Here is a 45709-nt window from a genome sequence, read left to right as displayed (position 1 = left end):
AGCAGGGGCAGCGGGTCGGAGGAGGTGACCAGCTCGCGCAGCGGATGGCGGGCCAGCACCGCGTCCACCTCCGGCGTCAACGCCGCCGCCAGCCGCGCGGCGGCCGGCCGGGTCTCGTCCCGCAGTGCCTCGACGGCGGCCAGCAGCACCCGCCGGTCCTCGGTCCGGGGCACGTCGGCGGCGGCGCGCTCGTACAGCCGGACGCCCTCGTCGAGGACCAGGGAGGTGTCCATCCCGGCCGGGATCTTGATGCGCGCGTGGTGCCGCCAGGTGGAGATGGGGTCGCCCCACGCCTCCACGGTGTACGACCACGTGCCGGGCTCACCCGCGGTGACGGTCGCCCCCCAGCGGTCGGTGCCGGGTGCCAGCTCCCGCATCGGTGTCCAGGGCCCCGGCCGGCCCCGCGGGTCTCTGAGGACGACGTTGGCGGCGACCGCGTCGTGGCCCTCGCGGAACACGGTGGCGGAGACCTCGAAGGACTCGCCGGTGACGGCCTTGGCGGGCCGGCGTCCCTGCCGGACGACCGGGCGGACGTCCAGGACGGGGATGCGTCCGACGGAGGTGGTCCGGTCCGCGCCGGTGCTGTCCGGCTCGGTCGGTGACGAGTGGTGCGTGGCGGGCATGACCGCTCCTGTCCGCGTCAACATGGGTGGGCGGATGACTCTGGGGAGGTGGGTCCTGCGGATGCGTGCGGGGCGTACCGCAGGAGCCTTCCCACACTCTTCTGGTGGGCAATCCGGCACTTTGTTAACTACTCGCGCGTATGTCGACATACATGACGCGCCGACACGCACGACGGGCCTGTCCCCACGCCTTCCCGGATGTCGTTGCCGCAATCAGCGCCTTCGCGACATGTGCAGCCTTTCGCGCCGGGGCGAAGTGCCACAAGAAGGCCGACAGGAGGAGATCCGGCCATATCGGCGGGCCGGTCCGCATTAGCCCGTCCGGCGTTTCCCGGCGCGGCCGTTCAGGCCGAATCGGAGGCCGGCGGGCGAAGCCCCCGCCGACGGACACATCGCCCCGGTAACGTCGTGGGGGTGAAGGCGATCCGTCGACTGACCGTCCGTCCCGTTCTCCCCGACCCCCTCCGGCCGCTCAGTGACCTGGCCCGCAATCTGCGCTGGTCCTGGCACCCGGAGACCCGTGACCTCTTCCAGTCCGTCGACCCCGCGTGCTGGGCCTCGTCCGGCCGCGACCCGGTGAGACTGCTCGGCACCGTGCCGCCCGCGCGCCTCGCGGAGCTGGCCGAGGACCGGCGCTTCCTGCGCCGGCTGACCTCGGTGGCCGACGACCTCGACCACTACATGACCGGCGACCGCTGGTACCAGGCCCAGTCCGGCCGACTGCCCGCCGCCGTCGCCTACTTCTCGCCCGAGTTCGGCATCACCGCCGCCCTGCCCCAGTACTCCGGGGGGCTCGGCATCCTGGCCGGCGACCACCTCAAGGCGGCCAGCGACCTGGGCGTGCCGCTCATCGGCGTCGGCCTGCTCTACCGGCACGGCTATTTCCGGCAGTCCCTCTCCCGGGACGGCTGGCAGCAGGAGCACTACCCCGTCCTCGACCCCCACGAGCTGCCCCTGGCCCTCCTCAAGGAGCCCGACGGCACCCCCGCCCACGTCGCCCTCGCCCTGCCCGGCGGCCGGGAGCTGCGGGCGCGCGTCTGGCTGGCCCAGGTCGGCCGGGTGCCCCTGCTGCTCCTCGACTCGGACGTCGAGGAGAACGACCTCGGCGAACGGGGCGTCACCGACCGGCTCTACGGCGGCGGCAGCGAGCACCGGCTCCTCCAGGAGATGCTGCTCGGCATAGGAGGTGTCCGGGCGGTGCGCACGTACTGCCGGCTCACCGGCCACGCCGGTCCCGAGGTGTTCCACACCAACGAGGGCCACGCCGGCTTCCTTGGTCTTGAACGCATCGCCGAACTCTGCGACGAAGGGCTTGAGTTCGGCTCGGCGCTGGAGGCGGTGCGGGCCGGGACCGTGTTCACCACCCACACCCCCGTGCCGGCCGGCATCGACCGCTTCGACCGCGAGCTGGTCGCCCGCCACTTCGGCCCCGACTCGGAACTGCCGCGCATCGACGTCGAGCGCATCCTGCGACTCGGCATGGAGACCTACCCCGGCGGCGAACCCAACCTGTTCAACATGGCCGTGATGGGCCTCAGGCTGGCCCAGCGGGCCAACGGCGTCTCCCTGCTGCACGGCGGGGTCAGCCGCTCCATGTTCGCCGGGCTCTGGCCCGGCTTCGACGCCGACGAGGTGCCGATCACCTCCGTGACCAACGGCGTGCACGCCCCGACCTGGGTGGCGCCCGAGGTGTTCCGGCTCGGCGCCCGGCAGATCGGCGCGCAGCGGGCCGAGGACGCGATGGCCGTCGGCGGCTCGGACCGCTGGGACTCGGTCGCCGACATCCCCGACCAGGACATCTGGGAGCTGCGCCGCACCCTGCGCGAGCAGCTGGTCGAGGAGGTGCGGGAGCGGCTGCGCGCCTCCTGGCGGCAGCGCGGCGCCGGGACCGCAGAGCTGGGCTGGATCGACGACGTCCTCGACCCGGACGTGCTCACCATCGGCTTCGCGCGGCGCGTGCCGTCGTACAAGCGGCTGACGCTGATGCTGCGCGACCGCGACCGGCTGATGGACCTGCTGCTCCACCCCGAGCGGCCGATCCAGATCGTCGTCGCAGGCAAGGCGCACCCGGCCGACGACGGCGGCAAGCGGCTGGTCCAGGAGCTGGTGCGGTTCGCGGACGACCCGCGGGTGCGGCACCGCATCGTGTTCCTGCCCGACTACGGCATGGCGATGGCGCAGAAGCTCTACCCGGGCTGCGACATCTGGCTGAACAACCCTCTGCGGCCCCTGGAGGCGTGCGGCACCTCCGGCATGAAGGCGGCGCTCAACGGCTGCCTCAACCTGTCGGTCCTCGACGGCTGGTGGGACGAGTGGTTCCAGCCCGACTTCGGCTGGGCGATCCCCACCGCCGACGGCGCGGGTACCGACCCGGACCGGCGCGACGCCATAGAGGCCGCCGCCCTCTACGACCTGCTAGAGCAGCGGGTGACCCCCCGCTTCTACGAGCGGGCCGCGAGCGGGCTGCCGGACCGGTGGATCGAGATGGTCCGCAAGACCCTCAGCCTGCTCGGGCCGAAGGTGCTGGCCGGCCGCATGGTCCGCGAGTACGTCGAGCGGCTCTACGCCCCGGCCGCCGAGGCCCACCGCGCGATGGACCCGGACTCCGCCCGCGGCCTCGCCGAGTGGAAGACCCGGGTACGGGCCGCCTGGCCCGGCGTGAGCGTCGACCACGTGGAGACGGGCTCCGCCACCGCGCTGGCGGAGCTGGGCTCGACGCTCGGGCTGCGGGTGCGGGTGAAGCTGGGCGATCTCGCGCCGGAGGACGTCGAGGTGCAGGCGGTCTCCGGGCGGGTGGACTCCGAGGACCGGATCACCGACGCGTCGAAGGTGCCGCTGAAGCCGGTCGGCGGGCCCGACCTGGAGGGCCGCTGGGTGTACGAGGGCCCGCTGGCCCTGGACCGCACGGGCCCGTTCGGCTACACGGTCCGCGTGCTGCCCGCGCACCGCCTGCTGGCGTCCGGCGCGGAGACGGGACTCGTGGCGGTGCCCTCCGACGACCTGGCCCAGGCGGCGGGGCTGCTGATGAGGTGAGCCCCTACGGCCCGATGGCCGGGTGGCGGCGGCCGGGGCAGGGCGTTCAGTCCTCCTCGTCGCCGCCGCTCAGCCGTCGCAGCACGGTGCCGCACCGGCGGGCGTAGGCGTGCTGGAAGGCCCGGGCGGCCGGACCGCCGGCCTTGGCGTACCACTTGGCGGGCCGGCTGAAGGCGTTCACGGTCAGCCACACCGTGCCGTCACCCGTGCGGTCCACCACGAAGGCCTCCTCGCCGGACTCCGGGTGACCGGGCAGGGTGCCGTAGGCCCAGCCGGCCCGGCGGGGTTCGTCCAGCGTCCACACCACCCGGCAGGGCGCCTTGATCATCCCGGCGAGGGTGACGGTGACGTCGACGCCCGGCGCGGCCCGCTCCGCGCTCGCGTCGATGCCGACGCCCATCTCCCGGTGCATCTCCCAGGTGAGGACGGCCTCCACGGCCCGCTGGAACACCGGTTCGCCCTCACCGAGGCGGGTGCGTACGTGCATATGGCGGAAGCCGGGCGGGCAGTGGCCCTGCTCGCGGGTGGCGCCGACGTCGTCGTACGTGAAGGACATGGGCACCAAGACTAGGACGGCACCCGGGAACCGCTGGTCCCGGGTGCCGTCCGCCGCGTGTTGGGACGGGGTCAGCTCACGTTGATCGCGGTCCAGGCCGCGCCCACCGTCTCGTACTCGGTGCTGTCGGCGCCGTACAGGTCGGAGGCCGCGCTCAGGGTCGCCGTACGCGCCGCCTTGTAGTTCGTCGTCGACGTCATGTACGTGGTCAGCGCCTTGTACCAGATCTGCAGCGCCTTCTCGCGGCCGATGCCGGTGACGGTGGAGCCGTCGGAGGTCGGGGAGTCGTACTGCACCCCGTCGACCGTCCGCGCCCCGCTGCCCTCGGCCAGCAGGAAGAAGAAGTGGTTGGCCGGGCCCGAGGAGTAGTGCACGTCGACGCCGCCGAGGCCGGAGGACCAGTAGTCCTTGGACGCGCCGTCCTTGCTGGGCTTGTCCATGTAGCGCAGCGGGGTGCCGTCGCCGTTGATGTCGATCTTCTCGCCGATGAGGTAGTCGCCCTTGTCGGCGGAGTTCTTCGCGAAGTACTCCACCCCGGTGCCGAAGATGTCGCTGGTCGCCTCGTTGAGGCCGCCGGACTCGCCGCTGTAGTTGAGGCCCGCGGTGTTGGAGGTGACACCGTGGCTCATCTCGTGTCCGGCGACGTCCAGCGAGGTGAGCGGGTTGGTGTTGCCCGTGCCGTCGCCGTAGGTCATGCAGAAGCAGGCGTCGGACCAGAAGGCGTTGACGTAGTTGTTGCCGTAGTGGACGCGGGAGTAGGCCGCCTTGCCGTCGTTCTTGATGCCGCTGCGGCCGAAGGTGTCCTTGTAGAAGTCCCACGTGGTCTGCGCGCCGTAGGCGGCGTCGACGGCGGCGGTCTGGTCCTTGGCGTCGGCGGAGGCGGTGCCGGTGCCCCACGCGTCGTCCGCGTCGGTGAACAGGGTGCCGGTGCCGGAGGTGGAGCGGGCCAGGTTGTACGTCTTGTGGCCGCCGCGTCCGGTGTCGTACAGCTGGTACGACGAGCCCGACTTGGTGGTGCCGAGCGTCACCTCGCCCGAGTACAGGCTCTTGCCGGAGCCGGTCTCGATGCCCTGGTACTCGTACAGCTTCGCGCCGGTGGCGGCGTCGGTGATCACGTGCAGCTCGTTCGGGGTGCCGTCGTCCTGGAGGCCGCCGACCACGGTCTCGTAGGCGAGCACGGGCTTGCCGGTGGCCGCCCAGATCACCTTGCGGGGCGCGGAGTCGGCCGCCGTCTTCGACGAACCGGCGTCCTCGGCGGCGGACAGCGCCTGTCGCTCGGCCTTGGCCGCGTCGACCTTCGGCGTCACGGTGGCGACCTCGACGGCGGCCTTCGTCGCTCTGGTCACGCCCTCGGCCGCGCCGGACTCCGAGCGGTGCACCACGAGGTCGCCGCCGAGGACGGGCAGGCCGTCGTAGGTGCGCTCGTAGCGGGTGTGCACGGTGCCGTCGCGGTCCTTGACCACGTCCTTGACGACCAGCTTCTCCTTGGCGCCGAGGCCTATCTCGCGCGCGGTGCCGGCCGCGCCGGCCTGCTGCTCCTGGATGAGCGCGGTGCGGGCGGTGTCCGACAGCAGGAGGGGGGCGCCCGGGAGGGCCGGGCTCGCGGTGGCGCTGCCCGTGCCCAGGGCGGTGCTGAGCAGTGCGCCGGCGGCGACCGCGGTGGCGAGGGAGAGGGCGGTGCGCTTGTGGCGCGCGAAGTGGGGGGACACACAGACTCCTTCGGTGGGGGGTCCGGTCGGCGTGGGGTGTCCGGCCGGAGTTGACTGCGAAGTTGTGCGGTGGATCACCGAAGACTGACACCCGGGGCGCGTACATGTCAGGAGGGTCGAATGATGTTGGCCGAAAGTTGACGTCCGGGTGAATGTTGCGGGTGTGTGAACCCGCGTGACCTCGGCAAAGCGGCAACCCTCGGTGCGTATGGCCTTGGCAAAAAGGAGGGGGACGCGGGAGGGCGCCGCCCCGGGGATTCGAACCACCGGGACGGCGCCCTGACCGTGGGGCCCCGCGTGCGGGCCTACGGGAAGGTGAGCTTGAAGGAGTCGATGTACCCGGTGTCCCGGGCCGCCACGTCCTGGACGCGCAGCTTCCAGGTGCCGTTGGCGGTCTCCGAGGAGGCGTTCACCGTGTACGTCTGGTTCACGTTGTCCGCCGAGTCCGAGGAACTGGAGTTCTTCAGGCGGTACGCGGTCCCGTCCGGGGCCAGCAGGTCGATCACCAGGTCACCCCGCCAGGTGTGCACGATGTCCACCCCAGCCTGGAGGTTGGCCGGCGCGTTGCCCGCCCGGCCCGTCACGGCGACCGACGAGGTGACGGCCGCGCCGTTGTCCGGGATCGCCACGTCGGCGGCGTTCTCGAAGGAGGTGCCGCCACCGCCGCCGCCGGAGCGGGAACCGACGTTGATGCCCGCCCACGCGTCCTGCACCCGCTTGTACTCGGTGCTGTCGGTGCCGTACAGCTCACCGGTGGCCGCGAGGGTGCCGGTGCGCGCCGCCGCGTAGTTGGTGGTCGAGGTGAACTTCGTGGTCAGCGCACGGAACCAGATCTTCGCCGCCTTGTCGCGGCCGATGCCGGTGACCGGGAGGCCGTCCGAGGTGGGCGAGTCGTAGGTGACACCGTTGATGGTCTTGGTGCCGCTGCCCTCGCTCAGCAGGTAGAAGAAGTGGTTGGCCGGGCCCGAGGAGTAGTGGACGTCGATGTTGCCGATGCCCGAGTACCAGGAGTCCTTGGACGCGCCGTCCTTGCTCGGCTTGTCCATGTAGCGCAGCGGCGTGCCGTCGCCGTTGATGTCGATCTCCTCGCCGATGAGGTAGTCACCGACGTCGCTGGAGTTGTTCGCGTGGAACTCGACGGCCGCGCCGAAGATGTCGGAGGTGGCCTCGTTGAGCCCGCCGGACTCGCCGCTGTAGATCAGGCCCGCGGTGTTGGAGGTGACGCCGTGCGTCATCTCGTGCGCGGCCACGTCGATCGACGTCAGCGGGTTGGCGTTGCCCGAACCGTCGCCGTACGTCATGCAGAAGCAGCTGTCCGACCAGAAGGCGTTGACGTAGTTGTTGCCGTAGTGGACGCGCGAGTAGGCGGCCACCCCGTCGCCGCGGATGCCGGACCGGCCGTGGACGTTCTTGTAGTAGTCCCAGGTCAGCGCGGCCCCGTAGTGGGCGTCGGCGCCGGCGGTCTCGGCGTTCGAGGGCTGGCCGTTGCCCCAGACGTCGTCGGGGCCGGAGAAGAGCGTGCCCGTGCCGGACGTGCCTCGGTTGAGGTTGTACGTCTTGTGGTTGCCGCGCGTGGTGTCGGTCAGCGTGTACGACGACCCGGACTGCGCGGTGCCCAGCGTCACCGTGCCGCTGTACATGGTGTTGCCGGTGCCGTTGTGGATCGCCTGGTACTCGAAGAGCTTGGCGCCGGTGGCGGCGTCGGTGATCACGTGCAGCTCGTTCGGGGTGCCGTCCTCCTGGAGGCCGCCCACGACCGTCTCGTACGCCAGCACCGGGGTGCCCTGCGCCGCCCAGACCACCTTGCGCGGGGCCCGGTCGGCCTGTGCGCCCTCGGCTCCGGCGGCCTTCGCGACGGACACGGCCTGCTGCTCAGCCTTGCCGGCGGATATCCTCGGCGTCACCGTGGCCGGCCTGATCGCCTTCGACGTGGCCTTCACCACCCGCTCGGTCTGCCCGGCGTCGCTGGTGACGACCAGGTCGCCGCCGAGGACGGGCAGCCCGTCGTAGGTCCGCTCGTAGCGGGTGTGCAGCGTGCCGTCGCGGTCCTTGACCACGTCGCGGACGACCAGCTTCTCCTTGGCGCCCAGCCCCAGGTCGCCGGCGGTCTCGGCCTTGGTGGCGTTGGCGTCGCGGATCAGCTCGGCGCGCTGGGCCGGGGTCAGCGTGACCGACTCGGCACCCGGTGCGGGGGCCTGGGCGGGCGCGGCGGTGGCGGCGCCGGACTGCACCGCGGTGGCGATCAGCGCGGCGACACCGGCCAGCGCGACCGCCGCGGCACGCCGGTGGGCGACGCGGCGGGAGGGGGTGTGGGACGTGGTGTGGGAGGTGCGTCTGTGGGGAGAACTGCTGCTCAACACCGACTCCTTCTGCGTGGCCGCGGGGTGCGCGGCCAGGGGAGACCGGTCGGCGGGTGGCCGGCCGGGCGGAACTGTGCGATACGCAGAGATCACGTGCGGGAGCTGGTCGCCGCACAACGCTCGTGAGGAAGCTGTGGGGGCGCTGTGAAGGGACCGACGGAAGAGTGGCAGGAGTACGCCCTCTTTGTCAGGGGCGCGTCAGTAAGTTGGCTGGAAATGGTTCGTTGACCGGGAGTTCACGTTCGATAAACGGAACCGTCTCCCGGGAGCCGCTACTGACTGCCCGCTCAGTCAGTAGCCACCCGCTCGGACGGCTCTCCGTGCCAGGAACCCCACAGCGCCGCATAGGCCCCGCCTGCCGTCACCAGTTCGTCGTGCGTGCCCAGTTCCGTCAGCAGGCCGCCCTCCATCACGGCCACCCGGTCCGCGTCGTGCGCGGTGTGCAGCCGGTGCGCGATGGCGATGACCGTACGGCCCGCGAGCACCGCGGCGAGCGCCCGCTCGGTGTGCCGGGCCGTCGTCGGGTCGAGCAGGGCGGTGGCCTCGTCCAGGATCAGCGTGTGCGGGTCGGCCAGCACCACCCGGGCCAGGGCGAGCTGCTGGGCCTGCGAGCCGTCCGTCCGGTGCCCCTTCGCGCCCAGCTCGGTGTCCAGGCCCCCGGGCAGCTCCCGCACCCAGGACTCGGCGCCCACCGCGGTGAGCGCCGCCCACAACTCACCGTCCCCGGCGTCCGGTTCGGCGATCAGGAGATTGTCCCGGACCGTGCCCAGGAACACGTGGTGCTCCTGGGTGACCAGCACGACCTGGCGGCGCAGCCGCTCGGGACCGAGGGCGACCACGGGCACCCCGCCCACCGTCACCGAGCCGGCGGTCGGCGCGTCGACGCCTGCGAGGAGCCGGCTCAGCGTGGTCTTGCCGGCGCCCGACGGGCCGACGACCGCCAGCCGCTCGCCCGGCCGCACGGTCAGGTCCACGCCGCGCAGCACCTCGCCGCCCCGCTCGTAGGCGTACCGCGCCCCCCGGACGTCGATGCGGTCGTCCGCCGGGACCGCCGACTCGTCCGCCTCCGCCCGCGGGGCCCGGGCCAGCCCCTCCACCCGGGCGAAGGAGGCGGCGCCGGCCTGGAGCTGCTCGGTCCGCATCAGCACCTCGTCGAGCGGCCCGGCCAGCTGCTGGAGGTACACGGCGCACGCCACCACCGCCCCGAGGCTCACCGACCCGCGCGCGTGCAGGAACCCGCCGCACAGCAGGACGCCCGCCACCGGCAGGACGTAGGAGACGTCCACCGCCGGGAAGAACACGCTGCGCAGGAACAGCGTCCGCATCCGGGTGCGGCGCGAGACCTCCAGCGCCTCCCGGTTGGCCGACACGCGCCGGGCGGCCAGGTGGAACGCCTCGACCGTGCGGGCCCCCGCCACCGTGGCGGACAGGCTCTCCGCGACCTCCGAAGTCGCCGCGCCCTCGGCGAGGTAGGCGGCCCGCGCCCGGCGCAGGTACCAGCGCAGCGCGACCCAGGCCGGCGTCAGCCCCAGCACCCCGACCACGCCGAGCAGCGGGTCCAGCACGAACACCGCGGCCATGAGGAACAGCGCCTGCACCGAGTTGACCAGCAGCTCGGGTCCCGCGTCGCGCAGCGTCGTGCCGACGGTGGTCACGTCGGCGGTGCCGCGGGTCGTCAGGTCACCGGTGCCGGCCCGCTCCACCACTGACGCGGGCAGGGCGAGCGCCCGGTCCACGTACCGCTCCCGCACCCGGGCGAGTGTCCGCTCCCCGAAGCGGTGGCCCACGTAGCGGGCCCAGCGGGCCAGCAGCAGCTGCGCCAGCGAGCAGACCAGAATGGCGAGCGCCATCCGGTCCACGGCGCCGACCCCGCCGCCGGCGCGCACCTCGTCGACGATCCGGCCCAGCAGCCACGGGCCGGCCAGTCCGGCCGCGGCGGCCAGTGCGTTGAGGCCGAGGACGGTGGCGAGGGCGCGGCGGTCCTCGCCGAGCAGCCGGGCCGCGGCGCGCCGGACGTCGGCGCGGTCGGCGACGGGGAGTTGTCCCGCGGGCGTCATCGGACCGCCTCCTCGTCCCGAGCGACCAGCGCGCGGTATCCCGGTTCCGTGGTGAGGAGTTCGCGGTGGGTGCCGGTGGCGGCCACCTTGCCGTCGACCAGGTACACCACCGTGTCGGCGCGGTCCAGCACGAGGGGGGAGGTGGACGCCACCACGGTCGTGCGGCCCTCGCGGGCGTCTCGGAGGCGGGTCGCGACGAGAGCCTCGGTGTGGGCGTCCAGGGCGGAGGTCGGTTCCACGGCGAGGAGCACCTCCGGTGCGGTGAGGAGGGCGCGGGTCAGGCGGATGCGTTGTCTCTGGCCGCCGGAGAGGGTGTTGCCCTGGGCGGCGACGGGGGTGTCTAGTCCGTCGGGGAGGGACTGGAGTATGTCGTCGGCGGCGGCTGCGTGGAGGGCCTTGAGGTGCGCCGTATCGTCTGCGTGGTTCTGTTGTCGGGCGGGTGCGGGTGCGTCGTGGCTTGTCGCGCAGTTCCCCGCGCCCCTGGGGGCGTTGTCCGTATCGCCGATCATCGAGCGCAAGACGCCCGCGAACAGGTCCGCCTCCGCTTCGGCGACCAGGATGCGGGAGCGGATCCGGGGGAGGGGGATGTCGGACAGCGGGACGTCGCCCCAGGTCGCGTCGGACGGGGTGTAGCGGCCCAGGCGGTCGATGACCTCGGCGGCGTCGGTGGGGTGGGAGCCGGCCAGCGCGGTCAGCCGGCCGGGGAGGACGCGTACGCCGGAGGCCGGGTCGTACAGCGCCGAGGGCTCGGCGGGGGCGTCCCGGGTGCCGGTGTCCGGCTCGGGTTCCAGGCGCAGGAAGGCGACCACCCGGCGGGCGGCCACCACACCCCGGCTGAGCTGGTGGCCCATCTCGATGAGGAACGACACCGGCCAGCCCAGCGCGACCACATAGCCGTACACCGACACCAGTTCGCCGACGCTGATGTGCCCCTGCACTGCCTGCCGGGCGCCCAGCCAGGTGACCAGCGCCAGGAACAGCACCGGCAGCCCCACCCCGAGGGCCTGGATCCAGCTGGTCACCGCCCCGACCCGGTAGCCGCGCTCGCGCAGCCGCCCCGAGTCCCGGCGGAACGCGTCCGCGACCAGGCCCTTGCCGCCCAGCCCGTTCAGCACCCGCAGCCCGCCCGCGAGGTCGCCGATCCGCGCGGTCAGCACCGCCTGCCCTTCCCGGTAGTCGGTCTCCCGGCCCTGGAGGCGCCCCATGAGCGGGCCCAGCAGCACCCCGAGCACCGGCACCCCGATCAGCACCACCAGGGCGAGCCGCGTCGACACCGACAGCATCAGTCCGCCGACCGCCGCGTACGCGACGACCGCCCCGATGCCCGGCCCCACGGCCGTCAGCGAGGTGCTGATGGTCTGCACGTCGCCCACCCCGATGGTGACGACCTCGCCGGTCCCCACCTGTCCGCGCAGCGCGGCGCCCAGCCGCGTGGCGTGTCCCACGACCACCTTGACCGTGCGGAAGTTGGCGTCCAGCCGCACCAGCGTCATCGTGCGGTGCCGCAGCATGCCCAGCCAGGCGTTGACCACGCCGACCCCGACCAGCGCTCCCGTCCAGCCCGCCAGCGCGCCCAGGTCACCCGGCTGCAGGCCGTGGTCGACGGCCCGCGCCATCAGGTACGGCGTCGCCGCCAGCAGCACCATCCAGGTACTGGCGAGCACCGCACCCGCCAGACAGCGCCGCCACTGCCGCACGACCAGCCAGGCCAGGTACCGCCAGCCTCCCCGGTGGTCCGGCGTGCCGGGATCCTCGTACGCGTCGATCACCGATGAACTCCCCCCTCAGGCCCGAGGCCCGCCCGTGCTCACGCGAGGCTGTCCCGCCATGCCCGGTGCAGATCCGCGAACCGGCCCGTGCCGGCGATCAGTTCGTCCGGGGAGCCGTCCTCCACGATCCGGCCGTGCTCCATGACCAGCACCCGGTCCGCGATCGCCACGGTCGACAGCCGGTGCGCGATCACCACCGCCGTACGGCCCTTCAGCACCGTCGTCATCGCCCGCTGCACCGCGCGCTCGCCGGGCACGTCCAGCGAGCTGGTCGCCTCGTCCAGGATCAGCACCGCGGGATCCGCGAGCAACGCCCGCGCGAACGCCACCAGTTGCCGCTGGCCGGCGGAGATGCGGCCACCGCGCTTGCGGACGTCGGTGTCGTAGCCGTCCGGCAGCGCGGCGATGAAGTCGTGGGCGCCGATCGCCTTCGCGGCCCGCTCGATCTCCTCCCGCGTCGCCTCCGGCCGGCCGATCGCGATGTTGTCGGCGACCGTGCCGGAGAACAGGAACGCCTCCTGCGTCACCATCACCACCCCGCGCCGCAGCTCGGGCACCGCCAGGTCGCGCAGGTCGACGCCGTCGAGCAGGACCCGCCCGTCGGAGGGGTCGTAGAACCGGGCGAGCAGCTTGGCCAGCGTCGACTTGCCCGCGCCGGTCGACCCCACGACGGCGACCGTCTGCCCGGCCGGGAGCGTCAGGGCGAAACGGGGCAGCACCTCGCCGCCGGTGCGGTACCCGAAGCTCACCGCGTCGAAGACCACCTCGCGGCCGGGGTGCCCGGAGACCGCCGGCGGCAGCTCCTTCGGTGCGGCCGGCTCGGGCACCGAGGGCGTCTGCGCCAGCAGCCCGGCGATCTTCTCCAGGGAGGCGGCCGCCGACTGGTACGAGTTCAGGAACATGCCGAGCCGGTCGATCGGGTCGTACAGCCGCCGCAGGTACAGCACCGACGCCGCCAGCACACCGAGCGCCAGCGTGCCGCCCGCGACCCGGTAGGCGCCCCACAGCACCATGCCCGCGACGGCCGTGTTGGCGACCAGCCGGGACCCGACGACGTAGCGGGCCATCTCCAGGAGGGCGTCGCCGTTGGTCCGCTCGTGGCGCCGGTTCAAGGCCGCGAAGTCGGCGTCGTTGGCGGCCTCCCGGCGGAAGGCGCGCACCGGGCGGATGCCGTTCATCGTCTCCACGAACTTCACGATCACCGCCGCGATCGCCGTGGACCGGTGCCGGTACACCCGCGCGGCGCGCCGCCGGTACAGCCGCACCAGCGCGTACAGCGGCACGAACGAGGCCACCGCGACCGCGCCCAGACCGAGGTCCAGCCAGAGCAGCAGGGCAGCGATGTAGACGAAGGAGAGGATGACCGTCACCAGCTCCTGGAGTCCCTCGTCGAGCAGTTCGCGCAGGGACTCCACGTCCGTGGTGGAGCGGGAGATGAGCCGGCCCGAGGTGTAGCGCTCGTGGAAGTCGACGCTCAGCGCCTGCGCGTGCCGGAAGATCCGCCCGCGCAGGTCGAGGAGGACGTCCTGGCTGACCCGGGCGGCCGCCGCGATGAACGCGTACTGGAGGCCGCCCGCCGCCAGCGAGCACAGCAGGAAGCCGGCGCCCACCGCGACCAGCGGTCCGTGGTCGTCGTCCCGCAGCGCCGGCACCGCGTGGTCGATGGCGTACGCCACCAGCAGCGGGCCCGCCTGCACCGCCGCCTGCTGGAGCAGCAGGAGAACGGTGGTCAGGGCGACGCGGGCCTTCAGGGGCGCCAGCAGGGAGCGCAGCAGGCTGCCGGTCGCGCCGGGCGGGCTGGGCAGGACGTCCTGGTCGAACAGGTCCCCGTCCGCGCGTGCCCCGCCCCCGGCCGGGTCCGCGCCGTCCGGCTGCTCCCGGTCCGGCGCGGAGGCCGTGGGCGCGGTCATCGGGCGTCCTCCTTCTGGAGTCCCCCGGGCGCGTCGGGCACCTCGTGCCCGTCGAGCCCGGACATCAGGTGGGCGTACTCGGCGTTGCCGCGCAGCAGTTCGTGATGGGTGCCGACGGCCGCGATGCGGCCCCCGGAGAGCAGGGCGACACGGTCGGCGAGCATGACGGTGGAGGGGCGGTGGGCCACGATCAGGGCGGTGGTGTCCGCGAGGACGTCGCGCAGGGCGGCCTCCACGGCGGCCTCGGTGTGCACGTCGAGGGCGGACAGCGGGTCGTCCAGGACGAGGAACCTCGGTCTGCCGACCACGGCCCGGGCGAGCGCGAGGCGCTGGCGCTGGCCGCCGGAGAGGCTGAGGCCCTGCTCGCCGACCTGGGTGCCGGTGCCCTGGGGGAGCGCGTGCGCGAAGTCGGCCTGCGCGACCGACAGCGCCCGGCCCAGCTCCTCGTCCCCGGCGCCGTCGCCCGCGCCCATCAGCACGTTCTCGCCGACGGTGGCCGAGAAGAGGGTGGGTTCCTCGAAGGCCACGGCGACCATCGAGCGCAGCTCCTCGCGGGACAGCGCGGTGATGTCCTCGCCGTCCAGCGTGATCCGTCCGGAGGTCACCTCGTGCAGGCGCGGGACGAGCGCGGTCAGGGTCGTCTTGCCGCTGCCGGTGGCGCCGACCAGGGCCATGGACTCACCCGGCCGGATGTGCAGGTCGACGTCGGTCAACAGGGGCGGGGAGTCGGGGGCCGCGTCGGGGTACCGGAACCGGACGTTCTCGAACCGCAGGCCGTCGGCCCGCTCGGTCGCGGGCAGTCGCGCGGCCGCGGGGGCAGCGGCGCCCTGCGTCTCGACATCGGCGTCCATCACCTCGAAGTACCGGTCCGTGGCCGTCGCCGCCTCCTGGCTCATCGCAAGCAGGAAGCCGATGGACTCCACCGGCCACCGCAGGGCCAGCGCGGTGGACAGGAACGCCACCAGCGTCCCCGCCGACAGCGACCCGTCCGCCACCTGCACCGACCCGACCACCAGCGCCGCCCCGATCGCGACCTCCGGCAGGACGACGATGACGGCCCAGATGGACGCCAGCAGCCGCGCCTTGCGCAGTTCCGTCCCGCGCAGCCTGTGGGACAGCTGGTGGAAGGCCCGCGCCTGACTGCGGTGCCGGCCGAACCCCTTGATGATCCGGATGCCGAGGACGCTCTCCTCGACCACGGTCGTCAGATCCCCGACCTGGTCCTGCGCCTTCCGCGCCACGTCGGAGTACTTCTTCTCGAAGATCACGCAGGTGACGATCACGGGGATGGCGGGCCCGAGGACGACCAGGCCGAGCGTCCAGTCCTGGACCAGCATGATGCCCACGCCGACCAGGATCGTCACCCCGTTGACCAGCAGGAACGTCAACGGGAAGGCGAGGAACATGCGCAGCAGCATCAGGTCGGTCGTCCCGCGCGACAGCAACTGCCCCGACGCCCACCGGTCGTGGAAGGCCACCGGCAGCCGTTGCAGACGCCCGTACAGGTCCGCGCGCATCGCCGCCTCCACGCCGGCCAGCGGACGGGCCACCATCCACCGCCGCAACCCGAACAGCAGCGCCTCCGCCAGCCCGAGCAGCAGCAGGTACAGCGCCCCGAGCCACACGCCGGCCGGATCGCGGTCGGCGACCGGCCCGTCCACCATCCACTTCAGGACGAGGGGGATCACCAGCCCCACGCAGGAGGCGAGGATCGCTATCACCGCGGCCGTCCCCAACCGCGCGCGCACCGGCCGCACATAGGGCCACAGCCGCAGCAGGGCACGTACGGTGGAACGCTTCCCGGCAATGTCCGGGGCGAGATCCGTGGCGGGGGCAGGTTTCGTGGGCATCAGCAGCGAGCCTACGGTTCACCACTGACACTGCCCACCGAGTTTTCGAGCCCGCCCGGGGTCGTACGGAAGCCTCGCCGGGGTCGTACCGGCGCATCAACCGATCGGCTGATGCGCCTTCGAGCGCGTCGGCCGATGTGCCGGACCCCTGCCCGCCGGGACGCTAATGCCATGCCCGTCATCGAAGTCACCGACCTGCGCAAGTCCTACGGCGGCCGTCCCGTCGTCGACGGTGTGTCCTTCGCCGTCGAGGCAGGCGAGATCTTCGGCGTCCTCGGCCCCAACGGCGCCGGCAAGACCACCACCGTCGAGTGCGTCGAGGGACTGCGCGTCCCCGACGGCGGCCGGGTCCGGGTCGCCGGGCTCGACCCCGTCGCCGACCACCGGCGGGTCGCCGAGATCCTCGGCGCCCAGCTCCAGCAGAGCGAGCTCCAGCCCAAACTCACCGTCCGCGAGGCCCTGGAGCTGTACGCCGCCTTCTACCCGAAGCCCGCCGAGTGGCGCCCGCTCGCCGAGCGCCTCGACCTCGTCCCGATGCTGGACACCCGGTTCGCCAAGCTCTCCGGCGGCCAGAAGCAGCGCCTGTTCATCGCGCTGGCCCTGGTCGGCAACCCGCGCGTCGTCGTCCTGGACGAGCTGACCACCGGTCTCGACCCGCGCGCCCGCCGGGAGACCTGGCAGCTCATCGAGGACATCCGCGCGGGCGGGGTCACCGTCCTGCTGGTCACCCATTTCATGGAGGAGGCCCAGCGGCTGTGCGACCGGATCGCGGTGATCGACCGGGGCCGTATCGCCGCGCTGGACACCCCGGCCGGGCTGATCCGGCGCTCGACCGGCTCGACCGTCATCAGCTTCACCCCGTCCACGCCGCTGGACGAGGCGGACCTGCGCGCGCTGCCGGAGCTCGCCTCCGCCGAGTTCAAGGACGGCCGCGTCACCCTGTCCGGCACGGACGAGACGGTGAACGCCGTCATCACCCTGCTCGCCCGCACCCGCGTCACCGCGCACCAGCTCCGCGTCACCGACACCACGCTGGACGACGCCTTCCTGGACCTCACGGAGGCCACCGCATGACCACCGACGTCTTCGACACCGCCGTACTGAGGACCGAGCTGCGTCTGTTCCGCCGCGAACCCGGTGCCCTGTTCTGGATGCTCGTGTTCCCGACCCTGCTGTTGGTGATCCTCGGTTCCATCCCGTCCTTCCGCGAGGCCGACCCCTCCTTCGATGGTCTGCGCCCGGTCGACGCCTACGTGCCGGTGGCCGTGCTGCTCGGGCTGACCGTCGGCGGCCTCCAAGGCATGCCGCAGGTCCTCACCGGCTACCGGGAGCGGGGCATCCTGCGCCGGATGTCCGCCACGCCGGTGCGCCCGGCGGCGCTGCTGTCCGCCCAGATGGTGGTGTGCGGCGGGGCCGCCCTCGTTTCGGCGTTGCTCGCGCTCGCGGTCGGGCGGATCGCCTTCGACGTGGGCCTGCCCGAGCAGCCCCTCGGCTACCTCCTGGCACTGCTCCTTGCCGCGCTCGCCGCGCTCTCCCTGGGCGCCGTGCTCTCGGCGCTGTCCCGCACCACGAAGATCGCCGGTGCGATCGGGTCGGCCGCGTTGTTCCCGGCGATGTTCTGCGCGGGCGTGTGGCTGCCGGTGCAGGCCATGCCGGACCTGCTGGGCCGGATCGTGGGCTGGACCCCCTTCGGCGCCGCCGCGCAGGCCCTCAACGAGGCCGCGGCCGGCGACTGGCCGGGATGGTCCCACCTGGCGGTGCTGGTGGGCTGGACGGCGCTGCTCACCGCGGCGGCCTCGCGATGGTTCCGCTGGGAATGAACGGGCCGATGGCCGACACTGGCCCGATGACCGACGCGGGCACCGTCGAACGCCAGTGGACGGCGTTCCACCAGTGGGGGCCGTACGGCCTGCTCGCCGTCGGCACCGCCGTCGCCGTGGCCGCCTCCGACCTGGTCGGCATGACCGCGCCCGAGTGGTACCTCGCGGCCGCCCTGATCGCGGTCGCGGTCGGCATGCAGCTGTGGTGGACGAGAACGGCCCGCACCCGCCCCGGCCCGAACCCGGTGAGCGTGTGCCTCTACTTCGTGCGCTGCACCGTCGCCTTCGTCCTGGTGTGGCTCAACCCGCTCTTCGGCTTCTACGCCTACGCCGGGTACTTCGGGGTGGACCGGCTGCTGCCGCCCCGGCTGCGGAAGCCGGGACTGTTCCTGACGGCGGTCACGATCGCGGGCGCGCAGTCGGGCGGGATGCCGCCGGTCGAGGCGACGGGATGGATGCTCTTCGGCGCGATACTCGCGGTCAACGTCGTACTCCTCGTGGTGTTCGCCCGCCTCGCCGAGACGGAGGAGGCCCGCAGCCGAGTTCGCGTCGAGACCATCACCGAACTGGAGCGCACCAACACCGCCCTGCAGCAGGCGCTCGACGAGAACGCCGCCCTCCACGCCCAGCTCCTCGTCCAGGCCCGGGAGGCCGGGGTCGCCGACGAGCGCAGGCGGCTGGCCGCCGAGATCCACGACACCCTCGCCCAAGGCCTGACCGGCATCATCGCCCAACTCCAGGTCGTGGCGGCCACCCCGGACCCGGCACTGGGCCGGGAGCACCTGGACCGAGCTCTCGCCCTGGCCCGGCACGGCCTCGGCGAGGCCCGCCGCTCCGTGCACAACCTGTCGCCGGTCGCGCTGGCCGACGACGGACTGCCGGACGCGCTGAAGAAGACGGTCGCCGAGTGGGGCGGACGCACCGGCGTCCAGGCCCGGTTCACCGTCACCGGCACCGCCGAGCACCTCCACGACGAGGTGGCCGCCACGTTGCTGCGCATCGCCCAGGAGGCCTTGTCCAACACGGCCCGGCACGCGGCCGCCGACCGGGTGGGCGTCACCCTCTCCTACATGGGCGACGAGATCACCCTCGACATCCGCGACGACGGCCGGGGCTTCGACCCGCTGACCGCGCGGGAGCGCACCCCCGGCGGCGGCTTCGGTCTCGACGGCATGCGGGCCCGCGCCGAGCGCATCGCCGGTTCGCTCACCGTCGAGGCGGAACCGGGGTACGGCACGGCCGTCTCGGCTCGCGTACCGTTGGTCCGCCATGACCGATGACGAAGTGTCCGCCGCCGCGATGGCCGATGACGCCGTGATCTCCCTGCTCATCGTCGACGACCACCCCGTGGTCCGCGACGGCCTGCGCGGCATGTTCGAGTCCGCGCCCGGCTTCCGCGTCCTCGGTGAGGCGGCGGGCGGCTCCGAGGCGCTGGAACGGGCCGCCGCGCTCGACCCCGACGTGATCCTCATGGACCTGCGGATGCCGGGCGGTTCGGGCGTGGACGCCATCCGCGAGCTGGCCCGGCGCGGCGCCCGCGCGAGGGTGCTCGTGCTCACCACGTACGACACCGACTCCGACACCCTGCCCGCGATCGAGGCCGGCGCGACCGGCTACCTCCTCAAGGACGCACCCCGCGACGACCTGTTCACCGCGGTCCGCGCAGCGGCCCAGGGGCGCACGGTCCTCTCCCCGGCGGTCGCCTCCCGCCTGGTCTCCGCCGTCCGCGCCCCGAAGTCCCCCGGCGCCGAGCCCCTCTCCGCCCGCGAGCGCGAGGTGCTCGCCCTGGTGGCGCGCGGCACCTCCAACAAGGAGATCGCCCGGGAGCTGTTCATCAGCGAGGCAACCGTGAAGACCCACCTCACCCACCTCTACGCCAAGCTGGGTGTCAACGACCGGGCGGCGGCCGTCGCGACGGCGTACGACCGGGGCATCCTCGGCTGAACCGCCTCACCCCGTCCTCAGCAGCAGCACCGTCCGCGCCGGGACCGTGATCTCCGCTCCCGCGGGGTGTGCGGTGCCCGGTGCCTCGCCCTGCTCCTCCTGCCCGGTATCGACGACCACCTCGTACCGCTCCGCCCACGGCGGCCCCGGCAGGACGAAGTCGGCCGGCGTCTCACCCGCGTGGAGCACGGCCAGGAAGGTGTCGTCGGAGATCGCCTCGCCCCGTTCGTCGCGGCCCGGGATGTCCCGCCCGGACAGGTACATGCCGAGCGTGGCGGCCGGGGCGTACCAGTCCCGTTCCGTCATCTCCGTGCCCCGGGCCGTGAACCAGGCCAGGTCGCGCAGGCCGTCCGCGGAGTGCGCGCGGCCGGAGAAGAAGGCCCGGCGGCGCAGCACGGGGTGCCGGTGGCGCAGGGCGATCAGGCGGGAGGCCAGCTCGAACAGGGGGCGCCACTCCGGGTCCTCCAGCAGGCTCCAGTCCACCCAGCTGGTCTCGTTGTCCTGGCAGTAGGCGTTGTTGCTCCCGCGCTGGGTGCGGCCCATCTCGTCGCCCGCGACCAGCATCGGCACCCCGGTCGACAGCAGCAGCGTGGTCAGCAGGTTGCGCAGCTGGCGCCGCCGCAGCGCCCGTACGTCCGTGTCCTCGGTCTCTCCCTCCGTACCGCAGTTCCAGGACCGGTTGTCGTCCGTGCCGTCCCGGTTGCCCTCGCCGTTCGCCTCGTTGTGCTTGCGCTCGTAGCTCACCAGGTCCCGCAGCGTGAAGCCGTCGTGCGCGGTGACGAAGTTGACCGACGCGTACGGCCTGCGTCCGCCCCACGCGTACAGGTCGCTGGAGCCCGACAGGCGGTAGCCCATCTCCCGCACGTCCGGCAGCGCGTGCCGCCAGAAGTCCCGCACCGCGTTGCGGTAGCGGTCGTTCCACTCCGTCCACAGCGGGGGGAAGGCGCCCACCTGGTAGCCGCCCGAGCCGACGTCCCACGGCTCGGCGATCAGCTTCACCCGGCGCAGCACCGGGTCCTGCGCGATCACCGCGAGGAACGGGGAGAGCATGTCGACGTCGTGCATCGAGCGGGCCAGCGCCGCCGCCAGGTCGAAGCGGAAGCCGTCCACGCCCATCTCCGTCACCCAGTACCGCAGCGAGTCGGTGATCAGGCGCAGTACGTGCGGCTGGACGACGTGCAGCGTGTTGCCGCAGCCCGTGTAGTCGGCGTACCGGCGGGAGTCGGCCTGGAGGCGGTAGTAGCCGCGGTTGTCGATGCCCTTCAGGGAGAGCGTCGGACCCAGCTCGCCGGCCTCCGCCGTGTGGTTGTAGACCACGTCGAGGATCACCTCGATGCCCGCCGCGTGCAGCGCGCGCACCATCCGCCGGAACTCGCCGACCTGCTCACCGGTGGTGCCGGAGGCGGCGTAGGCGGCGTGCGGGGCGAAGTAGCCGATCGAGTTGTAGCCCCAGTAGTTCTTCAGCCCGCGGTCGAGCAGATGGCTCTCGTGCGCGAACTGGTGCACCGGCAGCAGCTCCACCGCCGTCACACCCAGCCGCGTCAGATGCTCGATCGCCGCCGGGTGCGCGAGGCCCGCGTACGTCCCGCGCAGCTCCTCGGGGATGCCCGGGTGCAGCTTGGTGAAGCCGCGCACGTGCAGCTCGTAGATGACCGAGTCCGCCCACGGCGTCTTCGGCCGCCGGTCGTACGTCCACTCGTCGTCGGGACCGCCGTCGTCGACCACGACGCCCTTCGGGACGTACGGCGCCGAGTCCCGCTCGTCGCGCACGGTGTCCGCCACCCGCTGCTCCGGCCAGTCCCGCACGTGCCCGTACACCTGCGGCGGCAGCCCGAAGTCGCCGTCCACGGCGCGCGCGTACGGGTCGAGCAGCAGCTTCGCCGGATTCCAGCGGGCACCGGTCCACGGGTCCCAGCGGCCGTGCACCCTGAAGCCGTAGCGCTGCCCCGGCAGGACGCCCGGCACGAAACCGTGCCAGATCTCGTGGGTCAGCTCGGTCAGCCGCACCCGGCGCTCCCCGCCCCCGGGCCCCGGCCCGTCGAACAGGCACAGCTCCACCGCCTCCGCCCCGCCCGCCCACAGCGCGAAGTTGGTCCCCGCCACCTGGCCGGGGCCGGTCCGGAAGCGTGCGCCCAGCGGCACCGGGGTGCCCGGCCAGGCCGGCACGGTGGGCGGCGGTGCGGCGCGCCGGGCGCCGTTGACCACGACGGAGGGACGCGCGTCGTCGGCGGGCCGATTCCCGGCCACCGCCTCCTGCTCGGCTGCGCTGGACACCTGTCAGCCTCCCACGGCTCATGGAACGACGTCCGGCAAGAGGGCGTGCGGCGTCCCGGCCGCTGCTCCCCGTCGCGTCGTCCTCCCCACAGTTCTGCCCACCGGTTGGCTCGCACTCACGTTTCCCCAGGGCGGGCCGGTCGTTACGGGTGGATGTGAGGCACGTACATGGGCGCGCACGGCGCGCGGGGGCCGCTCTGGCCGCCGTACTGACATGGGCAGGACTGCTGGCCGGGGCCGCCGGATGCACCTCGGACGGCGGCGGCATCGGCGGGGTGTTCGGCAAGCCACCCGCCGCCGAGGACGTCATCCGCGTCACCCCGGACGACGGGAGCGAGGCCGTCCGGCCGGAGAAGAAGCTGTCGGTGCGGGTGCCCGACGGACGGCTGGAGTCGGTGAAGGTCGTCAGGTCGCAGGACGCGCAGGAGACACCGGTGCCCGGCCGGATCTCCGACGACGGACTCAGCTGGCGCCCCCACGACGACCGGCTCGCCCTCGCCGCGAAGTACACGGTCGACGCCGTCGCCCTCGACGGCGGAGGACACCGCTCCGCCCGGCACACCACCTTCACCACCTACGTCCCCGAAGAGCGCTTCATCGCGTACGTCGCCCCCGAGAACCGCTCGGTCGTCGGCACCGGAATGATCGTCTCGCTGGAGTTCAACCGGGAGATCACCGACCGCGCCGCCGTCGAACGGGCCGTCTCGGTGACCGCGAAGCCCGCCGTCGAGGTCCGCCCCCACTGGTTCGGCAGGGAACGCCTCGACTTCCGCCCCGAGGAGTACTGGAAGCCCGGCACCGAGGTCACCGTCGACCTCGACCTCCGCGACGTCGAGGGCGCGCCCGGCGCCTACGGACTCCAGCACAAGAAGGTCTCCTTCACCGTCGGCCGCAGCCAGGTCTCGCTGGTCGACGCGGCCGGCCGGACCATGGAGGTGCGCCGGGACGGCTCCCTGCTGGCCACCGTGCCGATCACCGCGGGGGCGCCGTCCACCCCCACCTACAACGGCAAAATGGTGATCACCGAGATGCTCGACGTCACCCGCATGAACAGCCGCACGGTCGGCTTCGGCGGCGAGTACGACATCCCGGACGTCCCGCACGCCATCCGCCTGACCAGCTCCGGCACCTTCCTGCACGGCAACTACTGGGCTCCACAGGACACGTTCGGCCGGGCCAACGTCAGCCACGGCTGCATCGGGCTGCGCGACGACAAGGGCGGCGGCTCCGACACCCCCGGGGGCTGGTTCTTCGACCGCAGTCTCATCGGCGACGTCGTCGAGGTGGTCAACAGCAAGGACCGGACGGTCGCCCCGGACAACGGGCTCGGCGGCTGGAACATGGGCTGGAAGAAGTGGACGGCCGGGAGCGCCGTGAAGTGACCCGGGCGTCCCCGGCGCCAACTCGGTACGGAACGGTGACATTTCACCAGTCCCCTGCCCCCCTGGCCTGCGGTTACGATGCGCCGGTGCGCGCGGGCGCACCGGGGTGCGGGCCGGACCGGGCCCGGCGAGGGGAGACAAGTTGAACGTGCGTCCGATATCGGGGGCGGTGCTCGCCGTGCTGATGCTGGCGGTCACCGCGTGCGGCGGGGGCGGATCGGGCTCGGGGGGCGGAGCCGGGAACGGCGAGGACGCCAAGGACAGGGGGTCCACCGCGGCACAGAGCAAGCAGTCCGAGGCCGTCGTCACCATCGCGCCGAAGAACGGGGCCAAGGCCGTCGACACCAGCGGCGCGCTCAAGGTCGCGGCCGCCGAGGGCAAGCTCACCGAGGTCGTGGTCAAGGACGCCGAGGGCGCGAAGGTCGACGGGAAGATATCCGGGGACGGCGCCACCTGGACGCCGTCCACCCACCTGGCCGCCTCCACCACGTACACCGTGCACGCGGTCGCCAAGGACGCCGAGGGGCGTTCGGCGGCCGAGGACTCCCGCTTCACCACGCTGACGCCCGAGAACACCTTCGTCGGCACCTTCACGCCGGAGGACGGTTCGAAGGTCGGCGTCGGCATGCCGTTCTCGATCCGCTTCACCCGGGGCATCACCAACCCCGAGGACGTCGAGAAGGCCATCCGCGTCAAGACCGAGCCGGCCGTGGAGGTCGCGGGCCACTGGTTCGGCAACGACCGCCTCGACTTCCGGCCCGAGAAGTACTGGAAGCCCGGCACCAAGGTCACCGTCGACCTCAACCTCGACGGGGTCGAGGGCCGCGAGGACGTCTACGGCAAGCAGGCCAAGACCGTCTCCTTCACCGTCGGCCGCAGCCAGGTCTCCGTCGTCGACGCCAAGAAGCACACGATGAAGGTCGTCCGGGACGGCAAGACCGTCAGGACCATCCCGGTCACCACCGGCTCGCCCGGCTACGAGACCTGGAACGGCCAGATGGTCATCACCGAGCGGCTCGCGGTGACCCGGATGAACGGCGAGACGGTCGGCTACGGCGGCGAGTACGACATCAAGGACGTCCCGCACGCGATGCGCCTGTCCACCTCCGGCACCTTCATCCACGGCAACTACTGGGGCGGCGACGCCTTCGGCAACCGCAACTCCAGCCACGGCTGCATCGGGCTGCGCGACGTGCGCGGCGGCTGGGACGAGAAGGCGCCGGCCGCGTGGTTCTTCGAGAACTCGCTGATCGGCGACGTGGTCGTGGTGAAGAACTCCGAGGACGCGACCATCGCCCCGGACAACGGCCTCAACGGCTGGAACATGTCCTGGGAGAAGTGGAAGGCGTAGGCCCCCACCGACGCACAGGCCCCGGTGCTCGCCTCCCTGTGAGGTAGGACACCGGGGCCCACGTCGTTAGTCCCCGTTAACCTGCTGGGCATGACCGTCTATCTGGAAGTCGCCGAAGGCGTCGGCACGCTGCGCCTGGACCGCCCGCCCATGAACGCCCTGGACGTCGCCACGCAGGACCGGCTCAAGGAACTCGCCGAGGAGGCCACCCGCCGCGACGACGTGCGCGCCGTGGTGATCTACGGCGGCGAGAAGGTGTTCGCGGCGGGCGCGGACATCAAGGAGATGCAGGCGATGGACCACGCGGCGATGATCGTGCGCGCCCGTGCCCTGCAGGACTCCTTCACCGCGGTGGCCCGCATCCCCAAGCCGGTGGTCGCGGCCGTGACCGGCTACGCGCTGGGCGGCGGCTGCGAACTCGCGCTCTGCGCCGACTTCCGCATCGCCGGGGAGAACGCCAAGCTGGGCCAGCCCGAGATCCTGCTCGGCCTGATCCCGGGCGCCGGCGGCACCCAGCGGCTCTCCCGGCTCGTCGGCCCCTCCCGGGCCAAGGACCTCATCTTCACCGGTCGGCAGGTGAAGGCCGAGGAGGCGCTCACGCTCGGCCTGGTCGACCGCGTGGTCCCGGCCGGTGAGGTCTACGCGCAGGCGCACGCCTGGGCCGCACGGCTGGCCAAGGGGCCGGCCATCGCGCTGCGCGCGGCGAAGGAGGCCGTCGATACGGGCCTGGAGACGGACATCGAGACCGGCCTCGCCGTCGAACGCAACTGGTTCGCCGGTCTGTTCGCCACCGAGGACCGCGAACGCGGCATGCGCAGCTTCGTGGAGGAGGGCCCCGGAAAGGCGAAGTTCGGCTGACGGGCTTGCAATTGACGCGATGTCTGATCCGGGTCCCTCGATGGGGCGGTTTATGGCAGCCTTAACGCACCATTAAGCGTGTCGTGTCGAGGGAGGGCGCCGCTTGTCTCCGGCCGAGTCGTCCGCCCAGGTCAGTGGGGCCTTTCCCGGTGCTGAGCTGCCTCTGGCATATGTCGGTCGCCTCCCGTCGGACCGCGTCCGTGCGGGGGCGTATTCCCCGGGAACAGCCCCGGAGTCCCCCGGGGGCGGCCATGATGGGGGCATGGCGGGGCTGGAGGGTACGGAACAGCCGCGGGGAGCCGGACGTGCGACCGCGGCGCGCTGGTCGCCGGCGGTGGAGGACGAACGCGCGCACCAGGCGCTGGAGCTGTTCGGCAACCCCACGGAGCACGAGGTTCCGTTACCGTCCCGCCCCGAGTCCGCCGCCACCGCCCGCCGGCTGGCCCAGGTGGTGGCCCTGCGGCAGTGGCAGCTCGGCCCGAAGGTCACCGAGGACACCGTCCTGCTCGTCTCCGAGCTGGTCGGCAACGCCGTCCGCCACACCGGCGCCCGGGTGTTCGGCCTCCACATGCGCCGCCGCCCCGGCTGGATCCGCGTCGAGGTCCGCGACCCCTCCCGGGGGCTGCCCTGTCTGATGCCGGTGCAGGAGACGGACATCAGCGGGCGGGGCCTCTTCCTCGTGGACAAGCTGTCCGACCGATGGGGCGTCGACCTGCTGCCGCGCGGCAAGACGACGTGGTTCGAGATGCGGGTCGTGGACCGGTGAGTGACCATCTGCCGCCGGTAGCAACCTCGTTCGCCGGACACGCCACCTACGGGTGAGAATCCGGAACCTGCCCCTCCGTGAACGGGATGGTGGGTCGCATGATCACCACTCGTCTGCGCCGCAGGGCCGCCGCGGCCGTCCTGTCGCTCGCCGCCGTCTTCGCCACGTCGGCCGCCACCGTCCCCGGCTCGGCCGCCACCGCGACGGCGCCCGCCAAGGCCGCACCGGCCTGCCCCCAGTTCGACGACAAGACCAAGGCCGCCGCCGACCGCGGCGTCGACGTCGACCGCATCACCCCCGAGCCGGTCTGGCGCACCACCTGCGGCACCCTCTACCGCAGCGACAGCCGGGGACCGCAGGTCGTCTTCGAGGAGGGCTTCCACGCCAAGGACGTGTACAACGGCCAGTACGACGTCGAGAAGTACGTCCTGGTCAACCAGCCCTCGCCGTACGTCTCGACGAGCTACGACCACGACCTGTACAAGACCTGGTACAAGTCCGGCTACAACTACTACATCGACGCCCCCGGCGGCATCGACGTCAACAAGACCATCGGCGACAAGCACAAGTGGGCCGACCAGGTCGAGGTCGCCTTCCCCGGCGGCATCCAGCGGCGGTACATCATCGGGGTCTGCCCGGTCGACCGGAAGACCAAGACCGAGATCATGAACGACTGCGAGAGCAACCCGCACTACCGGCCCTGGCACTGACGCCGGAGTGCGGCCAGCTAGTCTGACTGCCGTCAGATTCGTCCACGGGGCGAGCAGAGCAGACCAGCTGAGCAGGGAATGAGGGGCGGACCGGTGGCGGACATCGAGGAAGCACGCAGGCAGTTCGACCGGATCGACACGGACGGTGACGGATACATCACCGCCGCCGAGTTCAAGAGGGCGCTGGCCCAGGGCGGCGACTGGAACGTCACCGAGTCGGTGGCCGAGGCGATCATCGCCAACCGCGACCTCGACGGCGACAAGCTGATGTCGTTCGAGGAGTTCTGGGCCCCCCTGAACAAGTCCTGAACCCGCGACACCCGCACCCCGGGGCGCCTTCCGGCCGGGCCGGAGGCGCCCCCGTTCGCATGTCTGAGCCAGGGACATGAATGTGGCGCGAGCGGCCTCCGTCCGCCAGATGGTTCAACGCTGTGCAACCGCTGCAACTTCGGGGGCCTGGGCTGGTGCGAAGGCCTGCCTCCGGAGCTTCGGACCTTCGAACCGCTCAACAGGTACTTCTCGGATCTCCTGGCGATGCGGCTGCGGGCGGAGCGAAGCCGCCCCTCAGCCGCATGGCCCGATCAGGCGCCGTCGGCCCACTTCTTGAGCGCAGACTTGCTCTCGAACGCGGCGACGTTCGTGTCGAGGGGATCGTCGGTGTACTGGTGGAAGCGCCACGCGGCCTGGATCCTCGGCTTGCCCGCCGTCACGTAGTCGGCGATCCAGAGGCCGTCGCCAGCGTACGAGGTCGTGTCCACGGACAACCAGAAATGCCTGTTGGCGTAGAGAATGACCCGGTTGTCCGGCCGGAGCGCCCGCACCTTCCGGATGAAGCTGTCCTTCTCCGCGTTGCTCGCGTGGGTGCCCTCGCCCGTCGTCTCCCAGTCGACGGCGAGGATGTCGCCCTTGCGGTCGGGGGCCTTGGAGACGAAGTAGGAGGCCTGGGCGTCGAGGTTGCCCGGCCACAGGAAGTGGTAGAAGCCGACGACGAGTCCGGCGTCGCGGCCCCGCTTCGTCTGCGCCGCGAGCTTCGGGTTGACGTAGGTACGGCCCTCCGTCGCCTTGACGAAGACGAAGGAGAGGCCGTCCGTGCCGTAACTGGACGACTGGTACGCGCTGACGTCGATACCGCGCAGCATGGGGCCTCCCTGGGGAGCTGTGGGGGGATGGGAGTTGGTTATTCCCCACCATGGCACGGGTGATCCCCGGCCGAAGCGGAAACGTCGACTTGCCTTCGCCTGGGCGCTGTTGACGCGCGTAGCCCCGTATCGCACGCTGGTCCGGTCCATGTTCGGCTCGACGGTCGGGAGGCCGGGATGTTCAGACGTGCGTCACGCCTGCTTCTCTCATTTGTCATGCTCATGGCCGGAGCGGCGGTGGGGGTGGGCGCCACCGCCACCACCGCTCAGGCGGACTCCTGCTACACCTGGAACCGCACCCTCTCCCAGGGATCCTCCGGCGGCGACGTGACCCAGCTCCAGATCAGGGTCGCGGGCTGGGTGACCTCGGGGGAGCGGCTCTCCTACGACGGCCAGTACGGCGCCCGCACCGCCGCCGCCGTCAAGAAGTTCCAGGCCGCGTACGGGCTGGGCGCGGACGGCGTCGCCGGACCGGCCACCTTCAGCAAGATCTACGCCCTCCAGGACGCGGACTGCACCCCCGTCCACTTCAGTTACGCGGAACTCAACAAGTGCAACTCCGACTGGTCCGGCGGCGCGGTCTCCGCCGCCACCGCCAAGTCGAACGCGCTGAAGACCATGTGGAAGCTGGAGGCGATGCGGCACGCCCTCGGGGACGTGCCGATCACCATCTCCAGCGGCTTCCGCTCCCGCGCCTGCAACAACGCCGTCGGCGGCTCGGCCACCAGCCGGCACCTCTACGGCGACGCGGCCGACCTCACCGGCTCGCCCAGCTTCTGCCGCCTGGCGCAGCAGTCCCGCACCCACGGCTTCTCGGAGATCCTCGGCCCGGGCTACCCCGGCCACAACGACCACACCCACGTGGCCTTCGACCCCTCGCCGTACTGGTCGGCGCCCAGCTGCGGCATCTGACGCGCGGGGTCGCGGCCCGGCGGCGGGCGCGGCGCCGACGGGCCGCCGCTCCCGCCGGGGCGGCGGCCCCGACGCGTTCCACGGCCACCAGCCCGTGCGTCCCGTCCGGACGCGGTCGGCCCCGGCACCCGCCCGATACGCTCTCGGCGTCACGCAGCAACGCACACGCGACGAACGACGGCTCGCGAACGACGGGTCCGAAGTACGCCTGCGCCCTGTCCGAGGGTCGAGCGGGCCCTGCGTGGACACCTGCCGACAGGGCATCGGCTGGGCGGAGAGCGGGAGGACCTCATGTCCAGCCGCCGTTGGACTGCCGTACGCCCCGCCCCAGTGCCTCGCAGCGGTACAGGTAGCCGCCGGCGGGACCGCTGACGCTGTGACCGCGCAGGACCCCGGGGTGGAGCCCCGGCCTGGTTGACGCGGCTCGGACGGCGGTGGCCGACAGCGGTGGCTCGGCGCCCGCGACGCTCTTCGCGCCGCGGGGAGGTGCCTTCACGGGAGGACGATGTCGCGGCCGGCCCCGCCGTCGAGGGTGTCCTTTCCGGTGCCGCCCCAGACGAGGTCGTCGCCGTCCTCCCCGTGCAGCATGTCGTCGCCGGGGCCGCCGAGGACACTGTCGCGGCCGTTCCCGCCCATGGCGTGGTCGTCGCCGGAGCCGGCGTACACGGTGTCGTCACCGCCGTAGCCCTCGATCATGTCGTCGCCGGAGCCGCCCCACATTCGCTGGTCGCCCTCGTCCCCCATGAGGTGGTCCATGCCGTCGCCGCCGTGCAGGGTGGCGGGGCCCATGACCATGTCGTCACCCGCGCCGCCCAGCACCGTGCGTGCGGTGTGGGCGTGCAGTTCGTCGTCGCCGGGGCCGCCGCTGACGGTGTTGACCCCGGGGGTGAAGGCGGCGATCGTGTCGTCGCCGTCGCCGAGGAAGGCGTCGATCCGGTCGGGCCGGGGGCTGTCGGCGGGCAGTTCGCAGACGACGGAGGTGGTGTCCTCGGCTCTGGAGTACGCGCAGTGGTCGCCCGGTTCGAGCGGGACCACGTCCCTGATGCCGATCCGCTTGATCCCGTCGCTGGTGTACATGGAAAAGATGTTGAGGTCGTTGGCCTGCCCCGGGGCGGCGGTGAAGACGATCGACTGGGTTGTCCAGTCGGCTCCGACGCGGGCCTTGGCCTCGGTGTCGGTGGCGGCTCCCGCCGGGCCGACGGCGAGGCCGGCCGTGAGCAGCGCCGCGGCGACCGCGCTGACAGCGGCTCGGTTTCGGTTCATGAGACCTCATCTCGGGGGAGTGACGGTGGGCCGACCCGTTTGGCGTGGTGCTGCCGGGGACCGGGTGAACACGGTGGTGTGAAGGCAGTCTCCCCGGCTGGTCCGGATCCGCAAGACCGCGAGCAGGACAGCGAACTGGCGGGGCGTCAGGCCCGGTTGAGGCCTTCAGGAAGCGAGGGGCGGGGTTCAGGTTCCCGTTTTCACGGCAGAAGCCCTGCTCGCCGCCCACCGTTGAAATCAACTCCGTTTGTTTCGTTGACATTTGACGCAGCAGCCACGATGTTGGGAGCGCTCCCATAACAGTCATGGAACTGGAAGGAGTTCCCCCACATGCGCAGACAATCTCCGTTGACCGGGCGTTCGCGGTCGTCCCTCCGTCGGCCCCTCCAGGCGCTCGTCATGCTGTTCGCCGTGGTCGCCGGCGCACTGACCTGGTCGGCCCCCGCCCAGGCTCACGGCACCATCGTCGGCCCCGCCTCCCGCGCGTACCAGTGCTGGAAGACGTGGGGCAGCAACCACACGAACCCGGCCATGCAGACTCAGGACCCCATGTGCTGGCAGGCCTGGCAGGCCAACAGCGACACCATGTGGAACTGGATGAGCGCCCTCCGCGACGGACTCGGCGGCCAGTTCCAGGCGCGGACCCCCGACGGGACGCTCTGCAGCAACAACCTCTCCAGGAACGCCAGCCTGGACAAGCCCGGGGAGTGGAAGACCACCACCGTCGGCGACAACTTCTCGGTGCACCTGTACGACCAGGCATCCCACGGTGCCGACTACTTCAAGGTCTACGTGAGCAAGCAGGGCTTCAACCCCAAGACCCAGAGCCTGGGCTGGGGCAACCTCGACTTCATCACGCAGACCGGCCGCTTCGCCCCGGCGCAGGACATCACGTTCCCCGTCCAGACCTCCGGCTACACCGGACACCACGTCGTGTTCGTGATCTGGCAGGCCTCGCACCTCGACCAGGCCTACATGTGGTGCAGCGACGTGAACTTCGGCTGAGCCGGGGAGCGCCGCACGCGGAACCGTGATTCCAAGGCCACGTGCCGGAGTGCCGAGCGCACTCCGGCACGTCGGACGTGATCCGGGGCCGCCGGTCCTGGTGAACTGGGGCGCCTGCTGAAGTTCTCGCCGGCAGCCTGTTGCACAGGAGCAGCAGTTGCGTGGGGCGCGCGGTGCGCGGCCGGTCGTCCGGGCGGGAGACGACGACCGTGACACAGCCCTCGCGGTCCCGCCTCAGATACACCTCGACCAGCGGGCTGAGACATGCGAACGCGCTGGTCAGGGCCGATCCGCCTAGCACTCGATGATGTTCACCGCCAGCCCGCCCCGGGCCGTCTCCTTGTACTTCACGGACATGTCGGCGCCGGTGTCCTTCATGGTCTTGATGACCTTGTCGAGGGAGACCTTGTGGGAGCCGTCGCCGCGCATCGCCATCCGGGCCGCCGTGACCGCCTTCACCGCGGCCATGCCGTTGCGCTCGATGCACGGGATCTGGACGAGGCCGCCGACCGGATCGCAGGTGAGACCGAGGTTGTGCTCCATGCCGATCTCGGCGGCGTTCTCCACCTGCTCGGGGGAGCCGCCGAGGACCTCGGCGAGGGCGCCGGCCGCCATCGAGCAGGCCGAGCCGACCTCGCCCTGGCAGCCGACCTCGGCGCCGGAGATGGAGGCGTTCTCCTTGAAGAGCATGCCGATCGCGCCGGCCGCGAGCAGGAAGCGGACCACGCCCTCCTCGTCGGCGCCGGGCACGAAGTTGACGTAATAGTGCAGCACGGCCGGGATGATGCCCGCCGCGCCGTTCGTCGGGGCGGTGACGACCCGGCCGCCGGCCGCGTTCTCCTCGTTCACGGCCATCGCGTAGAGGGTGATCCACTCCATGGCCAGGGCCGCCGGGTCGCCCTCGGAGCGCAGCTTGCGGGCGGTGTTGGCGGCGCGGCGGCGGACCTTCAGGCCGCCGGGGAGTATGCCCTCGCGGGACATGCCGCGGTTTACGCACTCCCGCATCACCCGCCAGATCTCCAGCAGGCCCGCGCGGATCTCGTCCTCGTCGCGCCAGGCCCGCTCGTTCTCCAGCATCAGGGCGGAGATCGACAGGCCGGTGTCCTGGGCCAGGCGCAGCAGCTCGTCGCCGGTGCGGAAGGGGTACTTGAGCACCGTGTCGTCGAGCACGATGCGGTCCGCGCCCACCGCGTCCTCGTCGACGACGAAGCCGCCGCCGACCGAGTAGTACGTCTTGGTCAGCACCTCGGCGCCCTCGGCGTCGTACGCCCACAGGGTCATGCCGTTGGCGTGGTAAGGGAGGGTCTCGCGGCGGTGCAGGACCATGTCGTCGTCGTAGGCGAAGGCGATCTCGTGCTCGCCGAGGAGGCGGATGCGGCCCGAGGACCTGATCGTCTCGACGCGGTCGTCGGCCGTCTCCACGTCCACCGTGCGCGGCGAGTCGCCCTCCAGGCCGAGCAGCACCGCCTTGGGGGTGCCGTGGCCGTGTCCGGTGGCGCCGAGCGAGCCGTACAGCTCGGCCCGGACGGAGGCGACGGAGTCCAGCAGCTCCTCGTTGCGCAGGCGGCGGGCGAACATGCGGGCCGCCCGCATCGGGCCGACCGTGTGCGAGCTCGACGGGCCGATGCCGATCGAGAACAGGTCGAAGACCGAGATGGCCACGGGGGTCTCCTCAGAACGGGGGTGGTGCGGAGGGTGGTGCTCGCGTACGGGGCGCCGGCTCGCTTGTGGCGGGCGCGGCGCCCCGGACGCGCGGTGTCTACTTGTTGTCCAGACCCGGGTACAGCGGGTGCTTGTCGGCCAGGGCCTTCACCCGGGCCGCCAGCGCCTTGGTGTCGTAGGACGGCTTCAGCGCCTCGGCGATCACGTCCGCGACCTCGGCGAAGTCCTCGGCCGTGAAGCCGCGGGTCGCCAGGGCCGGCGTACCGATGCGCAGCCCGGAGGTCACCATCGGCGGACGCGGGTCGTTCGGGACGGCGTTGCGGTTGACCGTGATGCCGACCTCGTGGAGGCGGTCCTCGGCCTGCTGGCCGTCCAGCTCGGAGTCGCGCAGGTCGACCAGGACCAGGTGGACGTCCGTGCCGCCGGTCAGGACCGACACGCCCGCCGCCTTCGCGTCGTCCCGCACCAGGCGCTCGGCCAGGATGCGGGCACCCTCCAGCGTACGGGTCTGGCGCTCCTTGAAGTCCTCGCTCGCGGCGACCTTGAAGGCGACGGCCTTGGCGGCGACCACGTGCTCCAGGGGGCCACCCTGCTGACCGGGGAAGACGGCGGAGTTGATCTTCTTGGCCAGGTCGGCCGTGGAGAGGATCACACCGCCGCGCGGGCCGCCCAGCGTCTTGTGCGTCGTGGTCGTCACGACGTGCGCGTGCGGCACCGGGTTCGGGTGCAGGCCCGCCGCGACCAGACCGGCGAAGTGCGCCATGTCGACCATGAGGTACGCGCCGACCTCGTCCGCGACCTTGCGGAACGCGGCGAAGTCCAGCTGACGCGGGTAGGCGGACCAGCCGGCGACGATCAGCTTGGGCCTGGTCTCCTTGGCGAGCCGCTCCACCTCGGCCATGTCGACCTGGCCGTCGTCACCGACGTGGTACGGGACGACGTTGTAGAGCTTGCCGGAGAAGTTGATCTTCATGCCGTGGGTCAGGTGCCCGCCGTGGGCGAGGTTCAGACCCATGATCGTGTCGCCGGGCTTGAGCAGCGCGAACATCGCGGCGGCGTTGGCCTGGGCGCCGGAGTGCGGCTGCACGTTGGCGTGCTCGGCGCCGAAGAGCTCCTTGACCCGGTCGATGGCGATCTGCTCGACCACGTCGACGTGCTCGCAGCCGCCGTAGTAGCGGCGGCCGGGGTAGCCCTCGGCGTACTTGTTGGTCAGGACCGAGCCCTGGGCCTCCATGACCGCGACGGGCGCGAAGTTCTCGGAGGCGATCATCTCCAGGGTGGACTGCTGGCGGTCCAGCTCGGCGTCGACGGCGGCGGCGACGTCGGGGTCGAGCTCGTGCAGGGGTGTGTTCAGAAGCGACATGCGTCCGTGACTCCTCAGGCGCCGGCGAATGCGGTGTACTCGTCGGCGGAGAGCAGGTCGCCCGGCTCGTCCGTGACCCGGACCTTGAACAGCCAGCCGCCCTCGAAGGGGGCGCTGTTCACCAGCGACGGGTCGTTGACGACGTCCTCGTTGATCTCGATGACCTCACCGGAGACGGGGGAGTACAGGTCGGAGACGGACTTGGTCGACTCCAGTTCGCCGCAGGTCTCGCCCGCGGACACCGAGTCGCCGACCTCGGGAAGCTGCACGAAGACGACGTCACCGAGCGCGTTGGCCGCGTGCTCCGTGATGCCGACCGTCGAGGCGCCGTCCTCGGCGGCCGACAGCCACTCGTGCTCCTTGCTGTAGCGCAGCTGCTGGGGGTTGCTCATGGCCTGGATTCTCCTGTACGCGGGTGACTGCTGATGAATGGGGGACTGCTGACACTGCCGTTGAGCAGCAAGGACACGCGCGGGTGGGCCGGTGGCCCTCCGCCCTCGGTGTCTACTTCTGGCGCTTGTAGAAGGGCAGTGCCACGACCTCGTACGGCTCGTGGCTGCCCCGGATGTCCACGCCCACACCCTCGGTCCCGGGTGCCGCGTGCGCCGCGTCGACGTACGCCATGGCGATCGGCTTGCCCAGCGTGGGGGAGGGGGCGCCGGAGGTGACCTCGCCGATCACCTCGCCGCCGGCGACGACCTGGTACCCGGCGCGCGGGACCCGGCGGCCCTCGGCGACCAGGCCGACCAGCACGCGGGGCGGGTTCTGCTCGGCCTCGGCGGCGGCCCCGGTCAGCGCGGCGCGCCCGACGAAGTCGCCCTCCTTCTCGAACTTCACCACCCGGCCGAGCCCGGCGTCGAAGGGCGTCAGGGAGGTGGTCAGCTCGTGCCCGTACAGCGGCATGCCCGCCTCCAGGCGGAGCGTGTCCCGGCAGGACAGGCCGCAGGGGACGAGGCCGACGCCCTCACCCGCCGCGGTCAGCGCCTGCCACAGCTCGACGGCGTGCTCCGGCTTCACGAACAGCTCGAAGCCGTCCTCGCCGGTGTAGCCGGTGCGCGCGATCAGCGCCGGGACACCGGCCACCGTGCCGGGCAGACCGGCGTAGTACTTCAGGCCGTCCAGGTCGGCGTCGGTGAGGCTCTTGAGGATGCCCGGGGACTCGGGGCCCTGCACGGCGAGCAGCGCGTAGGCGTCGCGGTCGTCGCGCACCTCGGCGTCGAAGCCGGCCGCCCGCTCGGTCAGCGCGTCGAGCACGGTCTGCGCGTTGGAGGCGTTGGCGACCACCATGTACTCGGCGTCCGCCAGGCGGTAGACGATCAGGTCGTCCAGGATGCCGCCGTCCTCGCGGCAGATCATGGTGTAGCGGGCGCGGCCCGGCTTCACGCCGCCGATGTTGCCGACCAGCGCGAAGTCAAGCAGCGCGGCGGCCTGCGGCCCGGTGACGGTGATCTCGCCCATGTGCGAGAGGTCGAAGAGACCGGCCCGGGTGCGCACCGCGACGTGCTCGTCACGTTCGGAGGCGTAGCGCAGGGGCATGTCCCAGCCGGCGAAGTCGGTCATCGTCGCGCCCAGCGCGCGATGGGTGGCGTCGAGCGCGGTACGGCGGGTGTTCGAACTGCTCATCGGTCGGTCGTCTCCCAGGACAGGACGGCACGGGCGAGGTCGGTCCTCCCCATCTGTCATCGGAACCTGAGAGGTTCGCCACGACCACCGGAGTACGGCGATCAGGGCTTGCACCTTGGGTGGGGCAGCCGTCGGGCGGCGGCCCGCTTTTCAGATGTGCCTCGCCCGCGCGGTAACGGGGGCCTGAGAGATTCAAGGGAGGGACTTGCTCCTTCGGCGCCCCGGCGTGGCCGGGGACTCTCCCGCGCGGATTCAAACGGCCGGTATGCAGTTGGCGCCGCCATCATTGCACGACCGGCCGATTCGTGGCAGACCGTGATCTGTAACCGGCTTGTGGCAGTAAGCGAACGAAAACGCGAGACCAGCGCATTACCTTCTCTTTACACTCGACGGGGATGGGAACTCGTGAACCGCCCCAGGGGAGACGATCACGGTGAACAGGACCACGGCCTACGCCACGACCTCGGGTCTCGCGCTGCCCGAGCAGCCCTCCGCCCCGGCCCCGCAGTCGTGCGCCGAACGGCCCGCGCCCGTCGTCCGCGACCTGCGCGAGCGGGACGGGCGCAGCCCGCACGCCCTGCTCTTCGGGCCCCGGGACCTGGTGGTGATCACCGGCCTGCCCGGCAGCGGCAAGTCCACCCTGATGGCGCGCACCGTGCGCGGCCCGCGCATCGACTCCCAGGACATGCGCGACCGCTGGGAGCGCCGCATGCCGGGCTTCCTGCCGTACGCGCTCTACCGCCCCCTGGTCCGCCTCGCCCACTACGCGGGGCTCCGCAAGGCGCTGCGCTCCGGCGAGGGCGTCGTCGTGCACGACTGCGGCACACAGTCCTGGGTGCGCGGCTGGCTGGCCCGGGAGGCCCGCCGCCGCGACGGCACCCTGCACCTGCTGATCCTCGACGTCGGCGTCGACCAGGCCCTGGCCGGACAGCGCGAGCGCGGCCGCGGCGTCTCGCGGTACGCGTTCCTGCGGCACCGCGCGGCCAACTCCCGCCTGCTGCGCGCCGTGACCGGGGGCGCCCTGCCCGCCGGCTGCGCCTCGGCGATCGTCCTGGACCGGGCGGCCGCGGACACCCTCCGCCGCATCGCCTTCACCGGATGACGGACCGCGGGGAGCTGGGCCGAACGGGTTAGCCTTTTCAGCCAGGACAGCGGTACCAGGCAGGCGGTAGGCAGATGGACTTCCCCGGGTTCCCGGCACAGGCACACCCCCACCCGCACGGCGGTTGGCCCGGCAACGAGCTGGAGGAGGTGCTCTCCGCCTCCCTCGGCATACCGGGCGCCGGCGGGCGGATCGTGGAGGTGCTCGGCCGCAGCTTCCTCTGGATCCCCCTGCCGAACGGCGGCGGCCCGCACAGCGGCCCCCTCGACCTGCCCTCCCTGGAGATCGACGGCCAGGCCTACGTGCCGGTCTTCAGCTCCGAGGAGCAGCTCCGCCAGATCGCCGGGGCGCAGATGGCGTACACCGTCGCCCCGGCCGCGGAGTTCGCCCGCGGTCTGCCCCCGCAGGTCGGCATCGCCGTGAACCCGGAGGGCGTGGTCGGCATCCCGCTGCCGCCGCCCGCCGTGGCCGAGCTGTGCCGGGCCGGCCGCACCCCGCTGGACGGGCCCGCGTCCGGCGGCCGGGTCCGCCTCTTCGAGCCGGACTGGCAGGACGACCCGGTGGACTTCCTCGCCGCGGCCTCCGCCGAGTTCGCCGCCACCGGCGTGGTGCGCACCGCCCGCCGCTGCCTGGCCGCCGTCGAGACCGCCGACCCGGCCCTGTTCGTCGGCGTCGAACTCACCCACTGGGAGGGTGACGCCCGAGCCCTCCCCCTGGACGCCCTGGGCCGAGCCCTCACCGCCGCCCCGCCGAAGTGGCCGGTCAACCTGGTCCTCCTGGAGGCCGCCCAGGACCCGGTCTGCGACTGGATGAGGGACAGGGTCCGCCCCTTCTACGACCGGGACTTGTAAACGTCTACGACCGGGACTTGCAGACGCCGGTCAGGACGGCGCCGCCCAGGGGCGCGGAGCTGTGACATGTGCGGCTCCGCCGCGTGGGCGCGACAAGCCACGACGGCGCCGCACCCGCAGGACGACCGCGCCCCCCGAGCTGATAGGCGCCCCCCACCCCGCGGAGCCTTAAGCTGTTTCCACGACCGGGAACTTCCAGAAAGGGCCACAGACGTGAGCGCCAGCGGCACCACGACCGGGCAGGTCGAGAACATGCTGCGCCAGGTGACGCCCGGGCGTTACGACGCCTACGAGGCCCTGCTGCGCGCGCTCGCCACCCCCACCTCCGGCCAGGTCTGGATGCTGCTGTGGCAGGGCCAGGCCGGCTCCCCGGACGCCCAGTACGGAAACATGGAGGTCGAGGGCTACGGCTACGCGCCGTGCGTCACCTCCGCCCAGGAGCTGTCCGCCAGCGGCTGGAACAGGTCGTACGAGGTGGTCGACGGCCTGGAGGCGGCCCGCGCCCTCTACCCGGACCACTTCGGCCTCTGGCTCAACCCGCACGCCCCCGGCGGCGGCGTCGGCGTCCCCTGGCCGGACCTGCGCCGGATCGCCTCCGGCCTGGACCGCCAGCCCGCCGGACCCCTGCGGCTGTCCGAACCGGCCATCGAGATCCCCCAGTTCTACGCCCTGCTCACGCAGAACGCCCACCGCACCCCGGCGGTCCGCGCGTTGCGCCGCGCCTGGGTGCAGCCGGCGCTCGGGGCGCCGTACCTCGCCATCGGTCTCGAGGTCTACGACACCTCCCCGCCGGCCGTCGACGCGGTGCGCGCGATGATGCAGCAGTCCGTCGGCGCGGTGCCGGACGGGCTCCCGGTGTCGACGGTGGCGATGACCGACCTCCACGACCCGGTCGCCATGTGGCTGCGCGCCCGCGCCCGTCCGTTCTACGACCGCGAGGCCCATGCCGCCGCTCCCGCGCAGGCGCCGGCGGGCGGGTACGGATACCCTCCGGCCGGGGGCCGGTACTGACGGTCGCGGGTCGCTCTCCGGGGCGACCGGATGGGATCTTCGCGCGTAGATGAGGGTGCAAAGCGCACCCTTGTTCCCTCTGCCCCAATTCATCCGCGTCCGGCCCCCGTTACCCACTGTCCGGATAACGGAACACCTCGAACAGCATCACGGTTGCGCATCCATTCACCGTCAAGTCTGGCTACAGATCGCCAAAGCGTTGAAGACTCCCGCAACAAGGGGTGGATGCTCGCCTCTTTGTACGACGGACGGATCATGCCGCTACAGCGGCAAGTGCGGGCCGGCTACCGCCGGTTGAGAGGGGTCCCTGCCAGATGACGGCACCATTGCACGAGCCGACCGCGGAAGCGGCCCCGAGTGCTGCCGAGGAAGCGGCGGTTGCCGGCGCCGAAGCCAAGGCGGTACAGGGGCGTTCCCTGGGCAGGATCGCCTGGGAGCGCCTGAAGCGGGACAAGCTCGCCCTGACGGGCGGCGTCGTGGTGCTCCTGCTCGTCGTGGTCGCGATCTTCGCGCCCTTGATCACCAACATCGTCGGGCAGGACCCGGACGCCTACCACGAGGACCTGATCGACCCGCTGTTCGGCACGCCCAGGGGGTCACTCGGCGGCATCAGTGGCGACCACTGGTTCGGCGTCGAGCCGGTCAACGGCCGCGACATCTTCGCCCGCATCGTCCACGGTGCCCGGATCTCGCTGCTCGTCGGCTTCCTGTCCGCGATCGTCGCCGTGATCATCGGAACCGTCCTGGGCGTGCTCGCCGGCTTCTTCGGCGGCTGGGTCGACGCCCTGATCAGCCGGGTCATGGACGGCCTGCTGGCCTTCCCGCAGCTGCTCTTCATCATCGCGCTGGTCTCGGTGATGCCCAACGAGATGCTGGGACTCAGCGGCACGGGCGTGCGCCTCTTCGTGATGATCCTCGTCATCGGCTTCTTCGGCTGGCCCTACATCGGGCGCGTGGTGCGTGGCCAGACGCTCTCCATGCGTGAACGGGAGTACGTGGAGGCCGCCCGGTCCCTGGGGGCCGGACGCTTCTACATCCTGTTCAAGGAACTGCTGCCCAACCTGGTGGCCCCGATCATCGTGTACACGACGATGATGATCCCCACCAACATCCTCACCGAGGCGGCACTCAGCTTCCTGGGCGTGGGCGTCAAGCCGCCCACGTCGTCCTGGGGGCAGATGCTCTCCAGCGCGATCGACTACTACCAGTCGGATCCCATGTACATGGTGATCCCCGGTCTGGCGATCTTCATCACCGTTCTTGCCTTCAACCTCTTCGGCGACGGCGTACGCGATGCGCTGGACCCGAAGGGCTCCCGCTGACCTGCCGTACCGGCAAGCGACCCGTGGCACCTGCACGGGGTCTCTCATCTAATCCGGAGGATCCGAGATCGTGACTACCCAACGCACCTCAGGGCGGCGCAAGCAGGCCATGGCCGCTGCCGCAGTGGTCGCCGCGCTGCTGACCACGGCGGCGTGCGGCGGCGGTGACAGCGACGGCGAGGGGTCGAAGAACGGCGCGGCCGGCTTCGACGCCGCGAACAACAAGGTCGCCCAGGCCGACCAGGCCAAGAAGGGCGGCGAGCTGAAGTTCGCCAGCGTCCAGGACGCCGACTCGTGGGACACCACCCGCGGCTACTACGGCTTCATGTGGAACTTCTCGCGGTACTACTCCCGCCAGCTCGTGACGAACACGCCGGCGCCCGGTGAGGAGGGCGCGGGCGTGACGCCCGACCTCGCCACCGACGTCGCCAAGGTCTCGGACGACGGCAAGACCTACACGTACACCCTGCGTGACGGCGTCACCTGGGAGGACGGCAAGCCGATCACGTCCAAGGACATCAAGTACGGCATCGAGCGCGTGTGGGCGCAGGACGTCCTCTCCGGCGGTCCGACGTACCTCAAGGAGGTGCTCGACCCCGAGGACAAGTACCAGGGTCCCTACAAGGACAAGTCCGCGGACAAGCTGGGTCTGAAGGCGATCGAGACGCCGGACGACAAGACCATCGTCTTCAAGCTGCCGCAGGCCAACTCGGACTTCGAGGAGATGCTCGCGCTGACCTCGGCGTCCCCGGTCCGCCAGGACAAGGACACCAAGTCCAAGTACGGCCTGAAGCCGTTCTCCTCCGGCCCGTACAAGTTCCAGTCCTACAACCCGGGCAAGGACCTCACCCTGGTCCGCAACACCGAGTGGAAGCAGGACTCGGACCCGGTCCGCAAGGCGTACCCGGACAAGATCACGATCAAGTTCTTCACCAACGCCAACGAGCTGGACCAGCGTCTGATCGCCGGCGACTACGACATCGACCTGGCCCAGACCGGTCTGTCGCCCCAGGGCCGCACCACCGCCCTGAAGCAGCACAAGGGCAACGTGGACAACCCGGTCTCCGGCTACATCCGCTACGCGGTCTTCCCGCAGAGCGTGAAGCCGTTCGACAACATCCACTGCCGCAAGGCCGTGCTCTACGGGGCCGACCACGTCTCCCTCCAGACCGCGCGCGGTGGCCCGCAGGCCGGTGGCGACATCGGCACCAACATGCTGCCGCCGGCGGTGCCGGGCTCCGAGGGCCAGAAGTACGACCCGTACGAGATGGCCGGTGCCAACAAGAAGGGCAACGTCGCCAAGGCCAAGGAAGAGCTGAAGGCCTGCGGCAAGCCCAACGGCTTCAAGACCACCATCGCGGTCCGCAACAACAAGCCGGTCGAGGTGGCCACCGCCGAGTCGCTCCAGGCGTCGCTGAAGAAGATCGGCATCACGGTCGACATCGACCAGTACGACGGTTCGCAGACCGCCGGCATCATCGGCAGCCCCGCGAACGTGATCAAGAAGAACTACGGCATCATCATCATGGGCTGGGGCCCCGACTTCCCGTCGGTCCAGGGCTACGGTCTCCCGCTGTGGAGCAGCGACTACATCCTCGAGAGCGGTAACAACAACTACGCGCTCATCAAGGACAAGGAGATCGACGGCCTGTTCGACAAGTACGTCACCACCCTGGACGACGCCGGCAAGGCGGACATCGCCAAGCAGATCAACCACAAGGTGATGGAGGGCGGCTACTACCTGCCCTTCGTCTTCGAGAAGTTCATCAACTGGCGCTCCAGCCGCCTGGCGAACGTCTACACGTCCGACGGCTACAGCGGCATGTACGACTTCGTCAACCTCGGCCTGAAGTCCTCGAAGTAACCGGTACACCCGCCGTACGGCACGAAAGGCAGGTGAAGGCCGGCGCGGCGTGACCGCGGGCCGCCGGAAGACCTCCGGCGGCCCGCGATCCGCGGCGGGCCGTAAGCTGTGCTCGCTTACCTCATCAGGCGGCTGTTCGCCGCCGTAGTGATGCTCGTGGTCATCATCCTGGTGGTCTTCGGCATCTTCTTCCTCGTCCCCAAGTGGGCGGGCGTCGACATCGCCACGAGCTTCGTGGGCAAGCAGGCCGACCCGGCCTCCGTCGAAGCGGTGCGCCAGAAGCTGGGTCTGGGCGACCCGATCTTCGTCCAGGCCTGGGAGTTCTTCAAGGCGATCTTCGCGGGCCGGACCTACTCGGGCGGCGGCGACGTCACCGAGTGCGCGGCCCCGTGCTTCGGCTACTCCTTCCGCAGCGAACAGGCCGTCTGGCCGGTGCTGACCGAGCGATTCCCGGTGACCCTGGCTCTCGCGCTCGGTGCGGCCGTGCTGTGGCTGATCTTCGGTCTCGCGGCGGGCGTGCTCTCCGCGCTCAAGCGGGGCACCCTGTGGGACCGCGGCGCGATGGTCGTCGCGCTCGCGGGCGTCTCCCTCCCGATCTACTTCACCGGTCTGCTCAGCCTCGCGGTCTTCTCCCACAGCCTGGGCTGGATCAACGCGGAGTTCGTCCCGCTGGACGAGAGCTTCTCCGGCTGGTTCGGCGGCATGATCCTGCCCTGGATCACCCTGGCCTTCCTGTACGCCGCGATGTACGCCCGGATCACCCGGGCCACCATGATGGAGATCCTCGGCGAGGACTACATCCGCACGGCGCGCGCCAAGGGCCTCAAGGAGCAGGTCGTCATCCGCAAGCACGCGATGCGGTCCACCCTGACCCCGCTGCTGACCATGCTCGGCATGGACCTCGGCGCCCTCATGGGCGGCGCGATCCTGACCGAGACCACGTTCAGCCTTCCCGGCCTCGGCCAGAAGGTGCTGGACGCGATCCAGAACCAGGACCTGCCCTTTATCCTGGGTGTCGTCCTGATCACTTCTCTCGCGGTGCTGATCGCCAACCTCGTGGTGGACGTCCTGTACGCCGTGATCGACCCCCGAGTGAGGCTCGCATGACCGAACTCAGCAAGAGCGGAGCAGCCGTGGGCGAGCCCACCGGCACCTCGCCCGCTCCGAAGGCATTCCTGGAAGTACGCGACCTGAAGGTGCACTTCCCCACCGACGACGGACTGGTCAAGTCCGTCGACGGGCTCAGCTTCCAGCTGGAGAAGGGCAAGACCCTCGGCATCGTGGGCGAGTCCGGCTCCGGCAAGTCGGTGACCTCGCTCGGCATCATGGGCCTGCACACCGCCGGCCAGTACGGCAAGCGCAAGGCCCAGATATCCGGCGAGATCTGGCTGGACGGCACCGAGCTGCTCTCCGCCGACCCCGACCACGTGCGCAAGCTGCGCGGCCGTGAGATGGCGATGATCTTCCAGGACCCGCTGTCCGCGCTGCACCCGTACTACACGATCGGGCAGCAGATCGTGGAGGCGTACCGCATCCACCACGACGTGGACAAGAAGACCGCCAAGCGCCGCGCCGTGGAGATGCTCGACCGGGTCGGCATCCCGCAGCCGGACAAGCGGGTGGACAGCTACCCGCACGAGTTCTCCGGCGGTATGCGCCAGCGCGCGATGATCGCGATGTCGCTGGTCAACAACCCCGAACTGCTCATCGCGGACGAGCCGACCACCGCCCTGGACGTGACCGTCCAGGCGCAGATCCTGGACCTGATCCGGGACCTGCAGAAGGAGTTCGGCTCCGCGGTCATCATCATCACTCACGACCTGGGCGTCGTCGCCGAACTGGCCGACGACCTCCTGGTGATGTACGGCGGCCGGTGCGTCGAGCGGGGCCCGGCGGAGAAGGTGTTCTACGAGCCCCGGCACCCCTACACCTGGGGCCTGCTCGGCTCGATGCCGCGGCTCGACCGCGACCAGCAGGAACGCCTCATCCCCGTCAAGGGCTCCCCGCCCTCCCTCATCAACCTCCCGTCCGGCTGCGCCTTCAACCCGCGCTGCCCGTACGCCGACGTGCCCAAGGACGACGTCACCCGCACGGTCCGCCCGGACCTGACCGAGGTCGGCAGCAAGCACTGGGCCGCCTGCCACATGTCGCAGGAGCAGCGGGAGCGTATCTGGACCGAAGAGATTGCGCCGAAGCTGTGAGTGACAAAGCGAAGGCAGAGGACACAGCGGTGACCATCCCCGCACAGAGCAGCGGCGCCACCCTCACCAAGGACGCCGCCCCCGGCGAGACCCTGCTGAAGGTCACCGGGCTGCAGAAGCACTTCCCGATCAAGAAGGGCCTGCTGCAGCGCCAGGTCGGCGCCGTCCGCGCCGTCGACGGCATCGACTTCGAGGTCCGCGCCGGTGAGACCCTCGGCGTCGTGGGCGAGTCGGGCTGCGGCAAGTCGACCATGGGCCGGCTGATCACCCGGCTGCTCGAACCGACCGCGGGCAAGGTCGAGTTCGAGGGCAAGGACATCACCCACCTCGGGGTCGGCGGGATGCGTCCGCTGCGCCGCGACGTGCAGATGATCTTCCAGGACCCGTACTCCTCGCTGAACCCGCGCCACACCATCGGCACGATCGTCAGCGCCCCCTTCAAGCTCCAGGGCGTCGAGCCCGAGGGCGGGGTCAAGAAGGAGGTCCAGCGGCTGCTGTCGGTGGTCGGCCTCAACCCCGAGCACTACAACCGCTACCCGCACGAGTTCTCCGGCGGCCAGCGCCAGCGCATCGGCATCGCCCGCGCGCTCGCGCTCAACCCGAAGATGGTCGTGGCGGACGAGCCGGTGTCCGCCCTGGACGTGTCGATCCAGGCGCAGGTCGTCAACCTGCTCGACGATCTCCAGACCGAGCTGGGTCTGACGTACGTGATCATCGCGCACGACCTGTCCGTCGTCCGGCACGTCTCGGACCGGATCGCGGTGATGTACCTCGGCAAGATCATGGAGCTGGCCGACCGCGACCTGCTCTACAAGTCGCCGATGCACCCGTACACCAAGGCCCTGATGTCGGCGGTGCCGATTCCGGACCCGGCGCGCCGCGGTGCCAAGAGCGAGCGCATCCTGCTCAAGGGTGACGTGCCCTCGCCGATCGCGCCGCCGAGCGGCTGCCGGTTCCACACCCGGTGCTGGAAGGCGACGCAGATCTGCACCACCGCCGAGCCGCCGCTCAAGGAGCTGCGCCCCGGCCAGCAGGTGGCCTGCCACCACCCGGAGAACTTCGAGGACCAGGCCCCGCAGGACGTCGTCCTGCTCACGGCCGCCAAGGAGGCCGCGGAGCTGGTGTCGGAGGACGCCCTCGCGGAGTCGGCGGCGACCTCGGCGGCCGTGGCCGCGGAGGTCGAGGAGTCCGCCGAGGCCGAGGAGTCCGCCGAGGCCGAAGAGGCGTCCGCCGAGGCCACCAGCGCCGAGGCCACCACCGAGGCCACCAGCACCGGGGCCACCTCCGAGGCCACCGACGAGGAGCCTCCCGCCAAGGAGAAGTGACCCGTCCGCCGAAGAGCCCCCGCCCTCACGCGTGAGGGCCGGGGGGCTTCGGCGGGGGGGTAATGCCGGGGGTTCGGGGAACTCATAAGCCCCA

At 71.5% G+C, this 45709-nt stretch carries 37 protein-coding genes and 1 riboswitch; of the genes, 21 read left to right on the top strand and 16 right to left on the bottom strand.

The features are described from left to right. On the bottom strand, nt 1-623 hold a 623-nt coding region (locus ACFW01_RS34535; RefSeq protein ID WP_384510290.1), incomplete at its 3' end, for a maltotransferase domain-containing protein. A gap of 414 nt (nt 624-1037) precedes the next feature. Here ACFW01_RS34535 and ACFW01_RS34530 point away from each other — a divergent pair. After that, nucleotides 1038-3656, top strand: coding sequence for a glycosyltransferase family 1 protein (locus tag ACFW01_RS34530; RefSeq protein WP_384510287.1), 2619 nt, complete (start codon nt 1038-1040; stop codon nt 3654-3656). Between the two features lie 46 nt (nt 3657-3702). Here ACFW01_RS34530 and ACFW01_RS34525 read toward each other — a convergent pair whose 3' ends face one another. The 7 genes from ACFW01_RS34525 to ACFW01_RS34495 all read right to left on the bottom strand — a co-directional run bounded on the left by ACFW01_RS34525 (nt 3703) and on the right by ACFW01_RS34495 (nt 15867). Beyond that, nucleotides 3703-4212 (bottom strand): DUF1990 domain-containing protein, encoded by a 510-nt coding sequence (locus tag ACFW01_RS34525; protein WP_234961244.1) that lies wholly within the window; start codon nt 4210-4212, stop codon nt 3703-3705. 71 nt (nt 4213-4283) lie between these two features. Further along, the gene (locus ACFW01_RS34520; RefSeq protein ID WP_384510284.1) at nt 4284-5921 is read right to left on the bottom strand and encodes a M4 family metallopeptidase; all 1638 of its coding nucleotides are present in this window, start codon (nt 5919-5921) and stop codon (nt 4284-4286) included. Nucleotides 5922-6226: 305 nt separating this feature from the next. Then, nucleotides 6227-8278, bottom strand: a complete 2052-nt coding sequence (locus ACFW01_RS34515; RefSeq protein ID WP_234961242.1) for a M4 family metallopeptidase — start codon at nt 8276-8278, stop codon at nt 6227-6229. A gap of 290 nt (nt 8279-8568) precedes the next feature. Continuing rightward, nucleotides 8569-10338, bottom strand: coding sequence for an ABC transporter ATP-binding protein (locus ACFW01_RS34510; protein ID WP_384510281.1), 1770 nt, complete (start codon nt 10336-10338; stop codon nt 8569-8571). Next, complete coding sequence (locus ACFW01_RS34505) at nt 10335-12107, bottom strand: ABC transporter ATP-binding protein (protein ID WP_384510278.1); 1773 nt, start codon at nt 12105-12107, stop codon at nt 10335-10337. Before ACFW01_RS34505 ends, ACFW01_RS34510 begins: the two co-directional genes overlap by 4 nt. A gap of 38 nt (nt 12108-12145) precedes the next feature. Then, the gene (locus tag ACFW01_RS34500) at nt 12146-14017 is read right to left on the bottom strand and encodes an ABC transporter ATP-binding protein (protein ID WP_384510275.1); all 1872 of its coding nucleotides are present in this window, start codon (nt 14015-14017) and stop codon (nt 12146-12148) included. Beyond that, the gene (locus tag ACFW01_RS34495; RefSeq protein WP_384510272.1) at nt 14014-15867 is read right to left on the bottom strand and encodes an ABC transporter ATP-binding protein; all 1854 of its coding nucleotides are present in this window, start codon (nt 15865-15867) and stop codon (nt 14014-14016) included. The genes ACFW01_RS34500 and ACFW01_RS34495 overlap by 4 nt, the downstream gene beginning before the upstream one ends. A 171-nt stretch (nt 15868-16038) precedes the next feature. Between ACFW01_RS34495 and ACFW01_RS34490 the strand changes: the two genes are divergently transcribed. The 4 genes from ACFW01_RS34490 to ACFW01_RS34475 are packed head-to-tail and all read left to right on the top strand — an operon-like array spanning nt 16039 to nt 19631. Then, the gene (locus ACFW01_RS34490; protein WP_234961237.1) at nt 16039-16941 is read left to right on the top strand and encodes an ABC transporter ATP-binding protein; all 903 of its coding nucleotides are present in this window, start codon (nt 16039-16041) and stop codon (nt 16939-16941) included. After that, nucleotides 16938-17687 carry an ABC transporter permease gene (locus ACFW01_RS34485; RefSeq protein WP_384510269.1) on the top strand — a complete coding sequence of 250 codons (750 nt, stop codon included), beginning with the start codon at nt 16938-16940 and terminating at the stop codon, nt 17685-17687. The genes ACFW01_RS34490 and ACFW01_RS34485 overlap by 4 nt, the downstream gene beginning before the upstream one ends. Before the next feature lie 8 nt (nt 17688-17695). After that, the gene (locus ACFW01_RS34480; RefSeq protein WP_384510266.1) at nt 17696-18967 is read left to right on the top strand and encodes a sensor histidine kinase; all 1272 of its coding nucleotides are present in this window, start codon (nt 17696-17698) and stop codon (nt 18965-18967) included. Beyond that, nucleotides 18957-19631: a response regulator gene (locus ACFW01_RS34475; protein ID WP_384510263.1), complete on the top strand. Its 675-nt coding sequence runs from the start codon at nt 18957-18959 to the stop codon at nt 19629-19631. Before ACFW01_RS34480 ends, ACFW01_RS34475 begins: the two co-directional genes overlap by 11 nt. 6 nt (nt 19632-19637) lie before the next feature. Here the strand turns inward: ACFW01_RS34475 and glgX are convergent, their stop codons facing one another. After that, a complete protein-coding gene (gene glgX, locus ACFW01_RS34470) occupies nt 19638-21905 on the bottom strand; it encodes a glycogen debranching protein GlgX (protein WP_384510260.1) in 2268 nt (755 codons plus the stop codon). A 155-nt stretch (nt 21906-22060) separates the two neighbouring features. On the opposite strand from glgX, the gene ACFW01_RS34465 reads away from it, so the two are divergent. The 6 genes from ACFW01_RS34465 (at nt 22061) to ACFW01_RS34440 (ending at nt 27281) form a co-directional block, all read left to right on the top strand. Then, nucleotides 22061-23287 carry an Ig-like domain-containing protein gene (locus tag ACFW01_RS34465; RefSeq protein ID WP_234961233.1) on the top strand — a complete coding sequence of 409 codons (1227 nt, stop codon included), beginning with the start codon at nt 22061-22063 and terminating at the stop codon, nt 23285-23287. Nucleotides 23288-23429: 142 nt separating this feature from the next. Continuing rightward, a complete protein-coding gene (locus ACFW01_RS34460) occupies nt 23430-24638 on the top strand; it encodes an Ig-like domain-containing protein (RefSeq protein ID WP_384510256.1) in 1209 nt (402 codons plus the stop codon). A gap of 90 nt (nt 24639-24728) precedes the next feature. Further along, nucleotides 24729-25496 carry an enoyl-CoA hydratase-related protein gene (locus ACFW01_RS34455; RefSeq protein ID WP_234961232.1) on the top strand — a complete coding sequence of 256 codons (768 nt, stop codon included), beginning with the start codon at nt 24729-24731 and terminating at the stop codon, nt 25494-25496. Between the two features lie 262 nt (nt 25497-25758). After that, nucleotides 25759-26262 carry an ATP-binding protein gene (locus ACFW01_RS34450; RefSeq protein WP_163015966.1) on the top strand — a complete coding sequence of 168 codons (504 nt, stop codon included), beginning with the start codon at nt 25759-25761 and terminating at the stop codon, nt 26260-26262. Nucleotides 26263-26360: 98 nt separating this feature from the next. After that, the gene (locus ACFW01_RS34445; protein WP_384510252.1) at nt 26361-26972 is read left to right on the top strand and encodes an ADP-ribosyltransferase; all 612 of its coding nucleotides are present in this window, start codon (nt 26361-26363) and stop codon (nt 26970-26972) included. Between the two features lie 93 nt (nt 26973-27065). Continuing rightward, entirely contained in the window at nt 27066-27281 is a 216-nt protein-coding gene (locus ACFW01_RS34440) for an EF-hand domain-containing protein (RefSeq protein ID WP_366851235.1), read from the top strand. 272 nt (nt 27282-27553) lie between these two features. On the opposite strand, the gene ACFW01_RS34435 is transcribed toward ACFW01_RS34440, so the two are convergent. Continuing rightward, complete coding sequence (locus ACFW01_RS34435) at nt 27554-28111, bottom strand: glycoside hydrolase family 25 protein (protein WP_234961230.1); 558 nt, start codon at nt 28109-28111, stop codon at nt 27554-27556. A gap of 177 nt (nt 28112-28288) precedes the next feature. Between ACFW01_RS34435 and ACFW01_RS34430 the strand changes: the two genes are divergently transcribed. After that, nucleotides 28289-29023 (top strand): D-Ala-D-Ala carboxypeptidase family metallohydrolase, encoded by a 735-nt coding sequence (locus ACFW01_RS34430; protein WP_384510248.1) that lies wholly within the window; start codon nt 28289-28291, stop codon nt 29021-29023. Nucleotides 29024-29312: 289 nt separating this feature from the next. Here ACFW01_RS34430 and ACFW01_RS34425 read toward each other — a convergent pair whose 3' ends face one another. Both ACFW01_RS34425 and ACFW01_RS34420 read right to left on the bottom strand, forming a co-directional pair. Beyond that, nucleotides 29313-29519, bottom strand: a complete 207-nt coding sequence (locus ACFW01_RS34425) for a hypothetical protein (protein WP_234961228.1) — start codon at nt 29517-29519, stop codon at nt 29313-29315. After that, the gene (locus tag ACFW01_RS34420) at nt 29516-30286 is read right to left on the bottom strand and encodes a calcium-binding protein (protein WP_384510244.1); all 771 of its coding nucleotides are present in this window, start codon (nt 30284-30286) and stop codon (nt 29516-29518) included. The genes ACFW01_RS34425 and ACFW01_RS34420 overlap by 4 nt, the downstream gene beginning before the upstream one ends. A gap of 399 nt (nt 30287-30685) precedes the next feature. Here ACFW01_RS34420 and ACFW01_RS34415 point away from each other — a divergent pair, with 399 nt between their 5' ends. Then, a complete protein-coding gene (locus ACFW01_RS34415; RefSeq protein WP_234961248.1) occupies nt 30686-31291 on the top strand; it encodes a lytic polysaccharide monooxygenase in 606 nt (201 codons plus the stop codon). Between the two features lie 294 nt (nt 31292-31585). Here the strand turns inward: ACFW01_RS34415 and ACFW01_RS34410 are convergent, their stop codons facing one another. The 4 genes from ACFW01_RS34410 to gcvT all read right to left on the bottom strand — a co-directional run bounded on the left by ACFW01_RS34410 (nt 31586) and on the right by gcvT (nt 35939). After that, a complete protein-coding gene (locus tag ACFW01_RS34410) occupies nt 31586-32953 on the bottom strand; it encodes an L-serine ammonia-lyase (RefSeq protein WP_384510241.1) in 1368 nt (455 codons plus the stop codon). 97 nt (nt 32954-33050) lie between these two features. Continuing rightward, the gene (gene glyA, locus ACFW01_RS34405) at nt 33051-34316 is read right to left on the bottom strand and encodes a serine hydroxymethyltransferase (protein WP_234961225.1); all 1266 of its coding nucleotides are present in this window, start codon (nt 34314-34316) and stop codon (nt 33051-33053) included. 14 nt (nt 34317-34330) lie between these two features. Continuing rightward, complete coding sequence (gene gcvH / locus ACFW01_RS34400; protein ID WP_384510238.1) at nt 34331-34708, bottom strand: glycine cleavage system protein GcvH; 378 nt, start codon at nt 34706-34708, stop codon at nt 34331-34333. Between the two features lie 112 nt (nt 34709-34820). Then, complete coding sequence (gene gcvT, locus ACFW01_RS34395; RefSeq protein WP_384510235.1) at nt 34821-35939, bottom strand: glycine cleavage system aminomethyltransferase GcvT; 1119 nt, start codon at nt 35937-35939, stop codon at nt 34821-34823. A 160-nt stretch (nt 35940-36099) separates the two neighbouring features. Next, a riboswitch (glycine riboswitch) is annotated at nt 36100-36194 on the bottom strand. Nucleotides 36195-36372: 178 nt separating this feature from the next. Here gcvT and ACFW01_RS34390 point away from each other — a divergent pair. The 8 genes from ACFW01_RS34390 to ACFW01_RS34355 all read left to right on the top strand — a co-directional run bounded on the left by ACFW01_RS34390 (nt 36373) and on the right by ACFW01_RS34355 (nt 45615). Beyond that, nucleotides 36373-37041, top strand: coding sequence for an AAA family ATPase (locus ACFW01_RS34390; protein WP_384510232.1), 669 nt, complete (start codon nt 36373-36375; stop codon nt 37039-37041). Nucleotides 37042-37115: 74 nt separating this feature from the next. After that, nucleotides 37116-37892 carry an enhanced serine sensitivity protein SseB C-terminal domain-containing protein gene (locus ACFW01_RS34385; protein WP_234961221.1) on the top strand — a complete coding sequence of 259 codons (777 nt, stop codon included), beginning with the start codon at nt 37116-37118 and terminating at the stop codon, nt 37890-37892. Nucleotides 37893-38105: 213 nt separating this feature from the next. Next, nucleotides 38106-38903, top strand: a complete 798-nt coding sequence (locus tag ACFW01_RS34380) for an enhanced serine sensitivity protein SseB C-terminal domain-containing protein (protein ID WP_384510227.1) — start codon at nt 38106-38108, stop codon at nt 38901-38903. 314 nt (nt 38904-39217) lie between these two features. Continuing rightward, nucleotides 39218-40225 carry an ABC transporter permease gene (locus ACFW01_RS34375; protein WP_234961219.1) on the top strand — a complete coding sequence of 336 codons (1008 nt, stop codon included), beginning with the start codon at nt 39218-39220 and terminating at the stop codon, nt 40223-40225. Nucleotides 40226-40295: 70 nt separating this feature from the next. Then, complete coding sequence (locus tag ACFW01_RS34370) at nt 40296-42089, top strand: ABC transporter substrate-binding protein (protein WP_234961218.1); 1794 nt, start codon at nt 40296-40298, stop codon at nt 42087-42089. A gap of 108 nt (nt 42090-42197) precedes the next feature. Continuing rightward, nucleotides 42198-43196: an ABC transporter permease gene (locus ACFW01_RS34365; RefSeq protein ID WP_064729945.1), complete on the top strand. Its 999-nt coding sequence runs from the start codon at nt 42198-42200 to the stop codon at nt 43194-43196. After that, nucleotides 43193-44290 (top strand): ABC transporter ATP-binding protein, encoded by a 1098-nt coding sequence (locus ACFW01_RS34360; RefSeq protein ID WP_234961217.1) that lies wholly within the window; start codon nt 43193-43195, stop codon nt 44288-44290. The genes ACFW01_RS34365 and ACFW01_RS34360 overlap by 4 nt, the downstream gene beginning before the upstream one ends. Before the next feature lie 29 nt (nt 44291-44319). Then, on the top strand, nt 44320-45615 hold the full coding sequence (locus ACFW01_RS34355; protein WP_234961216.1) for an ABC transporter ATP-binding protein: 1296 nt from the start codon (nt 44320-44322) through the stop codon (nt 45613-45615). Nucleotides 45616-45709: the final 94 nt, after the last annotated feature.

It is taken from the genome of Streptomyces sp. NPDC058985 (assembly GCF_042740985.1).
In the GTDB taxonomy this organism is placed as follows: domain Bacteria; phylum Actinomycetota; class Actinomycetes; order Streptomycetales; family Streptomycetaceae; genus Streptomyces.
The sequence above is the reverse complement of the archived record's forward strand: the minus strand, read 5'-3'. Positions and strand labels throughout refer to the sequence as shown.

What these genes read in the sequence shown, in the direction of transcription:
- ACFW01_RS34450 (WP_163015966.1), top strand. Translation starts at nt 25,759, where the DNA reads ATGGCGGGGCTGGAGGGTACGGAACAGCCGCGGGGAGCCGGACGTGCG.
- ACFW01_RS34510 (WP_384510281.1), bottom strand. Translation starts at nt 10,338, where the DNA reads ATGACGCCCGCGGGACAACTCCCCGTCGCCGACCGCGCCGACGTCCGG.
- ACFW01_RS34385 (WP_234961221.1), top strand. Translation starts at nt 37,116, where the DNA reads ATGGACTTCCCCGGGTTCCCGGCACAGGCACACCCCCACCCGCACGGC.
- ACFW01_RS34415 (WP_234961248.1), top strand. Translation starts at nt 30,686, where the DNA reads ATGCTGTTCGCCGTGGTCGCCGGCGCACTGACCTGGTCGGCCCCCGCC.
- gcvH (WP_384510238.1), bottom strand. Translation starts at nt 34,708, where the DNA reads ATGAGCAACCCCCAGCAGCTGCGCTACAGCAAGGAGCACGAGTGGCTG.
- ACFW01_RS34480 (WP_384510266.1), top strand. Translation starts at nt 17,696, where the DNA reads ATGGCCGACACTGGCCCGATGACCGACGCGGGCACCGTCGAACGCCAG.
- ACFW01_RS34430 (WP_384510248.1), top strand. Translation starts at nt 28,289, where the DNA reads ATGTTCAGACGTGCGTCACGCCTGCTTCTCTCATTTGTCATGCTCATG.
- ACFW01_RS34375 (WP_234961219.1), top strand. Translation starts at nt 39,218, where the DNA reads ATGACGGCACCATTGCACGAGCCGACCGCGGAAGCGGCCCCGAGTGCT.
- ACFW01_RS34485 (WP_384510269.1), top strand. Translation starts at nt 16,938, where the DNA reads ATGACCACCGACGTCTTCGACACCGCCGTACTGAGGACCGAGCTGCGT.
- ACFW01_RS34445 (WP_384510252.1), top strand. Translation starts at nt 26,361, where the DNA reads ATGATCACCACTCGTCTGCGCCGCAGGGCCGCCGCGGCCGTCCTGTCG.
- ACFW01_RS34455 (WP_234961232.1), top strand. Translation starts at nt 24,729, where the DNA reads ATGACCGTCTATCTGGAAGTCGCCGAAGGCGTCGGCACGCTGCGCCTG.
- ACFW01_RS34360 (WP_234961217.1), top strand. Translation starts at nt 43,193, where the DNA reads ATGACCGAACTCAGCAAGAGCGGAGCAGCCGTGGGCGAGCCCACCGGC.
- ACFW01_RS34435 (WP_234961230.1), bottom strand. Translation starts at nt 28,111, where the DNA reads ATGCTGCGCGGTATCGACGTCAGCGCGTACCAGTCGTCCAGTTACGGC.
- gcvT (WP_384510235.1), bottom strand. Translation starts at nt 35,939, where the DNA reads ATGAGCAGTTCGAACACCCGCCGTACCGCGCTCGACGCCACCCATCGC.
- ACFW01_RS34500 (WP_384510275.1), bottom strand. Translation starts at nt 14,017, where the DNA reads ATGACCGCGCCCACGGCCTCCGCGCCGGACCGGGAGCAGCCGGACGGC.
- ACFW01_RS34525 (WP_234961244.1), bottom strand. Translation starts at nt 4,212, where the DNA reads ATGTCCTTCACGTACGACGACGTCGGCGCCACCCGCGAGCAGGGCCAC.
- ACFW01_RS34495 (WP_384510272.1), bottom strand. Translation starts at nt 15,867, where the DNA reads ATGCCCACGAAACCTGCCCCCGCCACGGATCTCGCCCCGGACATTGCC.
- ACFW01_RS34475 (WP_384510263.1), top strand. Translation starts at nt 18,957, where the DNA reads ATGACCGATGACGAAGTGTCCGCCGCCGCGATGGCCGATGACGCCGTG.
- ACFW01_RS34420 (WP_384510244.1), bottom strand. Translation starts at nt 30,286, where the DNA reads ATGAACCGAAACCGAGCCGCTGTCAGCGCGGTCGCCGCGGCGCTGCTC.
- ACFW01_RS34490 (WP_234961237.1), top strand. Translation starts at nt 16,039, where the DNA reads ATGCCCGTCATCGAAGTCACCGACCTGCGCAAGTCCTACGGCGGCCGT.
- glyA (WP_234961225.1), bottom strand. Translation starts at nt 34,316, where the DNA reads ATGTCGCTTCTGAACACACCCCTGCACGAGCTCGACCCCGACGTCGCC.